This is a genomic window from Asaia krungthepensis NRIC 0535 (assembly GCF_025995175.1).
GTDB classification, from domain to species: domain Bacteria; phylum Pseudomonadota; class Alphaproteobacteria; order Acetobacterales; family Acetobacteraceae; genus Asaia; species Asaia krungthepensis.
The window spans coordinates 1-57,671 of record NZ_BAPV01000004.1; the positions used below are offsets into that span (position 1 = coordinate 1).

At 61.0% G+C, this 57,671-nt stretch carries 53 protein-coding genes (1 of these 53 running past the window's edge); 22 read left to right on the forward strand and 31 right to left on the reverse strand.

The annotated features are described in order from the left end of the window. The first annotated feature begins 538 nt into the window (after positions 1-538). The 4 genes from AA0535_RS02480 (at position 539) to spt (ending at position 5,130) form a co-directional block, all read left to right on the forward strand. Positions 539-1,669, forward strand: coding sequence for a CDP-glycerol glycerophosphotransferase family protein (locus AA0535_RS02480; protein WP_264814701.1), 1,131 nt, complete (start codon positions 539-541; stop codon positions 1,667-1,669). 80 nt (positions 1,670-1,749) lie between these two features. Continuing rightward, positions 1,750-3,489: a fatty acyl-AMP ligase gene (locus AA0535_RS02485; protein WP_264814337.1), complete on the forward strand. Its 1,740-nt coding sequence runs from the start codon at positions 1,750-1,752 to the stop codon at positions 3,487-3,489. A gap of 190 nt (positions 3,490-3,679) precedes the next feature. Then, complete coding sequence (locus AA0535_RS02490; protein WP_264814338.1) at positions 3,680-3,940, forward strand: acyl carrier protein; 261 nt, start codon at positions 3,680-3,682, stop codon at positions 3,938-3,940. Next, entirely contained in the window at positions 3,937-5,130 is a 1,194-nt protein-coding gene (gene spt / locus AA0535_RS02495) for a serine palmitoyltransferase (RefSeq protein WP_264814339.1), read from the forward strand. Before AA0535_RS02490 ends, spt begins: the two co-directional genes overlap by 4 nt. A gap of 58 nt (positions 5,131-5,188) precedes the next feature. Here the strand turns inward: spt and AA0535_RS02500 are convergent, their stop codons facing one another. Then, positions 5,189-6,136: a hypothetical protein gene (locus tag AA0535_RS02500; RefSeq protein WP_264814340.1), complete on the reverse strand. Its 948-nt coding sequence runs from the start codon at positions 6,134-6,136 to the stop codon at positions 5,189-5,191. After that, a complete protein-coding gene (locus AA0535_RS02505) occupies positions 6,129-7,088 on the reverse strand; it encodes a diacylglycerol/lipid kinase family protein (protein WP_264814341.1) in 960 nt (319 codons plus the stop codon). The genes AA0535_RS02500 and AA0535_RS02505 overlap by 8 nt, the downstream gene beginning before the upstream one ends. Positions 7,089-7,254: 166 nt before the next feature. On the opposite strand from AA0535_RS02505, the gene AA0535_RS02510 reads away from it, so the two are divergent. The 6 genes from AA0535_RS02510 to AA0535_RS02535 all read left to right on the forward strand — a co-directional run bounded on the left by AA0535_RS02510 (position 7,255) and on the right by AA0535_RS02535 (position 13,099). Further along, positions 7,255-8,157, forward strand: a complete 903-nt coding sequence (locus tag AA0535_RS02510; RefSeq protein WP_264814342.1) for a metallophosphoesterase family protein — start codon at positions 7,255-7,257, stop codon at positions 8,155-8,157. Continuing rightward, a complete protein-coding gene (locus tag AA0535_RS02515; RefSeq protein ID WP_264814343.1) occupies positions 8,157-9,344 on the forward strand; it encodes an LptF/LptG family permease in 1,188 nt (395 codons plus the stop codon). The genes AA0535_RS02510 and AA0535_RS02515 overlap by 1 nt, the downstream gene beginning before the upstream one ends. Next, complete coding sequence (locus AA0535_RS02520; protein ID WP_264814344.1) at positions 9,341-10,435, forward strand: LptF/LptG family permease; 1,095 nt, start codon at positions 9,341-9,343, stop codon at positions 10,433-10,435. The genes AA0535_RS02515 and AA0535_RS02520 overlap by 4 nt, the downstream gene beginning before the upstream one ends. A 104-nt stretch (positions 10,436-10,539) precedes the next feature. Further along, a complete protein-coding gene (locus tag AA0535_RS02525; protein WP_264814702.1) occupies positions 10,540-11,259 on the forward strand; it encodes a sterol desaturase family protein in 720 nt (239 codons plus the stop codon). Further along, entirely contained in the window at positions 11,256-12,029 is a 774-nt protein-coding gene (locus tag AA0535_RS02530; protein WP_264814345.1) for a nucleotidyltransferase family protein, read from the forward strand. The genes AA0535_RS02525 and AA0535_RS02530 overlap by 4 nt, the downstream gene beginning before the upstream one ends. After that, positions 12,026-13,099, forward strand: coding sequence for a glycosyltransferase (locus tag AA0535_RS02535; RefSeq protein ID WP_264814346.1), 1,074 nt, complete (start codon positions 12,026-12,028; stop codon positions 13,097-13,099). The genes AA0535_RS02530 and AA0535_RS02535 overlap by 4 nt, the downstream gene beginning before the upstream one ends. Here the strand turns inward: AA0535_RS02535 and AA0535_RS02540 are convergent. After that, positions 13,073-13,399 carry a hypothetical protein gene (locus AA0535_RS02540; RefSeq protein WP_264814348.1) on the reverse strand — a complete coding sequence of 109 codons (327 nt, stop codon included), beginning with the start codon at positions 13,397-13,399 and terminating at the stop codon, positions 13,073-13,075. The genes AA0535_RS02535 and AA0535_RS02540 overlap by 27 nt on opposite strands. Before the next feature lie 50 nt (positions 13,400-13,449). Here AA0535_RS02540 and AA0535_RS02545 point away from each other — a divergent pair, with 50 nt between their 5' ends. From AA0535_RS02545 to AA0535_RS02555, 3 genes are all read left to right on the forward strand, one after another. Further along, complete coding sequence (locus AA0535_RS02545) at positions 13,450-13,989, forward strand: MmcB family DNA repair protein (RefSeq protein ID WP_264814349.1); 540 nt, start codon at positions 13,450-13,452, stop codon at positions 13,987-13,989. A gap of 11 nt (positions 13,990-14,000) precedes the next feature. Then, entirely contained in the window at positions 14,001-14,795 is a 795-nt protein-coding gene (locus tag AA0535_RS02550) for an inositol monophosphatase family protein (RefSeq protein ID WP_264814350.1), read from the forward strand. A gap of 213 nt (positions 14,796-15,008) precedes the next feature. Next, complete coding sequence (locus AA0535_RS02555) at positions 15,009-15,875, forward strand: lipid-binding SYLF domain-containing protein (RefSeq protein ID WP_456304535.1); 867 nt, start codon at positions 15,009-15,011, stop codon at positions 15,873-15,875. 120 nt (positions 15,876-15,995) lie between these two features. On the opposite strand, the gene mltG is transcribed toward AA0535_RS02555, so the two are convergent. From mltG to AA0535_RS02615, 12 genes are all read right to left on the reverse strand, one after another. Then, positions 15,996-17,006, reverse strand: a complete 1,011-nt coding sequence (gene mltG / locus AA0535_RS02560; RefSeq protein WP_264814351.1) for an endolytic transglycosylase MltG — start codon at positions 17,004-17,006, stop codon at positions 15,996-15,998. A gap of 16 nt (positions 17,007-17,022) precedes the next feature. After that, positions 17,023-18,285 (reverse strand): beta-ketoacyl-ACP synthase II, encoded by a 1,263-nt coding sequence (fabF, locus tag AA0535_RS02565; protein ID WP_373319259.1) that lies wholly within the window; start codon positions 18,283-18,285, stop codon positions 17,023-17,025. A gap of 168 nt (positions 18,286-18,453) precedes the next feature. After that, the gene (locus tag AA0535_RS02570; protein WP_023978090.1) at positions 18,454-18,693 is read right to left on the reverse strand and encodes an acyl carrier protein; all 240 of its coding nucleotides are present in this window, start codon (positions 18,691-18,693) and stop codon (positions 18,454-18,456) included. 241 nt (positions 18,694-18,934) lie between these two features. Continuing rightward, a complete protein-coding gene (gene fabG / locus AA0535_RS02575) occupies positions 18,935-19,675 on the reverse strand; it encodes a 3-oxoacyl-[acyl-carrier-protein] reductase (RefSeq protein WP_264814704.1) in 741 nt (246 codons plus the stop codon). A gap of 19 nt (positions 19,676-19,694) precedes the next feature. Further along, positions 19,695-20,666, reverse strand: a complete 972-nt coding sequence (fabD, locus tag AA0535_RS02580; protein ID WP_264814353.1) for an ACP S-malonyltransferase — start codon at positions 20,664-20,666, stop codon at positions 19,695-19,697. Positions 20,667-20,741: 75 nt separating this feature from the next. Next, positions 20,742-21,602, reverse strand: a complete 861-nt coding sequence (locus tag AA0535_RS02585) for a hypothetical protein (protein ID WP_264814354.1) — start codon at positions 21,600-21,602, stop codon at positions 20,742-20,744. A gap of 2 nt (positions 21,603-21,604) precedes the next feature. After that, on the reverse strand, positions 21,605-22,489 hold the full coding sequence (locus AA0535_RS02590) for a class I SAM-dependent methyltransferase (RefSeq protein WP_264814355.1): 885 nt from the start codon (positions 22,487-22,489) through the stop codon (positions 21,605-21,607). A gap of 162 nt (positions 22,490-22,651) precedes the next feature. Continuing rightward, entirely contained in the window at positions 22,652-23,371 is a 720-nt protein-coding gene (locus AA0535_RS02595) for a glycine betaine ABC transporter substrate-binding protein (RefSeq protein ID WP_264814356.1), read from the reverse strand. A 199-nt stretch (positions 23,372-23,570) separates the two neighbouring features. After that, the gene (locus AA0535_RS02600) at positions 23,571-25,475 is read right to left on the reverse strand and encodes a sensor histidine kinase (RefSeq protein WP_264814357.1); all 1,905 of its coding nucleotides are present in this window, start codon (positions 25,473-25,475) and stop codon (positions 23,571-23,573) included. 178 nt (positions 25,476-25,653) lie between these two features. Next, positions 25,654-27,741, reverse strand: coding sequence for a M13 family metallopeptidase (locus tag AA0535_RS02605; protein ID WP_264814358.1), 2,088 nt, complete (start codon positions 27,739-27,741; stop codon positions 25,654-25,656). Between the two features lie 95 nt (positions 27,742-27,836). Next, a complete protein-coding gene (locus tag AA0535_RS02610) occupies positions 27,837-28,460 on the reverse strand; it encodes a Dabb family protein (RefSeq protein WP_264814705.1) in 624 nt (207 codons plus the stop codon). 97 nt (positions 28,461-28,557) lie between these two features. Then, complete coding sequence (locus AA0535_RS02615) at positions 28,558-29,382, reverse strand: ferritin-like domain-containing protein (protein ID WP_264814359.1); 825 nt, start codon at positions 29,380-29,382, stop codon at positions 28,558-28,560. 28 nt (positions 29,383-29,410) lie between these two features. Between AA0535_RS02615 and bioB the strand changes: the two genes are divergently transcribed. Continuing rightward, positions 29,411-30,532, forward strand: coding sequence for a biotin synthase BioB (gene bioB, locus AA0535_RS02620; protein ID WP_373319260.1), 1,122 nt, complete (start codon positions 29,411-29,413; stop codon positions 30,530-30,532). 378 nt (positions 30,533-30,910) lie between these two features. Here bioB and AA0535_RS02625 read toward each other — a convergent pair whose 3' ends face one another. Next, entirely contained in the window at positions 30,911-33,100 is a 2,190-nt protein-coding gene (locus tag AA0535_RS02625) for a TonB-dependent receptor (protein ID WP_264814707.1), read from the reverse strand. 200 nt (positions 33,101-33,300) lie between these two features. Here AA0535_RS02625 and AA0535_RS02630 point away from each other — a divergent pair, with 200 nt between their 5' ends. The 3 genes from AA0535_RS02630 to AA0535_RS02640 are packed head-to-tail and all read left to right on the forward strand — an operon-like array spanning position 33,301 to position 35,398. Beyond that, positions 33,301-33,606 (forward strand): hypothetical protein, encoded by a 306-nt coding sequence (locus AA0535_RS02630; RefSeq protein ID WP_264814360.1) that lies wholly within the window; start codon positions 33,301-33,303, stop codon positions 33,604-33,606. Beyond that, positions 33,606-35,096: a PepSY-associated TM helix domain-containing protein gene (locus AA0535_RS02635; RefSeq protein ID WP_264814361.1), complete on the forward strand. Its 1,491-nt coding sequence runs from the start codon at positions 33,606-33,608 to the stop codon at positions 35,094-35,096. Before AA0535_RS02630 ends, AA0535_RS02635 begins: the two co-directional genes overlap by 1 nt. Next, positions 35,093-35,398: a hypothetical protein gene (locus AA0535_RS02640; protein WP_264814362.1), complete on the forward strand. Its 306-nt coding sequence runs from the start codon at positions 35,093-35,095 to the stop codon at positions 35,396-35,398. The genes AA0535_RS02635 and AA0535_RS02640 overlap by 4 nt, the downstream gene beginning before the upstream one ends. Positions 35,399-35,434: 36 nt before the next feature. Here the strand turns inward: AA0535_RS02640 and AA0535_RS02645 are convergent, their stop codons facing one another. From AA0535_RS02645 to AA0535_RS02665, 5 genes are read right to left on the reverse strand one after another with little or no spacing between them, the layout of a single operon-like run. Next, entirely contained in the window at positions 35,435-36,229 is a 795-nt protein-coding gene (locus AA0535_RS02645; protein WP_264814363.1) for a hypothetical protein, read from the reverse strand. Further along, positions 36,226-37,191 carry an MlaD family protein gene (locus tag AA0535_RS02650; protein WP_264814364.1) on the reverse strand — a complete coding sequence of 322 codons (966 nt, stop codon included), beginning with the start codon at positions 37,189-37,191 and terminating at the stop codon, positions 36,226-36,228. The genes AA0535_RS02645 and AA0535_RS02650 overlap by 4 nt, the downstream gene beginning before the upstream one ends. After that, entirely contained in the window at positions 37,191-37,892 is a 702-nt protein-coding gene (locus tag AA0535_RS02655; protein ID WP_264814365.1) for a P-loop NTPase family protein, read from the reverse strand. Before AA0535_RS02655 ends, AA0535_RS02650 begins: the two co-directional genes overlap by 1 nt. Then, a complete protein-coding gene (locus AA0535_RS02660) occupies positions 37,889-38,695 on the reverse strand; it encodes an MlaE family ABC transporter permease (protein WP_264814367.1) in 807 nt (268 codons plus the stop codon). Before AA0535_RS02660 ends, AA0535_RS02655 begins: the two co-directional genes overlap by 4 nt. Further along, positions 38,692-40,998 carry an adenylate/guanylate cyclase domain-containing protein gene (locus tag AA0535_RS02665; protein WP_264814368.1) on the reverse strand — a complete coding sequence of 769 codons (2,307 nt, stop codon included), beginning with the start codon at positions 40,996-40,998 and terminating at the stop codon, positions 38,692-38,694. The genes AA0535_RS02660 and AA0535_RS02665 overlap by 4 nt, the downstream gene beginning before the upstream one ends. 156 nt (positions 40,999-41,154) lie before the next feature. Between AA0535_RS02665 and ygfZ the strand changes: the two genes are divergently transcribed. After that, positions 41,155-41,955 (forward strand): CAF17-like 4Fe-4S cluster assembly/insertion protein YgfZ, encoded by an 801-nt coding sequence (gene ygfZ, locus AA0535_RS02670; RefSeq protein ID WP_264814369.1) that lies wholly within the window; start codon positions 41,155-41,157, stop codon positions 41,953-41,955. Continuing rightward, the gene (hisI, locus tag AA0535_RS02675; RefSeq protein WP_264814370.1) at positions 41,952-42,374 is read left to right on the forward strand and encodes a phosphoribosyl-AMP cyclohydrolase; all 423 of its coding nucleotides are present in this window, start codon (positions 41,952-41,954) and stop codon (positions 42,372-42,374) included. The genes ygfZ and hisI overlap by 4 nt, the downstream gene beginning before the upstream one ends. Before the next feature lie 46 nt (positions 42,375-42,420). Here the strand turns inward: hisI and lpxB are convergent, their stop codons facing one another. The 5 genes from lpxB to rpmI form a co-directional block, all read right to left on the reverse strand. After that, complete coding sequence (gene lpxB / locus AA0535_RS02680; protein WP_264814371.1) at positions 42,421-43,632, reverse strand: lipid-A-disaccharide synthase; 1,212 nt, start codon at positions 43,630-43,632, stop codon at positions 42,421-42,423. Between the two features lie 6 nt (positions 43,633-43,638). After that, the gene (gene pheT, locus AA0535_RS02685) at positions 43,639-46,101 is read right to left on the reverse strand and encodes a phenylalanine--tRNA ligase subunit beta (RefSeq protein WP_264814372.1); all 2,463 of its coding nucleotides are present in this window, start codon (positions 46,099-46,101) and stop codon (positions 43,639-43,641) included. Positions 46,102-46,105: 4 nt separating this feature from the next. Then, positions 46,106-47,176, reverse strand: coding sequence for a phenylalanine--tRNA ligase subunit alpha (gene pheS, locus AA0535_RS02690; RefSeq protein ID WP_264814708.1), 1,071 nt, complete (start codon positions 47,174-47,176; stop codon positions 46,106-46,108). A gap of 129 nt (positions 47,177-47,305) precedes the next feature. Continuing rightward, positions 47,306-47,692: a 50S ribosomal protein L20 gene (rplT, locus tag AA0535_RS02695; protein WP_062164227.1), complete on the reverse strand. Its 387-nt coding sequence runs from the start codon at positions 47,690-47,692 to the stop codon at positions 47,306-47,308. A gap of 11 nt (positions 47,693-47,703) precedes the next feature. Beyond that, positions 47,704-47,907, reverse strand: coding sequence for a 50S ribosomal protein L35 (gene rpmI / locus AA0535_RS02700; protein ID WP_023978115.1), 204 nt, complete (start codon positions 47,905-47,907; stop codon positions 47,704-47,706). 287 nt (positions 47,908-48,194) lie between these two features. Here rpmI and AA0535_RS02705 point away from each other — a divergent pair, with 287 nt between their 5' ends. Both AA0535_RS02705 and AA0535_RS02710 read left to right on the forward strand, forming a co-directional pair. Beyond that, the gene (locus AA0535_RS02705) at positions 48,195-50,612 is read left to right on the forward strand and encodes a glucose/quinate/shikimate family membrane-bound PQQ-dependent dehydrogenase (protein ID WP_264814373.1); all 2,418 of its coding nucleotides are present in this window, start codon (positions 48,195-48,197) and stop codon (positions 50,610-50,612) included. 135 nt (positions 50,613-50,747) lie between these two features. After that, complete coding sequence (locus AA0535_RS02710) at positions 50,748-50,981, forward strand: hypothetical protein (RefSeq protein WP_264814374.1); 234 nt, start codon at positions 50,748-50,750, stop codon at positions 50,979-50,981. 120 nt (positions 50,982-51,101) lie between these two features. Here the strand turns inward: AA0535_RS02710 and AA0535_RS02715 are convergent, their stop codons facing one another. Genes AA0535_RS02715 through AA0535_RS02735 form a run of 5 tightly spaced genes read right to left on the reverse strand, consistent with a single transcriptional unit; the run spans position 51,102 to position 57,281 of the window. Beyond that, complete coding sequence (locus AA0535_RS02715; RefSeq protein ID WP_373319261.1) at positions 51,102-51,533, reverse strand: SufE family protein; 432 nt, start codon at positions 51,531-51,533, stop codon at positions 51,102-51,104. A 14-nt stretch (positions 51,534-51,547) separates the two neighbouring features. Next, the gene (hslU, locus tag AA0535_RS02720; protein ID WP_264814710.1) at positions 51,548-52,864 is read right to left on the reverse strand and encodes an ATP-dependent protease ATPase subunit HslU; all 1,317 of its coding nucleotides are present in this window, start codon (positions 52,862-52,864) and stop codon (positions 51,548-51,550) included. Next, complete coding sequence (gene hslV / locus AA0535_RS02725; RefSeq protein WP_264814375.1) at positions 52,864-53,445, reverse strand: ATP-dependent protease subunit HslV; 582 nt, start codon at positions 53,443-53,445, stop codon at positions 52,864-52,866. The genes hslU and hslV overlap by 1 nt, the downstream gene beginning before the upstream one ends. Positions 53,446-53,487: 42 nt before the next feature. Next, positions 53,488-55,413 carry a response regulator gene (locus AA0535_RS02730; RefSeq protein WP_264814376.1) on the reverse strand — a complete coding sequence of 642 codons (1,926 nt, stop codon included), beginning with the start codon at positions 55,411-55,413 and terminating at the stop codon, positions 53,488-53,490. Continuing rightward, positions 55,410-57,281, reverse strand: a complete 1,872-nt coding sequence (locus AA0535_RS02735) for a response regulator (RefSeq protein WP_264814377.1) — start codon at positions 57,279-57,281, stop codon at positions 55,410-55,412. Before AA0535_RS02735 ends, AA0535_RS02730 begins: the two co-directional genes overlap by 4 nt. A gap of 189 nt (positions 57,282-57,470) precedes the next feature. On the opposite strand from AA0535_RS02735, the gene AA0535_RS02740 reads away from it, so the two are divergent. Then, a protein-coding gene (locus AA0535_RS02740; RefSeq protein ID WP_264814378.1) for a hypothetical protein crosses the window boundary here: on the forward strand, positions 57,471-57,671 show its start. 210 nt of this gene lie beyond the right edge of the window; only the first 201 of its 411 coding nucleotides appear in the window; the start codon lies at positions 57,471-57,473; its stop codon lies beyond the right edge, outside the window.

Below are 57,671 nucleotides of genomic sequence, written 5' to 3' on the forward strand. Positions count from 1 at the left end.
ATTTTCAAAGAACCCTACCTAAACCCCTGAGATCACTCAGTCTTTCAGGCAGTGGCCGCGGCGTCGTCCGCTGCGGTGAACGGGCTTTTAGACCCCACACTCCCCACCGTCAACACCAATCTTCAAAAAAATGACATAACCCATCCGAAAAATGCGCGGTACGCTTCTCTGCAATAGAGCGTCATAATTCGTGTGTTGTCCGCGCGCGGGCAGCAACGTCAAATCAGCACACCATACCGAGAGGGTGGAGAACGGGCTGACACAGCTCCGAGGATGGCTGGCAATGGCTTGCTCAGACTCAGAACCATATAGCCCCGTTTCTGGTTTCTATTGCTAAAAATTTAGCCACCATTGCATCACGTTTCCAACATCATCTCTTGTAACTCGAACGCTCAGGCACAAAAACCTGCCTTGAGTTCAGCGAGCCCATTGGTGACTTTGGATACTCGATAGAGACACGACCTTCAGGACGTGAGGAGATTGTACCATGACTTGTCACACACCCCTGACGACTTCAGGTCACTGAAATCTGCCCATGCTGAAGATCGCTTTTCCTTATATCGCCCAGCCACACCAGACCCTCCATTCCCTGCCCATCGCGATGGAAATTGCGTCCCGCCATACCGACACGGAAGTCCATGTGGCCTGCACGACAGAGGCCCATCTGGATTACGCGAAGACGCTGAGCGCGCTTTATCCTCATGCGAAGGCCCGCTTCGACCTCCTCAAGATGCCGGAAATCCTGAGACGACGGATCGAGCATTCAGGGCCAGGCGTCATGGGCAAGCTTGCCAGCCTGTTTTTCAACAGGGACTATTTCTCGCGTTTCGAGGCCATCGTGGTCCCGGAGCGCACGTCGCTCTATCTGCGCCGCATGGGCATACGCAAACCACGATTGATCTGGACGCGCCACGGCGCAGGAGATCGGGCGATCGGCTTCGCACGCGATGTCAAAGAGTTCGACTTCGTCCTCCTGTCGGGGAAGAAGATCGAGGAAAGACTCCTCTCGCAAGGCGCAATCAGCCCGGGTCGTTATTATCGTGGCTCTTATGCGAAGTTCGATATCGTGCGCCGGATGGCGCGCAGCAGGCCTGCTTTGTTCGACAATGACAAGCCGATCGTCCTCTATAATCCGCATTTTTCGTCCAAGCTGTCCTCCTGGCCGCTGCTGGGTGAGGAAGTCCTGCAGTACTTCGCCAATCAGGATCGCTATAACCTGATCTTTGCCCCGCATTATCGGTTGTTCGACAAACATCGTCAGGAGGGCGAACAACTCGTCTCGCGCTATGCGCATCACGACCATATCCTGATCGACCCTGGCAGCCCGCGCAGCATCGACATGACATACACGATGGCCGCTGACATCTATCTTGGAGATGTTAGCTCGCAGGTGGCCGAATTTCTTGTACGCCCCCGGCCTTGCGTTTTCCTGAATGCTCATCATGTCAGCTGGCAATCCGATCGCAATTACCATTTCTGGAACCTGGGTCAGGTTCTGGAAAGCACCAGCGGCATGACAGGGGCGCTGGCACAGGCCGTAACAAAGCATGACGATTTTCTTGAGGCGCAACGCCAATATATATTAGAGACGTTCGAATTCACCGATGATGGGCCGACAGCACCTGGTGCCGCCGATGCCATCGTCGATTACCTCCGCAGTGCCGCCTAACCCCATACGCAGGAAAGTCGCCCGGGTTCCCCGTGGGGCGACCACCTTGCCAGAGTGAAAAGCAGAGCAGACCAGATAATATGACGCCCGACCTGACGCCCGTTCCGACTGCATCGAACCAGAAGCGCCGCCATGGCGATTTCCCGACGTTCAGCGCTGCCCTGGATTATGCGGCGCAGGGAACGGCCGGCTTCAATATCTATAATGGCCGCGGCCAGCTGCTTGAGGCTCTGCCCTACAGCTTGCTGCGTGAGCAGGCTGTCGAGACGGCGAGGCGTCTGCTTGGCGCCGGGCTCGTCCCGGGTGACCGCGTGGCGATCGTGGCGGAGAGCGATGGTGACTTCGCCCGCATCTTCTTCGGCTGCCAGTATGCCGGGCTCGTACCCGCCCCCCTGCCCCTCCCCATCGCTTTCGGTGGCCGTGAAGCCTATATCTCCACCTTGCGCGGTATGGTTGCAGCCTCTGGAGCACGCGCTGTGGTAGTGCCCGAACTCATCGGATCCTGGACGGCTGATATTATCGCCGGGCTCGATCTGGCGTTCGGCGGCTCTCCAGCAGAATTGCTTGCCCTGCCCCCATCGGGAGAAGCTCTGCCGGTTATCGGCGCCGAAGATCTCTCCTATCTTCAGTTTTCCTCCGGCAGCACGCGTTTCCCGATGGGAGTCGCGGTCACACAGACGGCTGGGATGGCCAATGCCAGGGCCATTGCCCGTGATGGACTTCAGGTAAGGGAAGCCGGCGATCGCTGTGTTTCCTGGCTGCCGCTTTATCATGACATGGGCTTGGTCGGGTTCTTCCTGACGCCTATGACATGCCAGCTCACGGTTGATCTCCTTCCGACCCGCGAATTTGCCCGACGCCCCCATGTCTGGCTCGATCTGATCAGCCGCAATCGTGGCACAATCGCTTACAGCCCGTCTTTCGGTTACGAGCTTTGTGCACGTCGCCCGGTTTCCGGCGACCTCGATCTGTCCTGCTGGCGCATCGCCGGCATCGGGGGCGACATGATCCGCCACCATATCCTTGAGAATTTCGCAGAGCGTTTCTCGACTTACGGCTTCGATGGTCGTGCTTTCGTGGCCAGTTACGGTATGGCCGAAGCCACGCTTGCTATCAGCTTTGCGCCACTCGACACCGGCATCGTGACGGACACGATCGATCTGCGCGTGCTTGAAACGGATGGCATTGCCCGACCGTCCAATGACCCTTCCCACGCGTTACGCACTTTCGTCCTGTGCGGCGTCGCTCTCCCCGATCACGACGTTCAGGTGCGTAGTGCCAGCGGGGCTCTGATGCAGGAGCGTCATGTAGGAATGGTCTATGTGCGCGGCCCAAGCCTGATGCGCGGCTATTTCGGTCGTGAGGCTGAAACAGCAGAGGTGCTCGACCCCAAGGGCTGGCTGAACACAGGCGATCTCGGATACATGCTCAATGACCAGGTAGTGATCACGGGGCGTGCCAAGGATCTGATCATCATCAACGGACGCAATATCTGGCCCCAGGACCTGGAATGGTCAGCCGAGCACGAGATCACCACGCTGCGCTCGCGCGACGTTGCTGTTTTCGCTGTGGAAGAGGAACAGGGCGAGCGGATTGTCGCTCTCGTCCAGTGTCGCGCGACTAACGATGAGGACCGCGCCAGGCTGCGCGAGGAAACCATGGGGCTATTCCGCCGTCAGCACGGCGTGGATGTCGATGTGATCCTCGTTCCACCCCACACGCTGCCCCAGACCTCTTCAGGCAAGCTGACACGTGCGCGCGCCAAGGCCATGCTGCTGGCCGGACAGTTCGAGACGACGGCAAACAGTACAGCAGCGTGATGACCCGCTCCGATGTCGGGCCCCGGCCCGGCCGGGACCTTACAAGGGAATGCGTCGTAGCCCTGGGCATGGCTGTCGATGCGTTGTCAGGGAAAATCCTGTTGCCTCTGGCCTAACCCTCGGGCCTGCCCCATAAGACGCCTCAACACCGGGCTTTCTCTGCCCGACCGTCAACTTCCGGAGACGCTCCATGACCGATACGGTCGACTCCATCTCATCAATGATCATCGACAAGCTGCTTGCCAACCCCAAGGTCCCGCGCGACATCACGGGTGAGAGCAAGATTGTCGAGGACCTGGCCTTCGACTCACTGGCAGTGATGAATTTCGTCATGGAAATCGAGGATGAACTCGACGTTTCTGTGCCCCTCGACAAGCTTGCCGATATCCGCACGATCCATGATCTTGCCGTCTGTCTTGCCGGTCTCAAATCAGGTGGCCAGAGCGCGTGACCGACATCTTCGCCAAATATGCAGGGCTGAAGGCCGCGGCAGCTGGCCTGACAGCCCATTCGCCCCGCAACCCGTTCGGCGTTGTGATCGATCACCCTGTCTCGGCAACAATCGGCCTGATCGAGGGCCGTGAAACGCTGCTGCTTGGCACAAACAACTATCTCGGTCTGAGCCAGTCGAAGGCAGCGGCTGAAGCCGCCATCGAGACTGTGCGCCATGAAGGAGTCGGCACGACCGGGTCACGTATCGCGAATGGTACCTACGCGCTGCATCGCAAGCTCGAGGCCCGACTGGCCGAGGTCTTCAGGCGGCGTCACTGCATGGTCTTCTCCACGGGCTACCAGGCCAATCTAGGGGCCATCTCGGCTCTGGCAGGCAAGGACGATATTCTGCTTCTGGACGCAGACAGCCATGCCAGCATCTACGATGCGAGCCGCCTCGGTTACGCCCAGGTCATCCGCTTTCGCCACAACGACCCGGCGGACCTCGACAAGCGCCTGTCGCGCCTGAAGGACCATCAGGGTGCGAAGCTGGTTGTCGTGGAGGGGATCTATTCCATGACCGGCAATGTCGCGCCGATGCGCGAATTTGCCGAGGTCAAGAAGAAGCATGGTGCCTATCTTCTGGCCGATGAGGCGCATTCTTTCGGTGTTCTGGGCGAGAATGGTCGCGGCGTCGCTGAGCGCGATGGCTGTGAGGACGATGTCGATTTTGTTGTCGGCACGTTCTCGAAGAGCCTTGGCACGGTTGGCGGCTATTGCGTGTCGAACCTCGACGGGCTGGAACTGATCCGTCTGTGCTCACGGCCTTACATGTTCACAGCGTCCCTGCCGCCGGAAATCATCGCCTCCACGCTGGCCGCGCTTGATGAGATGCAGGCACGTCCCGAACTGCGCAAGCAGCTCTATGCCAATGCGGAGCAGCTCAATCACGGCTTGCATGCGCTCGGCCTGAAGGCCAGCCCCCATGTAAGCCCCGTGGTTGCCGTGACGCTCGACAATGTCGAACAGGCTCTGGCTTTCTGGAACCGGCTGCTCGATCTTGGGGTTTATGTGAACCTTTCACTGCCCCCGGCCACGCCGGACGAACACCCTCTTCTGCGCTGCTCGGTCATGGCCGTGCATAGTGCCCAAGAGATCGACAGGGCCCTGGCAGCCTTCGCGCAGGCAAAGCAGGAAATCCTCGGCTGAGGTTTTCCTCCCTGAGGCAATGAAAAAGGGCGGATCGAGGATCCGCCCTTTTTTCGTATCAGCCTCTCATGCCGCCAATGAAAACCCGGCGCGCGCGCCAAAGCAGTACAGGCAGGCAAATCAGCGGATGCCGCGCCTCAAAAGGCGTAAGGGCAAGGCGAAAACCATTATGACGCTCAATCTTCCAGGCGAGATAGGCAGCACCATCTTTGAAGGTGAAGGCCGCCTTGATGAGGCGCGCGATGTTACGCCAACGCCCACGTCGCGCCATACGATCCCAGCGTTCGCGGGCACGTAAACGTTGCCCCTGACCAAGGCGTGGCGTCAGAACGCTTCCGGTTGTCTCAATGCTCTCGAGGCCGCCGAGGGCCCAGGCGGGCTGAAGCAACGCGGCATAGCGCGTCTCCTGCCCGTGCATGATGGTGGTGCCACGACCTGCCCTCTCGACGCGGAGTTCGGCCTTGTAGGTCCGTGCAAACAGGTTCTGCCACCATTCAGCGGCAGGCAGACTCCCCTCACCCAGACGCGCCGCCCAGCCGGACGCGGTCACGACGCACTGCCTGACGAGCTCAAGAATGGAGTCTGCTGCCTCTGCATCCCTCACCCAGACCAGCCGGACGGGCTGACAAAAGCGCGCCCAGAGGCTGGTATCCTGCGACCGGGGCGAAGCGCCTGCCCTGAACTGCGAAAGGGTAATCACGGCGATTTTCGCCCTGAGCCTACGCCCGCCGATATCGTGCTCTGCATAAAACACGTTGGGGGGCAGCACATGATTGGCGACACGCGCAAGGGTCGAGGCCGGCCAGTCAGACAGCGAACGCAGTACAATATAGAAGTCAAAGAGACCTTCTGCGTCGAATTGCCTTAGACCGGACCCGTAGAACAGCACGGCCAGCGGCCGGCGTCCGTCGAGGATATGCGCGACAAGAGCATGGATGGCCGGGTCCACGGGTGCGGTCAGTTCGCCGATCAGGCAGGCATCGATCCGATCCTGTGCCTCAGTCATGAACGAAGCCGAATTCAGGCCCTTCAGAGAGGAGGATCCTGTCATCCGCCCCGGGGGCAAAGCATTCCCCATCAAGCACGAAATCTCCCTTGCAGGTGAGATCGAGCACCTCCGCGCGACCGCTCATGTAATCGGGACTGGCGCGGAGCCAGGTCGGGGCGGACCCGCGGAGGAGGGACCAGGTGGCCTGAAGCAGTTTTGCCGGATGATCGCCCACATGGAGAAAGTGAAGCCCGTCGCTCCCGGCCTTGCCGCCATTCCAGAACGGCCAGATTCCAAGATTGAGTTTACGCAGGGCCGTCGAGAGGAAGAGGAAGCTTTGCCCGTTGATGAGCATCTCCCCGTCAGCCTTCAGGGTCACGCGATCGCCCGAAAGCCAGGTTTCCCTCTGCCTGCGCCACAGAAGACTTCCAAACGCTCCGATGAGTGTGACCGCTACCGCCAGATTATGTGGGGCGTAGCGCAGCACATGAGGGGAATGCGCAATGGCGATGGCCCGAGCGTAACCCGAGCTACCCTGAAACATTCCAAGACGGGGATCCTGCTCGTCGTTGGGCCATGATATCTTCAGAGGGCGTCGCATGGTACGCGGCAATGTATCTGCATGGCGCACAAGCTGGGTCAAAGCTGCCAGACCACGCCGACGAAACCCGATATCACGGGCGATGAGATTGGTATTCCCCGAAGGAAAGATCGCGAGATTGGGCAGGGCATTCGAAGGATAGAACCGCGCCACAGCCGTCATGACATCGCTGACCGTGCCATCTCCGCCATTGATGGCAATCAGCCGGACATTTTGAGCCGCCAGCGCCTGTATGACCCTTGTCATTTCGTCATGGGAAGCCGGGATAAGGAACCCGTCTCCAAGCAATCGACGGGCCTCGAGGGCGAATTTTCTGCCATCCCGCCTGTTCTTCCGGCTACGCGGGTTATGGATCAGGGCTAGGCGCACGGCAGTATCATCTGTGTTACGGTCATCCTTGTGGCCCGACCGAAGATCGGACGTCCGGCTTGCGCGGCGCCATAGCATGACTTAGGCATCGGGGCCAGAAACCGATTGGTCATTTTTGGATTTTGCCGGTTTCGGCTCGTGACCTGAGGTGCAAAAAGAGAGGCTGATGACCCTGCGCGATTTTCAGACGACGGTTCTCGCCCATCTCTCGGACGTGCACCTCCCGCCGCCCTCTCCTCTTCCGTCCTGGCGCCATTTCCTGAACAAGCGCGCGCTCAGTGTTGTCTCCTGGAAGCGTCATCGCATGCACCGGCACCTGCCCGCACTGACGAAGGCGATCGAGACGGACATGGCACGGCATGCTCCCGATCTGATCCTGAACACCGGTGATCTGACGAATTTCGGGCTCGCCCGGGAATTCGATGCGGCGGCCTCATGGCTCGCGACCATGCCCGCCCCGTGCCTCGTCGTGCCCGGCAACCATGATGCGATGGTCAGCGCGCCGTGGGAGACCCATGCCGGGCAATGGGGCCCATGGATGGAAGAGACTGACGAAAGCCATTTTCCTTATTGCCATGTCCGGGACAATATCGCGGTCATCGGCGTGAACAGCGCCATCCCTACGCCTCCATTCATGGCTTGCGGCCGCGTGGGCAAGGCCCAGAGAGAGCGACTTGCCGCCGTGCTCGACGCGACGCGCCATCTCTGCCGTATCGTCATGATTCATCACCCGCCCCGTACGGGGCTCGTAAAGTGGCGCAAATCCCTGCTCGATCAGCGCGGCGTGGCAGAAACAATTGCCCGGCACGGCGCGGCGCTGGTGCTCCATGGCCATTCGCATGATGCGACCCTTTCCACCATACGGAACACTTCCATCCCCCTGCTGGGCGTTGCATCGGCGTCGTTGAGCTCCTCGCGCCCGTGGCGTCAGAGCGGCTGGAACCGGATTGCCGTTTCACGCCGGGAGGAAGGCTGGGACATCGATCTGACAACGCGGCAATACACTTTGGACGAGGGCTGGCGATGTACCCGCCGTCGCAACTGGGTCATCCGGGATGAACAACACTGATGCGCCTGCCCCATTTTCCTACGCTTGACCGCTATCTGCTCGCCCAGCTCCTGCCGCCTTTCGTCGTCTCCCTGGCCGCGGTACTGGCAGCGTTGCTGCTTGAGCGCCTGCTGGTCCTGTTCGACGATCTGGCAGCCGAGGGAAGCTCGCTCGCAACTTTTGTCTCCCTCCTGACCGATCTCCTGCCCCATTATCTGGGGCTTGCCTTGCCCGCAGCGCTCTGCGTGAGCGTGTTCCTGATCATCCGCCGGATGAGCGACAACAACGAGATCGATGCCCTGATGGCGAGCGGGGTCTCATTGCTGCGCATTGCACGTCCCTATATGTGGACCGGGGTTCTCGTCGGATGCGGCAGCATTCTGCTCTATGGATATATCCAGCCAGTGGCCCGGTATGATTTTCGCTCGGGCTTCTACTATGCCGCCCATTCGGGGTGGGCGCCGCATCTTCAGGCTGGAATGTTCGCCACCACTTCCGGTGATTCGATGCTCACGGCAGACCGGGTGACGCGGAACGGCACCGTGCTTCACGAAGTCTTCATCCGCCAGCGCGAGCCCGATGGCGCCGTGCGGATCATCACCGCCCGCCGTGGCCTTGTCACTGCCGTACCCTCGCTCAAACAGACGCGTCTCGATCTCTGGGACGGGCTGATCGTCTATGATCCCAGGAACGGTAATGCCAATGCAACGCAGACCCGCTTCGATCACAGCATGAAAGTGTTCGACCAGAGCCACGACACCGCAGCCTTCCGCTCGCGTGGCATCGACGAGCGAGAACTCACCCTGCTGGAGCTGGCCACACGCCTCGAATCCTCGCATCAATCCGACGGGGCGGAAGGCACAGGAGGGATCACACGCTCCAGTCTGCGCGCCGAGCTCGATTTTCGTCTTGCCCGCGCCTTGGCCATTCCCTTCATACCGCCTCTCGCCGTCGCTCTCGCTATTGGCGCAAAGCGCAGACGCCCCATCATCGGTCTCATTGCCCTGGCCATCGTGCTTGTCGGTTTCGATCATACCCTGCAATTCGGTCACGGGTTGATCGCCACTGGGCGTATGCGCGGTTTCTACGCCATATGGCTGCCTGAGATCCTCTTCTGCACCGTCTGCCTGGCCTCGATCTTCAGACGCTCGCGTGGCTCGTGGAGACGACGCAAGGCCATCCCCCTGACCACGGGTGGCGCGGCATGATTCCCGTTCCTGCCTCGCGCTCCGTATTGCTGCGCCATCTCACGCGCACGCTGATTGGCCGTACTCTGCTTTGCGGCGGGATCCTCGTCTCGATGATGGAGATCCTCGGACTGCTTGAGATGACAACCCCCATTCTGGAGCGTCATCTCGGAGTGATGGGACTGATCCAGTATTCCCTGCTTCGCCTACCCAGTCTTGTCGTGCAGACGCTCCCGCTCAGTACACTGATCGGCGCCCTGTTCATGCTCATGCAGATGACCCTGGCCAGCGAGATGGCCAGCCTGCGCGCCGCCGGTCTCTCCACGCGTCGTCTCATATTGCTCCTTCTTCCTGCCATCGGGGCCATAAGCCTTGGCGGAATCCTCCTGCAGGAGATGGTGGCCCCGCGCACCGAACTTGCCCTCGCGAAATGGTGGAACCAGACCGACCCTGATGACGCCGGGAGCGGCCATGGCTTCTGGTTTCACGCCTCGGGGAACGTCGTGCATATCGACAGTTTTGCTGAGGGCGGGCGGCGCATCCGCAAGATTGCCATCTATCACCGGGCGCCCGGCGGCGATCTGATCGCTGCCGATACGGCACCCGAACTGCTTTACGATGAGAGGACCGGCTGGCGAGCCGAAACGGTGCGCAACCTCACTCTCAGGAGCAATCGCGTCGACATCACAGCACAGCATCACGTAACCCTCCTGCCGCCAAGCGTGACGCCGGATACGCTCATCCAGCTTTCGCAAAGCTATCCCGTACTTTCAGGCTGGTCGCTGTGGAAGATCCTGCATCGCGGCGGCGCATCGAGCCTGCCCAAGGCCACCTATCGCATGGCGCTGTTTGCGCCACTGCTGTTACCCGTATCGCTCTGCGCAATGCTGTTTCTGGCTCTGCCGGTCATCTATATTCCCCCCAGAACGGGAACACGCAGCCTGTTGCCAATTGCGGCTCTTGCCGCGGGTTTTGGTTTCATAGTGCTTCAAGGCCTGATACAGGCACTGGGCAATGCGGGCACGCTGCCAGCGTTAATTGCCGTCACGGCGCCTCCCGCCCTGGCATTCCTCCTCGGAGGGGCATGGATTGTGAAGATGGAAGAGAAATGAGTACGTTCAATTCTGAACACTCGGAAGGCTTCTGGCGCGCCTTCTGGAACGCACGGAAAAATCAGGGCTCACTTCGCACCGGAAGAAGCTTCGACCTTGGCAAGATGAGCCTGCCTGAACTCTGGATGGCCTATCTGACCTATCCGACCATCCTGTTCTATTTCACGCTCATTCTCGCATCGGCAGGCGCTGCGCTCTATTTCACGCCGCAAGCTGCCAGTACCCTGTTGACCATTCTGCTCGTGGTGGGGATCTACCCTTTCGCCTGGTATGCGATCCATCGGTTCATTCTTCATGGGCGCTGGCTCTATCGTAATCCGTTCACGGCCTCGCTGTGGAAACGCGTGCATTTCGACCACCATCAGGATCCCCACCTGCTCGACGTGCTTTTTGGATCGCCGCTGAACACGGTTCCGACAATTGCCATCATCGTCATGCCTATCGGCTGGGCCATCGGAGGGGTGAGCGATGCCTTCACCGCGCTCTCGACCGGGCTGGTCATGACCTGCATCTACGAATTCTTTCACTGCATCCAGCATCTGGCCTACAAGCCTCGCTGGGCCTGGGTCGCCAAGATCAAACAATTGCATGTGCTCCACCACTTTCATGATGAAGACGGCAATTACGGCATCACGAACTACGCGGCAGACCGTCTCTTCGGGAGCTTCTACAAGGATGCCCGTGCCCGGCCGCGCAGCGCCCATGTGTTCGATCTCGGTTATGACCTGGACGAAGCGCAGCGTTATCCGTGGGTCATGAAGCGCACGGGAGCGCCGCCCAAGCAACGTCCCGATGGCGCGAAGCGGGGCAACGCGACTTCGTGACCTCGTCCCAACAAAGCCTGCCTGTCCTTGTCCTCGCAGGATCGCGCGACGGCGCACAGGACCCTCTCGCCCGCCTGGGACGGGTAGAGCATAAAGCGCTCCTGCCTGTCGGCGGGCGTCCCATGATCGACAGGGTACTGGAAACCCTTTCGATCACACCGGGGCTCGAAACCCCGCGTGTCAGTATCGAGGCCCCCGCCTCTCTTGACGGCCTGCAGCGCGCGTTTTCTTGTCTGCCAACGGCCAGAGGTCCTAGCGGTAGCGTGGCCCTTGCCGTCGATCGCCTAGGCACCCCGCTTCTCATCACGACTGCCGATCACCCCCTGCTGAGGCCGGAATGGATCACCTCCTTCGTCGACAGGGCGAATGAGACGGGATGCGACCTTGCTGTCGGGGTCGCCCTCAAGAGCACCATCGAGCGCGACGTCCCGCCCACACGTCGCACCTATATCCCCCTGCGCGACATGGAATTCTCTGGGTGCAATCTGTTTCTGTTGCGGAGCGAGAAGGCGAAAGCTGTCATAACGCTCTGGCAGTCCCTCGAGCGCGATCGCAAGAACCCCCTTCGTATGGCGCGCACGCTCGGTCTTGGCATCCTGTTCCGGGCGCTGTTTCGCCGCCTGACGAGCACGACACTGACAACACGCATCATGGCGCTCACCGGAGCGAGAGTAAGCCTTATCCCCATTGATGACGGTCGTGCTGCGGTGGATGTGGACAAGCCACAGGATCTGGCTCTCGTCGAAATGCTGCTCGCCGCCACACCATGAAGATTGCCTACGTCATCAATTCGGTCGAGGGCGGAGGCGCAGCCTTGCCAGTGCCCGCCATCACACAGGTCATGCGCGATAACGGCCATGAGGTGATCGTCCTTGCTCTGACACGGCGCGACGGACGGGCCATCAAGCCGATGCTGCAGGCCGGGCTCACCGTGCATGTGCGCGAAGGGGGGCGGAAAGACCATCTGGCCGCCCTCACCTGGCTCAATCGCGAGATTGCAGAGCAGCGCCCGGATCTGATCTGGACCTCGCTCACCCGTGCCACGCTGCTGGGTCAGCTCGTGGGGTTGAGACGACGCCTGCCCGTGGTAAGCTGGCAGCATTCGGCGCGCCTCAAACCTGCCAATGCCCGCCTGCTCAGGCTCATGCGCGGGTTATCGCGTCTCTGGATCGCCGACTCCACATGTGTCGAACTCGAAACCGAGCGCAAGCTCGGTCTGAGCGCGGACAAGCTGACCTGCTGGCCTATCTTCCGCGCCAGCGACGATTTCCCGGTTGCTCTTCCCTGGACCGGCGCCGCCCCTGTCAGGATCGGCTCACTGGGGAGGCTTCATCCCGTGAAGGGGTATGACGATCTGTGCGCTGCCGTCAGGTTATTGAGCAAGATCGAGGGTCTGCCCGCGTACGAGGTGCATATTGCCGGAGAAGGCGATGAGCGCGATAAGCTTGCTGCCCTGATTGCGCGCGACAATCTACCGATCGTGCTCGACGGGTACAATGCCGATCCCAAACAGTTCCTTTCAACCCTGCAGCTCTACGTGCAACCCTCGCATTGGGAGGGGCTATGTCTCGCCGCCCATGAGGCACTGCTCTGCGGGGTCCCTGTCATCGCTTCCGAGGCCGGGGAACTGCCGCATACGATCACACGGTCATGCGGGCGCATCGTACCGCCCAAAGACCCTGAGGCCCTGGCCCTCGCCCTGGCCGCGTTGCTGCGCCAGCCCCAGGATCTCGCCCGCATGGGAGAGGCAGGGCGCGTACGGGTCCTGTCGCGCTTCGATGCAGCATCGTTCGACCGACGCGGCGCAGAAATTCTAGCGGGACTCGAACGCGTGCTCTGAGCGTGCCTGGGAAAGGTGATTCGACATCCTGAAATCCATCTGGGCGAGCACCACGGATGCGACAAGAAGCAGGATCCAGACCATGCGTGGTGCCGCCTGACGCTCGAAGAAAGTTGCCAGACCGAAAGACGCAAGCGTCAGCGCATCCAGAACGAAGCGCAGCCGCTCATCCGCATGGCCGCTGAGAAACCCCAATACGAAGAGCGCTATGCCGAGAACTGCACAGCTCAGCGCCTTCTCGCGCTTCATGCGCAGCCAGAGCGGCATAACCTCGTCCCGTGTTTCGCGTTGATCAGGCAAGTCTTTCTCCTCAAATCAAATCAGGCGCCCCATCCGATGAGTAGTGACAAGTGAGCGAGGCGCAAAGCCCCCCGGGCAGCAGCGGCGCCGTTGCAGCGTCGTTTTCCCTTCCCGAGACGCAATTCGCCATCCGTCGCGCCGTGCTTGGTCTGTGCCGCACCATGCGCTGGGCCTGCGTGAACGAATTTTCCCTCCCTGCAGCAGGCAGACGAGCCGATATCATGGCGCTCACACAGGACGGGCAACTGCACTGCATCGAGATCAAATCCGGACCAAGGGATTTTCTTACCGATCGGAAATGGCCCGAATATCGCGACTGGTGCGATTGTCTCTACTTCGCTGTTGACCAGCATTTCCCTCGTGACCTGATTCCGGAAGATGTCGGACTCTTCATCGCGCATCTGCCCGAAACGCCCTCAACCATCCTGCCGGAATGTGCGATGATCCGTGAAAGCCCGCTCGTCAGACTGGCGGCGGCCCGCAGGAAGACCCTGATGCAGCTTTTCGGGCATGGTGCCGCGCTGCGCCTCATGGCCCTTGAAGACCCTGCCATGACAGCGTCTCTCCGTGCGGCAAGACGTGTTGACTAAGGAGTTCCTGAATGACCGATCAACGCCTGATTGCCCAACGTCTGGAAGTTGCCCGTGCCGTGGTGGCCGACGCTGCTTCTCTCGCCATGGCAATGAGGCCCCCACCGGGTGGCCCGACCGGTTCGATGAAAGGTCTGCAGGATTATGTGACCGAAGCCGACATGGCTGTCGAAGCGCTGGTTTCGAAACGTCTTGAGGCTCTTTTTCCCGAAGACGGCTTCATGGGAGAGGAAGGGGGTCGGCAAAGAGAGGGGGGCCTTACCTGGGTGATCGACCCGATTGACGGCACGTCCAATTATGCCCGGGGCCGTGAGCGCTGGTGCGTGTCGCTCGGACTCATGCAGGGCGATGTGCCTGTCGCAGGCGTAATCAATGCGCCTGCCCTTGGCGAGGTCTATACGGCTCAGCGTGGCGTGGGAGCCTGGCTGAACGGCGTCCCCGTGAGAGCCTCGCCTGTGACCGAGACAAGCAATGCGATGGTCGAAATGGGATGGAGCGCCAAGGTCTCTCCGGATACCTATGCCAGCCATTCGAAAGCTTTTCTCGAGCTTGGGATCGCACCACGCACAGGGGCTTGTGGCGCACTCGCCCTTGCCGATGTCGCATCCGGCCGGTGCGACGGCTATCTCGAAATTGCCATCAATCTGTGGGACGTGGCAGCAGCGCTCGTCCTGCTGCATGAGAGCGGCGCGCGGGTTTCTCCGTTCCTGCGCGATGGAGGGATGACAGGCTGCATCGCCATTCTGGCAACGGCGCCCGGTGTGGCGGAACCCGTGGCGAGGGCGGCGGGCATGGAACTGATCTGAGGCGGGCGCGCAGGCAGGCCGGGATAGGCATCCAAAACCGGGCGCATACGGGAGCTATCGCGTGTCTCCCTGTGCTCCGGGCCGGTTGCAGGATTGCTGCGCTCTTTACCTGACGGGCTTTAGAGGCCACCCTGCTCTCACCATTCTCACGCCATAATTTCCCGTCACGGCTAGATTTCTCCTGACGGATCCAGATACGAGGCCCAGATATCCATGGTTTCTTTCTCCCGCCGACTCGTCGCCTCGACGGTAGTTCTGGCATCGGGCCTGACCGCCCTTCCCGCCATGGCCGCATCGAAGCAGCAGGCGCTGGTCGATCGGGCAACGCTTGCCGTGCAGGACATCTTTCAGGGTACGAACCCCAATTCCCGCGCGCAGCGTTATCTGGCCAAGGCACGCGCCGTGATGGTCTGTCCGTCTGTATTCCGCATGTCGATCGTCTTCGGTGGCGCAGGCGGCGGGTGCCTTCTGCTTTCACGCGATGCGCGCGGTTCCTGGTCCGACCCGGCATTCTACACGCTCAGCTCCGCCTCGATGGGGATCCAGCTGGGGGTGGAGAGCTCGGAACTCATGTTTTTCGTGATGTCCGATCGCGGCCTTCAGGCACTTCTCGACAGTCAGTTCAAGTTCAGCGCCGGGGCCTCGGCCTCATTTGCCAATATGGGCAGCGGGATCGAAAGCGGCTCGGCTGGCGCCTCGAATACGGATATCCTCGCTCTTCAGAAATCCTCGGGGCTTTTCGCCGGGGCTTCCCTCGGCGGGTCGAAGCTGACCGTCGATAGCGGCTCCAACCGGGCCTTTTACAACCAGCCCGTTGGCCCTGAGGATATCGTGATCTCGATGCGGGTGAACAATACGGGGGCCGATCCTCTGCGTCGTATCCTGATGCAGGTCGTTCAGCAGCAAGGCAGTGTGCAGCAGACCGCTGCGGCCGCCGTCACACCCGCCACGGCAGCAGCAGCGACCTCAGGCGGTGCGGTGGGCAACAGCCCCTACCCTGCCAATTACGACAGCCACAAATCCTTCTCGAGCCAGTCTCATGGAGCCATCAAGAGCGAGTCACTCGCTGCGCCCAAATAGGGAATCCAGCGTCGCTCCCGGCCCCACGCTACCCCCGGTGTCGAACTGACAGTTTTTTCAAGGTTGGTTCGTCATGCACATGCGCCACGAAGTCGCAGGAAAGACTGCCCGCCCGAAACGTCAAGGGTGGGCGGGCGCCGCGGCTTTGGGCTTGGCAGCGTGTCCTGATTTCAGCGTTCTGAGTGCGTCGACGCGTTGGTTATGCTCGCGCAGGTCATGCGAAAATCCATGCCCTCCTGACCCATCCGCCACAAAATAGAGCATGTCGCCCTGTGCGGGATGCGCGACCGCCTCCAGTGCCGCCAGGCCGGGGGAGCAAATCGGCCCAGCGGGCAGACCGTCGATGACATAGGTATTATGCGGGCCCGGACGATGAAGCTCGTCATGGGTCACACCATGATCCAGCACGCCCAGCCCCTCGCTCAGATCGTAGATAGCTGTGGGATCCGATTGCAGCTTCATGTTCTGCCCCAATCGGTTCAGGAACACTCGGGCGACCATGGGCCGCTCGGTATTCACTCCCGTCTCCCGCTCCACGATCGAGGCAAGGATCAGAAGCTCCTCAGGAGAGGCCAGACCGATCGACGGATCGCGTTGGGCCCAGACACGCGCCAGGGTCTGGCTCATGAGCGCCTCAAGGCGCTGCACGATCTGCGCCCGTGGCGCACCCCGCTCATAAGCAAGAGTCTGGGGCAGGATTGCGCCTTCAGCAAGCGAGGGCACGGGTCCCGTGAGCAACGGCGCCTCAGCTAATATGACCGCAATCTGCCGTGCCGTACGGCCTTCAGGGATCGTGAGGAAGTGCCGGACCGGCGGCGCATGGCGCAGAATCGCCAGGACGTCGAGCACCGAGACGCCGGCCGTAAAGTGCAGCTCGGCGGCATGGAGCGGGCCCTGCGACGTCGTCAGCCTCGTAATCAGGCGGAACTGGTATTCAGATATCCGCCCTGACGGAATGATCTGCGCCAGAGCGAGATCATGGGCGATATGTGCGGTGCTGCCACGGGGCACGACATGATCTGTCGCCACTGCAAGTGGCCCCGCTTTGTGTGCGTAAGACCAGGTCCAGGCGGCGCATCCCGCCGTACCCAGAACAAGAAGAAGGAAGAGGGCAAGAACAACGCGCTTCATGCCCGCATTCCGTTGATCAGACGCCCTTGACGATCAGGCTGGCATTGGTGCCGCCAAATCCGAAGCTGTTGGAGAGGGCAATGTTGATCTTGCGCTGCTGGGCCTCATGGGCCACGCGGTCGATCACGCTCTCACGCGCCGGGTTGTCCAGATTGAGCGTCGGGGGCGCTACGTTGTCGCGGATGGCCAGCATCGAGAACATGGCCTCGACCGAACCCGCCGCACCCAGCAAATGCCCGGTTGCGGATTTCGTTGACGACATGGCCACGCTCTTGGCATCCGCGCCGAAAAGGCGCTCGACCGCGTCGAGTTCGAGATCGTCCGCCATGGTCGAGGTGCCATGTGCGTTGACATAGTCGATATCGGCGGGGGTGATCCCTGCCGAGCGCAGAGCCGCGGTCATGGCACGGAAGGCGCCTTCATGACCTTCGGCAGGCGCCGTGATGTGATGGGCATCGCCCGACAGCCCATAGCCGATGATCTCGCCGTAGATCTTCGCGCCACGGGCCTTGGCATGCTCGTATTCCTCGAGCACCACGATGCCCGAGCCTTCGCCCATGACAAAACCGTCGCGGTCACGATCCCAGGGGCGCGAAGCCTTTTCAGGCGTCTCGTTGAAGCTCGTCGAAAGCGCGCGTGCGGAGGAGAACCCGGCTATACCGAGCGGACAGACGGCCGCTTCAGCTCCACCGGCGATCATCACATCGGCATCACCCAGCATGATGAGACGCGTTGCATCTCCGATGGCGTGCACACCTGTCGCGCAAGCCGTCACGGCCGAATGGTTCGGTCCCTTGAAGCCATAGCGAATCGAGACATGACCCGAGATCAGGTTGATCAGGGCAGAGGGAATGAAGAACGGCGACAGACGACGCGCCTTGCCGCTCGCCACGGTGAGCGAGGCGTCGTAGATGGTCTGAAGGCCACCAATGCCCGAGCCGATCATCACGCCGGTTGCGCAACGGTCTTCCTCGGTTTCAGGCTTCCAGCCGGAATCCTCGACGGCCTGGATGGCAGCCGCCATGCCAAGATGGATGAAGCGATCCATCTTTTTCTGGTCCTTCGTCGGGACCCAGTCAGACAGCGTCAACCCGCCCTCAGCCGTCGGCCCCTCTGGCACCTCACCCGCCACATGGGCAGGGAGATCGCTGGGGTCGAAGCAGGTGATGCGGCCAATGCCGGTCTGTCCGGCAATAAGACGCTGCCAGGTCTGTTCAACGCCCACCGCCAGTGGCGTGACAAGCCCCATACCGGTGACGACGACGCGTCTTTCTTTCATTGCCGATAGGTTTGCCATCATGGGCGGACGAAGCTCCAGTCATAAAGGCCGTCTCCCGGCGGCTGCCAAAGGGAGAGGCTGTCAATCTCGTCGTATGTCCCGGCTCCGCTGAAAGGGGGAGCCGGAGAAAGATCATTGCATCGGGCCGGAATGCCCGATGCAGCCGGATCAGGCGGCCTTCTGCTTTTCGATGTAGTCGATGGCGTCCTTGACGGTCGCGATCTTCTCGGCTGCATCTTCGGGGATTTCAACGCTGAAGGCTTCTTCGAACGCCATGACCAGCTCAACCGTGTCGAGGCTGTCAGCGCCGAGGTCGTCGATGAAGGAAGCGTCAGGGGTTACCTTGCTCTCTTCAACGCCGAGATGCTCAACAACGATTTTCTTAACCTTATCGGCGATTTCGCTCATCTGTTCTGGCTTCCTGTGTGCCCGGCAATTCGGGCGGTTCGAAACTGTTTACCATCCGTCTGGTTGCCCAGTCGGTCCCCGTCTTTACTCCAAAGGCGGCACTCACGGCCAGTGCTCTGAATCGCGGACCGAAGATCGGGCCCCGGCGGGCCATGTTGCCCACGCTTCGGACGAAGCAGCGGGCGCTTAGCATGGTTTACCCTCGCACGCCAAGCTTTGCGTGCGGGAGGGGCCAATGCCCTTATGGCATCGCCATGCCACCATTGACGTTCATCGTCATGCCCGTCACCCAGCCAGCCTCTTCAGAGGCCAGATAGACTACTGCGGCGGCGATATCCTCGGGCTTGCCCATGCGGCCAAGTGGTATGGACCCGAGCAGCTTCTCGCGCTGGGCATCAGGCAGCACGGCCGTCATGGCTGTCTCAACAAAGCCGGGGGCAATGACATTGACCGTGACCCCACGTGAGCCAGTCTCCTGAGCGAGCGACTTGGTCATCCCGATCATGCCAGCCTTGGCTGCGGAATAATTCGCCTGCCCACCATTGCCGGTCACGCCCACGATGGAAGCGATATTGATGATGCGACCGGCGCGGCGGCGCAGCATCCCCTTGAGCGCGGCACGACACAGACGAAACGGGGATTCCAGATCGACCGTCAGCACCTGCGACCAGTCTTCATCCTTCATGCGGATAATCAGACCGTCGCGCGTGAGACCGGCATTATTGACCAGGATGTCCAGCGGCTTGCCCAGAAGCGTCTCCGCCTTGCCCACCAGAGCGTCGGCCTCTTCGCCGTGCGAGAGATTGGCAGCACAGACATGCACCCGTTCACCGAGAGTAGCCGCAACCTCGGCAAGAGCCGCTTCACGCGTCCCTGACAGGACCAGTTCGGCGCCCTGCGCGTGCAGCGCGCGGGCGATGGCCGCGCCCAGACCGCCGGAAGCTCCGGTGACGAGTGCGGTTTTGCCTTCAAGACTGAACATCGTTTTCTTCTCCACGCTTTCAGAGGTCACGCAGCAGCGCCTCGATTTCCTCAGGGGTTCCCGCATTGCGCGCCGTCATATCGGGGGCGATACGCTTCACCAGACCCGTCAGCACCTTCCCGGCACCAAGTTCGACCTGAGAGGTCACGCCCATGGCCGCCATGGCCAGCACACTCTCGCGCCAGCGCACCGAGCCCGTCACCTGCTGAACCAGCAATTCCGGGATGCGCGTGGCATCGGTATTCTTGGCCGCCGTGACGTTGGTGATGACCGGAATAAGGGGCGTCGCAATCTCGGCGCGTTCCAGCGCCTCTGCCATGCGCTCGGCGGCCGAACCCATAAGCGAGGAATGGAATGGGGCGGAGACAGGGAGCATCACGGCGCGCTTCACACCCTTGGCCTTGGCCAGCGCGATCGCGCGCTCCACAGCGGAAAGACGGCCCGAGACCACGATCTGACCGCCGCCATTATCATTGGCAAGCTCGATCGTCTCATGACGATCCGCTTCCCCTTCAACGCTCAAGCGGGCGGCTTCGGCACAGATTTCATGGGCAAGTTCGGCCTCGACGCCAAGCAGCGCCGCCATAGCACCCTCACCTGCCGGAACCGCCTCCTGCATGGCCAGTCCGCGCAGGCGCAGCAATCTGGCGGTCTGGGCAATACCCAGTGCGCCTGCCGCTGCAAGAGCCGAGTATTCACCCAGAGAATGCCCTGCCACGACCGTGGCCTTGTCCGGCAAACGGAACCCGCCCTCGCTTTCGAGCACGCGTACCGTCGCCAGCGAAACAGCCATCAGCGCGGGCTGCGTGTTTTCCGTGCGCGTCAGTTCGGACGCATCGCCCGTGAAAATCAGCTTGGACAGATGCTCATCGAGTGCATCGTCGACTTCCTGAAAAACTTCTCTCGCAGCGGGAAAAGCCTCATAGAGGCCCTGACCCATTCCGATGGACTGGCTGCCCTGTCCCGGAAAAACGAATGCATGCACTGACATGACCTCAACTCTCACTTTCGCCTGGGGCTTTCGTGCCCCGGGTGATGGAGGAGGCAGCCTGTTCCTGTCAAATCGTTACTTTCTTCCCAACGCGCCATGCAGGGAAAATGGCAGGTTCATCATGAGACGCGTGAAGGGCTTACTGGCAACGAACTGCGCCTGGCGCGAGAAATCCTGCGGCCGCAGCACATAATGGTAGGGAACGAGCCCCTGGTTATCGACCAGCAGACGCGTCACACCATTCTCCTGAACTTCAAGACGGCTCCGGGGCGCAATATCGAGGCCGAGCCTGTGTGTGTCAGGCAGGAGCAGGGCAATCAGGAATCCGCCCTCATCCTCAATACAGGCGTCAAGTCGTGATAGCCATCGCCGGGCCTGTTCCCCTGTGAACCTCGATGGGTCTTCCGGGACAATCGTGAAGAAAAATCCGACTTCAAGACTTTCCTCCGGCTTGAGCCTTGCATAGAGCAAGGGGTCTTCATTCCATGAAATCTTGTCATGGGGCAGAACGATCTCGTCTCCGGGTCCCGGGATGAGATGTACGGTCTCGCTGCCGCGCTTCATCATCAACCCGGAGGCGATGCCAGGCCGGTTGCCGGGCTCTAACCGCGCCTCCATGTGCAGGCTCAGCCCTTCACGATCTGCCTGGGGGAATGAGTCGAAACGGCGAAAGACGCGCTCGATACGCCGGTAACGACGCGACAATGGCACCAGAGCCTGACCGGCAACATCGATGTTTTCCTCGTGCGCGCAAGACATCGGCGCCGTGTCGGCTCCTCTGGAAGGCGCGATCAGAGCCCCGCCCCATGCCAGACCAATCGCGACAAATATCCCGGCGCGGTACCCGTGACGCAGGAGAGACCGCCCGAAGCCTTTGCGATGGCCGGATACGAGCGTGGCGGGACGGATATCCGATTGTCGATGAAATGCTGGCATGGTCATCGTCCCTCGACTTTCTGCAATACGACGAAAACCTGCGGCACCCTTGTCGGGTCGTCAAGAAACTCGATCAGGCGGAAGTGGTCTCCCCATTTCTGGGTGAAGTAGGCGCGCGGAATAAGGGCCTCGCCATAATGCGCTCCGGGATGAGGGCGCTTCACCGGCGCCGCATGCAAGAAGCGCCCTGCATCGTAGCGGGCATAAGCCCGCGCCTCATCGGTGAAACTGTCGGCACAGACCTCATGCCACGCGTGCTCGAGCCTGATGCCCGAGGCCCGCCTGAGGCGCTGCTCGGCACAGAAATCGATGAAGCGCCGGCTCTGGGTCGTGACGACCACCATTCCGCCCGGTGCAAGCAGACGGTAGAACTCACTCATCCACAGCCCGGCGAGATACTCGTCGAGATGAGAAAACACCGAAAACGCGACGATCAGGTTGAAGTACCCGTCACGGACAGGTGTGGGGGGCGTCGTGCCACCGGCCAGGAAACTGACCGCCGGGTTGCACCGTCGCGCCTCCATCAGGAAACGCGATGTCGAATCGATTCCGAAAAGATTTTCAGGCCGGATATCCTTCATGAAAAGACGAAGGATACGTCCCCAGCCGCAGCCGAAATCCAGCACACGCGTTTCAGCGCGCAGAGGCGCACCGGCATAGCCGCAATAGGCCTTGGTCTCGCGAAAAAACATGTAGGCCTCATGCAGCGAGACCTCATCAGCATGACCATGGATTTCACGCTGTACATCAGGGGCCGGAAATCCCGGCATGCGAACCCGATCGATCTCTGGCATCTTGAGCGAGGCAACGAGGATTTTGAGCCAGTCCTCATCGCCGCAATGCCGGAACCTCATATGAAGGTCTGAGGCATCCATAGGAGCAGACATAGAGCGCCTCATTCACTGGGATGACGCCCTCTATAATAGATAAAGGAAAATTCGCAAATTGTACTGCATTACCGATATCGAATACTGATCGGGATCCTAGCTGTTTACTATTTGCGAATATCAATATTCCTTTTCTTTATATTCCCAGGAAGCTCCGCCTCATCACCGGGCAACAAGACGCCCGCGCTGCCAGGCCTCTGCCGCCTCTTCGGGATCCATGCCGTCAACCTGTATCGCATGATCCATGGCGCTCATCACCTTGTTGCCCAGGGTCATTTCCGACAACTCGTCGAGCATGTCCTGATCGGCGCATGCGGCCACGGATTCCCGAACGAGCATGCATCCTTCCATCTCACCGGGCAGGTTGGGATCGTCGATCGTCCGGAAAGCCTCGTCATTGAACAGGGCATGAGGCTGTGCCAGAAAAACCAGTGCCTTGCGGCCCGCGTCCCGCGCGGCATGCACTGCCGCGTAGAGTGCTTCCTCATCGCAGATTTCCACGGTGACACCGGCAAGAGCATCAGTCTGGCCTATGAGCACTTCCATCTGCTTCTGATCGCTACGCGATGTGATCGCGACGTCGATCTCCCCGGCGGAAAGCCCGGACAGGGAAGAGACCGTCTCGAAGCTCGCCCAGCAATAGAACGGGCGGTAAAGCGTGCCCAGAACACGCATGCCATACTGCACCAGATGCGCATCACGTGGCAGCCAGGCGGAGACGAGCAGGTCGATTGCGCCTTCCTCCAGCATACCGGGCAGTTCTGACTCGTCGCTATCCACGAAATCCACCTCGACCTCATGAGCGTCGAGCACTCGCGCGACCGCGCTTGCACATCCGGCATGAAGTGCCGTGCCGAGATAGCCCAGAGAGATCGTGGTCATGAGAGATCTTTCAGGCCATGCAACACGGCCGGTCAGGAGTTGACTTGGATTGCCTGTGTTCGATCACTTCAGACAGTGAATAGCAAGAGCCCCGCGACAGTTTCGGGGCTGGGGTCAATTTCGGTACCCCTCACCAAGGTCGGCCAGAATCGCCCGCTCGACACGAGGCAGGGAGTTGGGTTGGGCGACTCGTCGAAGATCAGTTCTCCTGCGCCTGACGAAGCGGAATGCTGAATCGCGCGTCACAGCCAGTCTCCGGATACAGCAACTCGGCGGAGCCCTGATGACCGAACCCCGCCCTGAGCAATCGAGACCCGAACCCCGAGGACTCAGGAGATTTCACAGGCGGTCCGCCCGTCTCGAGCCAGTGAAGCCGCAATATATCGCGCCCTTCGACCTTCTCGATAAACCAGGTGAGGCTCACCTTCCCCGTCTCCACGCTCAAGGCCCCGTATTTCACGGCATTCGTCCCGAGTTCATGGAGCATCAGCCCAAGCGTCGTCGCTGTATTGGGTCCGACCGATACCGCTACACCCTCGAAATAGAGACGCTCCACGGGTCCTACGCGGGCCAGAACCTCCCGCGCGAGAGCCGCCAGATCGCCTTTCTGCCAGGATTGCCGCATGAGAAGATCATGAGCCGAACCGAGTGCAACCAGACGCTTTTCAAAAGCCTTGACGGCAGCGCGGTTCTCGACCCCACGCAGACTTTGATTGGCCAGGGCCTGAACCAATGCGAGCGTGTTTTTGAGACGATGCGCCAGTTCCTGATGCAGCGTCTGTTGATGGGCGCGTGCTTCCAGCGATGCGGCTGCGGCCTGCGCCCGGTCCGAAACGGCCCGGATGAAGGCCAGTTCCTGATCGGACCAGTCGCGTGGCTGACATGCCTGAACGAAAAGGCAGTGGGTCATGCGCCCCTGCGCCATGATCGGCATCAGAAGCTGCGCCCGTATCTGATCACCCTCACCACGCAACGGGGATTCACAGGGAATCCATACATTTTCCCGGGCGTCGCGTACGGCCAGCAGCAAGCCCTGCTCAAGCACACCGAGGGCGACCTCGTGCCTGGCACAGTCATAGACACCGGCAGCGCTCGGTATCGACAGGCCGCGCCAGTCTTCCATCACCCTGAAGCGCCGATCATTTCCCGGCTCGAACATGGCCCAACCTGCACGATCGGCCCCAAGGGCGTCACCCAGCGCAAAACACGCTGCGTGATAGGCCTCCTCGGGTGTATCGACCTTTCGGAGAGCGTCACCCAGAATCACCATGGCTGACAGACGGTTCGTGGCTACACGGTCCCGGGTGATGTCCTCGATCGTTCCAATCAGGCGCCAGGGCCTTCCACGATCATCTGCCTCTATCTCGGCACGACGGCGCACCCAGATCCTGGTGTTATCGGACAGGCACTCCATGACATAATCGGTTTCCGGCAGGATGATCTCATCGCTGCTGCCATCCGCGAAATGGATCAGGTCAGTATCGGGAACGGGCATGCACTGGGCGAACACATCCATCGGGCACTGAGTGCCTGTGGGAACCCCTGTCAGACGCATCAGTTCGGAAGACAGGGTGATAAGGTTGCTACCGAACCTGATCTCGAAAGTGCCTATTCCCGGCAGATCCTCAATGGACGGAGCCGCCCCGGCCATGGCGGAACGCAGACGTGCCACATGACCGCGCGGCAATTGCTCGATCCCTGAGAAACGCTGATCTTCTGCCTCTAGGGGCCGACCCAGAACCCGGACCATCTGACGGATGAGAGCCTCCAGCCCCTCACGAAAGGACTCTGCCTCGATATCGAGCGCAAAGCGCGTCAGGAAACAGAGCGTGGCTACGCCCTGACCCTCCATCAGCTGGATCGGGTAGGCCGTTCGGAAAACATAGTGCCATGGCGCCTGCGCAAGTTCCGCCAAAGGGGACAGAACCTCCTGCACGAAGGCTTTGTCCGGCGCGGACATGGCTGGCAGAACATGAGGCAGGTTCCCGAAGGTCACGGCCATCACCGGCCTGCCGCGCTCAGGCAGGGCAAAATAGGCTGCGGGCGCGCGCGCAATCGCGGCGGCTGCGCTCAGCAGGTCGTACAGATCGCGTTGCCGGTTCATCGGCATGCGATCAGCTTGATAGTGAACGGGTCGGTCGTCTCTTCTGGCGGAGACAGTTCCCTTGCCGTTCGCAGGACACACATCGGGGTCAGATCACCTTTCGGGCTCTGCACACCGCCCATCACTGCCGGGAAAAGCAGCGATGTCCGAACGGTTGCTAACGATAATCATCCGATAATCACCATATTTTAACGCGATCCTGCGGAGAGAGATAGAGTTTCTCGCCCGACTTGACGCCGAAAGCGTCGTACCATGCGTCAATGTTGTGCATGGGCATGTTCACCCGCGCTTCAGGAGCGGAATGTGGGTCGGTCACGGCGCGGTTGCGGATCGAGTCATCCCGCAGCTTCTGACGCCAGACCTGCGCCCACCCCAGGAACACCCGCTGATCGCCGGTCAGGCCATGAACCACCGGGGCAGGCTTGCCATGCAGAGACGCATGATAGGCATCGAGCGCCAGTGTCAGCCCGCCCAGATCGGCAATGTTCTCGCCCATGGTGAGCTTGCCGTTCAGATGAACGCCGGGAAGGACCTCGAAAGCATCGTACTGCTTGCCGAAGCGATCGGCGAGGGCCTGGAAACGCTTGACATCATCGGGCGTCCACCACTGGTGAAGACGGCCATGCTCATCGTATTGACGCCCCTCATCATCGAAAGAGTGGGTCATTTCATGGCCGATCACGCCACCGATGGCCCCGTAATTGACGGCGGCATCGCCCTTCGGGTCGAAGAAAGGTGGCTGCAGGATGGCCGCCGGGAAGACGATCTCGACCTGATTGGGATCGTTATACGCATTCACGGTCTGTGGCGTCATGAACCACTCATTGCGGTCCACCTTCTTGTCCAGGTGGCCAAGGTTATACTGCCAGTCGAAGGCCACAGCCCGCGCGGCGTTACCGTAAAGATCACCCGGCTTGACGGTCAGACCGTCATAATCGCGCCACTTGTTCGGATATCCGACCTGGATCTCGAAATTCTGCAGCTTGCGACCAGCAGCCGCACGCGTTGCAGGGGCCATCCAGGCATTATGGGCGAGGCGATTGGCAAAGGCAGCCTTGACGTCCTGGGTAAGCTCGGTGATCCGCGCCTTGGCCGCCGGCGGGAAGTAACGATCGACGTAGATCTTGCCGATCGCCCAGCCCATGGCGTCCTCTGTGTGGCTGACCGCCTGCTTCCAGCGGACCGGCAGCTGAGGCGACCCTTCGAGCTCATGATCGTAGAAATCGAAAGCCGACTGGACAAAATCCTTGCCCAGATAGGCAGACGCGTTGCTGGCCACATGGAAAGCAAGCCAGGCGCGAAGCACGTTATAATCGGCCGATGCCAGGATTTTTGCCATGCCCGCAATGGAACTCGGCTCGCCAACAATGATACGGCGTGCGCCCAGCTTGTCAGCGGGAATGCCCGATGCTGTCAGGAAGGCAGGCCAGTCAATACCCGGCGCCTTTTTGGCCAGTTCATCGACGCTCATCGGGTTATAGACCTTCACAGGGTCACGCATTTCGGTGCGAGACCACTGTGCCTTGGCGAGCTCAGTCTCCAGCGCGACGATCCTGGCGGCTGCCTGATCGGCATCCGGCCAGGCGATCATACCCAGCGTCTTGGCGATATAAGCCTGATAGGCCTTCTTCTTCGCAGCAAAATCAGGCTTGAGATAATAATCGCGATCGGGCAGCCCCAGCTTGCCCTGATGCATGATCAGCGCATATTGCTCCGGATCATTGTCATCGGCACTGATCATCAGACCGAAAGGCGCGTACTGGAAGCCATAGGCGGACTGACCGAACAGGCGTGACAGCGATGCCTGATCCTTGACCGCCCGCACCGCATCGAGATCGGCCTTGAGCGGGGTCACGCCAAGCTTGTCTACCGTCGCGGTATCAAGGAAGGTTGCGTAGAACGCACCCAGCTTTTCCTCTGTCGTCTTCGGGTCGGCGGCGGGATGCTTCCCAGCATCTGTCAGGATCGACTGGACGCGCTCACGTGCAGTTTCCGCCAGAATGACAAAAGGACCGAAAGACGAGCGATCCGCCGGGATCACAATGTTCTTGAGGTAGGTGCCATTGGCATACTGGAAGAAATTGTCCCCGGGGCGCACGGACTTGTCCATGCCCGCCATGTTGAAACCCCAGCTCGGATCATAGGGCTTGACCGTCTGCGTCGTATTCCCGGCAGCGGGGGCATCGGCAGCGCGCGCCGGAGCAATATGACCGCTCAGCGCCAGAAGGCTGACGGCACCGAGCAGGAATGGTGGAGTACGTTTCATTAATCCGGTCACAGAGCTGTACTTTCAACAGGTTTGAGACTGTCGTGCACCGCTGCGGTGCACGACACATTACGCAACGTTATGTCAGATCGGGTTCAACGGCGAGTCCGCGGCTTCGCCTTGCCTTTTGCAGGTTCGAGACTGGTCGTCGCGAGTACGTTGAAGTCGAACACAACAACCTTGTCGATCGACGGCGCGGCGAAGTTCTTGAACGCCTCATGCGCGGGGTCGAACCAGGCGGGATCCATGATCACCGGCTTGCCGACATAGAAGTTACGATCGCCTTCCGATGCAAAAGTCACGATGAAGGCCTGTTGGAGACCCGCATCGGCTCCCTCCCCGCTGTTTTGCACGCCCATTTCGATTGACTTGACAGGATGCGACCCGTCCGGACGCCGCGAGTCCTGCGCCAGCCTCAGAAACCGCATCGTGATTTCGGCGCGCATCGCTGCTGTCGTGCCGGACTTGTAGCGGAACATCACCACATGGCGCAGCAATCCGGGCCTCCAGTTTGCCGCCGTGAACTGGGCCAGACCGACCTGCGCCGCAAGCTGACGGGCTGCAATCGTCCCGTCATCAGCCACGGGAGGGAGTGTCACCGGGCCGGATGACGCTATAGGCAAAGAATAGGGATCCGCCTTGGCCATGCCCGTCACAGAAACAAGGCCAATACTCGACATCAGGCCCGCAGCTAAGGCGAGGCGCATTGTAAAAGACATCACGGACAAGCTCTCCCAAGTGGATCGTCCTGGTCATGATAGACCAGGACGTCGCTCCGTGAGGGCTTAATTCGCCGTAGGGCGGCAAACGCTTTCGTTATGACGCGAGTACAGCCTGCCGGTAGCGCTTTGCCTTGAACTGAATCAGCGCATACATCGCGCGCGCCACGAGGTTCTGGATGCGCGAATGGGGCGTGAAGCCGATCGTCTTGAAGATCATGCTGGTCACCCGGTTGATATGCTTGGGCTGATAACACCCCATCGCGCGCGCCATATAGGCGGCGATGCATTTCTTGTGATCATAGGGCGTGTTGCTCGACATGTTGGTCGTATAATACGCCGTCGCCAGTTCATCGTCCTCGCTCTCGGTCACACGCCCAAGTGCGATCTTGGTACGCTGCCACACGCTCAGCTTTTCACGCTTCAGGTAGCGATGCATGTGGTCGTAAAAGAGCTTGAAATGACGGTACTCATCCGCCGCAATCTGTTTGCAGATGGCCTTGAGCACGGGTTCGTCCGTGGCATCGGCCAGAGCCGTATAAAAGGATGAGGTTCCGGTCTCGACCATGCAACGGGCAATCAGTTCGCCCGTACGTGAGCCACGTATCGAAGCGTCGACATCCTGCTCGATATGATAGGTCGCGCGATAACGCTCGAACGCGGTCATGTAATCCCAGCTCGGATCCGCCAGCATCGCCCATTTGCCGAGCGCATCGCCATGCTGCACTTCCTCGACGGCCCAGTTATCGGCGGCCTGACGGAAATCGGGATCGCCCACAAAGACATTGCCGAGATAGACCGCGTAATCGAGCCCGTTCCGCTCGACCACGGCCGCCGCCTTGATGACCGGAATCAGGTCCGGGTCCACGCGGGATGCATCGAAAGCATCCCAATCCATCTGATCGATGCGCCAATGTTTCATGACGCCTAGATGACATGTCCGCGCCAATTTGGGTAGAGTTCTCGCGCAGGCGCGTGACAAGCGCCCCCTTGCTGTGGCATCGCTGCGCGAGCTTTTCGTTCTCAAATGTTTTGGAGCCATGCCCCGCATGTCCCTCGATACCCTGACACGTGACCCGGTCGTCCCTCGTGAACTTCGCGCTGCGGCAAGCTGGAAACCTGAACTCAGGCATGACTGGACACGCGACGAAGTAGCCGCGCTGATCGACCTGCCTTTCCCGGAGCTGATCTTCCGCGCCCAGATGGCCCATCGCGCCTATTTTGACCCGACCCGGGTGCAGATCTCGACGCTCCTCTCCATCAAGACGGGCGGCTGCCCGGAAGACTGCGCCTATTGCCCCCAAAGCGCCCTTCACGAGAAAAGCGTGAAAGCGGAACGTCTGATGGCCCTTGAAAAGGTCCTGACTGAAGCCCGCGCCGCCAAGGCCGCCGGTGCCGGACGCTTCTGCATGGGGGCTGCCTGGCGCTCCCCCAAGGAACGTGATCTCGACACGGTCTGCGCCATGATCGAGGGCGTGAAGGCGCTCGGGCTCGAAACCTGCGTCACGCTGGGTATGCTCGATGGCGAGCAGTCTCGCCGCCTCAAGGAGGCCGGGCTCGACTACTACAACCATAACCTCGACACCTCGCCCGAGTATTACGACAAGATCATCACCACCCGGACCTATCAGGACCGCCTCGACACGCTTTCCAATGTGCGTGACGCCGGGATCAATGTCTGCTGCGGCGGCATCGTGGGCATGGGAGAAGATGAAAGCGACCGCGCCGGGCTGATCGCCACTCTCGCCTCCCTGCCCCAGCATCCCGAGAGCGTGCCGATCAACCTGCTCGTACGCGTCGAGGGGACGCCCCTCGCTGAGGCCGAAGCCGTCGATCCCATCACATTCGCCCGTGTCGTGGCTGCTGCCCGCATCACCATGCCCGCCAGCCATGTGCGCCTCGCGGCAGGCCGCGAATTGATGAGTGACGAAGCCCATGCCCTGGTGTTCCTGGCGGGTGCGAACTCGATCTTCTGCGGTGACAAGCTGCTGACCACGCCCAATCCGGCCGAGCATCGTGACCGCAAGCTTCTGGCCAGCCTCGGCATGAAGCCGATGACCGAGGGACACTGACACCGCCTTCTTTGCTGAACTAAAGAAAGGCCGGTTCCTGCAAGGGGACCGGCCTTTCTTGTGGGCACGGTCTCCGGGTCTTATGGGCGACGTTTCAGAGCCTCTCCCCTTACCCGTCTCCGAGGCTTGAGGCCTGTCGTCCTGATCTCGACCTAGGGCCGCCGGTTGCACGCGTTTTGCAAGCAATGATAGGCGCGATCGTCTTTCGCGCCCATAGCCGCATACCGGATGAGTTCGTTATGCGCCCGAGCCATCCGATCAACATGGCTCCCGGTGCTCGAATAACAAAAAAGCCAGCCCGAAGGCCGGCTTCAGAGCACTTATCTACTGGCTATGCAGAACGATCGAGGGCAGGCATAGGCCCGCCCCCTGCCACGATCAGAAATCGGCTGTGACCGAGAACTTGAAGGTACGCGGCAGGCCTTGCAGCAGATAGCCGCCAAAAGCACTCTCCCAGTAACGGCTATTGGCAAGGTTATCCACGCCCAGACGGGTTGTGATGGCCTTGTGTTCCACCACAAAGCTGTAGCGCGCGCCGACGTCGAAGCGCGTCCAGTTCGGCACACGCAACGTATTCAGGTTATTGGCATATTGATGGCCGGTCTGGATCACACGCCCGGTGACAGTCGCCCCGCGAATGAAGGGCAGATCATATTCAAGATTACCGTTGATCGTGTAACCCGGCACGCCGATAGCTCGCTTGCCATCATAGAGGCCACCCGAGGTGCGACGCTGATCGGCATCAATGATCGACGTCCCGCCGTTGAAGCGCAGTCCTTTAAAGATCTCGCCATTGACGGTGAACTCGATGCCGCGGTTACGCTGCAGACCATCGACAGAAAAGATGCTCGTCCCCGTACCGGGAATGGCCACGGTATAGGAGTTGGGCTGATCGATCTGGAAGATCGAGACCGAGGTCGAGAAGCGGCCGATGTCATACTTGGCCCCCAGCTCGTACTGGACCGTCTGATAGGGCGGGAAGATCTGGCCGAGATTGACGACCTGACCACTGGCCTGCGGTCCGGGCGCAAGCCCCTCGATACGGTTGAAATAGATGGACGTCTGATGGGTAGGATGCACGACCAGCCCGACCACCGGTGTGAACGCGCCCTGATCGTAGCCTGTGGGCGTTCCCTTGCCGTAATTATAGGCCACTGTCTTGATGGACTGGTAGCGGAAGCCCGCGGTCAGTGCCACGCGATCATGGAACGCCGAGACTGTATCCGAGAAGAACAGGCTCCACAGACGTGTCGTGTTGTTCTTCTGGGGATTATCGATATTGCCGCCGATATAGGTCTCGGGCTGGGACGCATTATACAGCGTCGGGTGATAAAGATTGGTCTGCTGCCGCGTCAGAGCGAGGGCATAGGCCGAGGCGTTTTCTTCCCATAGCCCTGATCCGCCCGCATTGATCTCATGCTTGATGCCGCCCGTGTGGAAATGCGAGCGCAGACCCGCCTGTGTGCTCTCATTGGTCTGCACATAGGGCACATACATCGCGCCGTTATAGCCCGCACCGGTCTGGCTGTTCGTCACATAGGTGCTGCCGTAATTGCCCTTCTCGTTGCCCCCGAGGCCACCAAACTGCGCATAGGCGGTCAGATACTTGCCAAAGTCATGTTCGACCTTGAGCTTGCCATAGATGTAGTTAAGCTCTGTGTAGGTCCAGGGCTGGCCGTAATTCGCCCCCGCGCCCGGCACCTTGGGAACACTGGTGACCCCGCTCAGGAAGACGCCGCCGCGACCGCCATTCACGCCCTGATTCTCGTAAGCCATGTCGACCGTCACGCGGGTGCGTTCCGAGCGATCATGCCAGTCGAACCCGCCGCCCACGGCCACCTGATGGCGCTTCTCACGATCGATCGCCGAGACGCCGCTGCGCCCGGCCACATTGATGCGCACCCCAAACTGCTTGTCCTGCCCGAAGCGCCGACCGACATCGACCGCACCGCCCCCCATTGAGGAGCTGGTGTAGTCTCCGGTGACGCGCGTCAGCGGCGTATCGCCTGCATGTTTGAACTCGAGGTTGATATTGCCACCCTGGGCCGTGCCGCCCGGGGCTGCGCCGTTGAGAAACGCGCTGGCGCCATTTAGCACCTGGACCTGGTCGTAGAGCTGCGGGGAGACGAGCTGTCGCGGCGTGATGCCGTAGAGCCCGTCAATCGCCACGTCATCGCCATAGACCGGGAACCCGCGAATGATGAACTGCTCGGAGAAATTGCCGTAACCATAGGTCGTACGGACCGTCGGGTCGTTCATCAGCACTTCGCCCAGCGTCTGGGACTGCTGGTTCAGGATCAGGGCCGAGGTATAGCTGCGAACATTGAAGGGCACATCGAGACCCTTCTTGTTCCCCAGCGCTCCCAGATTGCCGCCTGACTTCACTTCCATACGGTTCTGACGCTGCGCCTTCACCTCGATCTGTTCATCGTTCGTCAGCGCGGCCTGTTTTGGGCTCGCCGCCGGTGTCGCTTTCGTTGCCTGTTTTCCGGTTTGGGTCGACGCGGCTGCGCCTTCGGTCGACTGCGCCTGAGCCCAGCCCTGATGGGGCAGAGCGACGGAGAGCATCAACAGGGTGGACAGGGCCATCGGGCGCGAACGCACGGTGTTGGTGGCGAGCAGGATCAGGGAATGCAAGAGGCCGATCTCATTGACAAAGGAGTGATGACGGGGCCAAATAGACGCGAATAAGAAACGCTCGCAACTAAACTTTGGCCTGCCAGACTGCTTGCGCGAAAACAAACAAGGCCCTGTTGCACAGGAAGCACATGCGAAAGAGTATCAGTTACAAAAAGGGGGACAGCTTTGCGCGCGTCTGGACGCTCAGACTCATCCTGGGCGCAGGCGCGAGCTATGCTCTGGCCATGGGGGTTCTGAGCCTGTTTCGTCATTTCGGTAGCGAAGCGATGCTGGTCGTCGGGTTTCTATGTGCTTTCGCCTTGATGCCGGGTATCGTTCTGGTGCTTTTCTGCTTTCCCTCGCAACGGGCGCATGGCCGCACGACGGGAAGATCGCTCAAAACGCTCGCCATCGTTCCTTTGGCGGCGATCCTGTCCATCGCGGGAGTTCAATAATGCGGGATAACCTGCGTATCCGTATGGGCTGGCTGCATGAGTGGGTCGGCTTCGTTGGCGGGCTGATCCTGGTGATCACCTTCACGGCTGGCTCTCTGGCGCTGTTCGATACCGAGCTCACACGCTGGATGCAGCCTGAACTGTCCCGCTACACTCCTGCGCCCATGACAGATCAGGCCCTTAACGAGGTCGGCACTCTTGCCGCCGAGATGCGTAGCGAGGGCGCGAACGCGTTCATCACACTCCCGACGCCTCGCGATCCGATCATTCGCATCCAGCATTTCGACGGACATGCTTTCGTCGGCTCGGCCTATCGTCCCGATACGGCCTTCCCTGTCGCAACCCGCCAGACGGGCGGTGGCCAGCTTTTCTTCGACCTGCATCATTCCCTGTATTACGGACCGTTCTGGGGGAACATGCTGACCGAGATCGCGGCGATCGGGCTGCTCGTGGCTGTCGGCTCGGGTGTCGTCATCCATTTTCGCAGCATTTTCACGGATCTGCTTCTCTTTCGTCCCTTTGCCTCGAAGACACGCGCCTTCATGGATGCGCATATTCTCGCAGGCATCCTGTTCCTGCCCTTCATGGTGATGATGGCCTATACGGGCGCCGTCATTCATGCCCCGCGCCTGTTCCCGATGTTCGGCGGCAATCATCACGGGCGCCCCGGGCATGAACGCCCCCAGCAGACGGCGCATTCCCAGCACACTCATACGCCGCGGACCGAAGCCGATGATGCTCCTGCCGCAGCCCCCCTGGCCCCGATGTTCCATCAGGCAGAGGATGTCTTTGGCACCGGCACGATCGGGCTCGTCCTGTTCGATCATGGAAAAGTCTCGATGACAAAAGCGGATTCCGCTTCCTTTGCCATCACGCGTGATCACCTGGAATTTTCCGAGACAGACGGAACGCTGCTCAAGACCGTGCGCGCACCCGATACGCTTCATCGTCTGGGCGGTACCCTGCGTGGGTTGCATTTCATTCGCTGGGCCCCGCTTCCGCTGCGCTGGCTGTATTTCCTGAGCGGCCTTGTCGGCAGCGCCATGATGTCGGGCGGACTTGTTCTCTTCCTCATGAAGCACAGGAACCAGAAGGCGGGACGATTCGATTTCAGGCTCGCTGAAACCCTGACGATCGCGGTCACAACCGGGCTGCCCCTCGCCTGTCTCGCCTATCTCTGGGCCAATCGCCTCATCTGGTCCGATATCCAGTTCCGAAGCGGGATCGAAGTCCGGGTATTCTTCGGCGTCTGGGCGTTCAGCGTTGCCCATGCTGCCTGGCGCAGCTTTTCTGGCAGGTCGAAGCAGGGCTGGAACGAGCAATGCTTCCTGTTCGCTGCCTTCGCTCTGGCACTGCTGCCGCTGGACCTTCTCACGCGCAGCATGAACAGCTTCTTCAACGGGCTCGACGTGTACAAGGCTGTCGATCTGACGGTGATCGGCCTTGGCACCCTGGCTTTCCTGATTCACCGGAGGCTCGCCACGCCATGATCGTCATCGCCGCTCTCGCATTATGGTTCGTGGCACTGTCATTTCATGCGCTGCTGCAAGCCAAGCTTTGCCGCATCATGGCGCTCCCCGTGCTGCCTCATTTGCCGCTTCATCTCGGCCGCCTTGTCCTGCCCCTTGTTGCGCTGTGGCTCTGCCTCAGGCTTGGAACAGTTCCGGGTGTGCTCACCTGGTTCGGCACGGCTTCCGTCGCCGGAATCATAGCATCGCTTGCCCTCACGGCAATATCCCTGCGCCAACCGGGGCGCAGGAATCTCGGTGACCGCACGGCAGACGCTCTCTGATCCTGTCTTGATCGGCCCTTGGCGCTAATCCGGGCCTTACTTGTCAGCCTTCGGATTTTCCTGCGCGCGGCTCTGCACGGCGCGCTCGCGATAGGCAGCCGCGCGCTCCGTCTGCCCGGCAGCCAAAGCCGCCCGTGATGCGCAGTCCAGAGCACGGGCCATGCTTCGGTAATCCAGCATATCGCGACGCAGATCCACGGCCCTGAGCGCACTGGCTTCGGCCTCTGCAGGTTGATTATGACGCAGCGCCAGACGGGCTTCGAGTTCCGCCCGATCCGCCATTTCCAGACGTGGCGGCTTGGGGGAACGTGGCAATGCGTCAAGCGCCGTGGCCAGTGTCCCCGCATCTCCGATGCCATCTGCGGCGAGCCCTGTCAGAAAGGCGCGCCTCTCGAGCAAAGCCGTATCGCCGGTGCTGATATGACGGGACTGTTCGAGGGCTTCTTCATACCGCTCGAGCCTGCACAGAGCCGCCATGGAAACGAGATCGAGCGCTGCGTGGTCTGCACCGCCACGCAGAGCGAGATCGGCTTTCACCCGGGATACCGTCGAGAGAGCCCCGGGAGCATCACCGGCGGCGAGGGTCGCAACGGCCATATTATAACCCGCATCGCGTATCGCCAGGCGGTCGTCGCGCAGCAGGGCCCGATCATAGGCTGCCCCGAATTGCTGTCTCGCCTGATCGGAGCGCGTCTGGTCGAAGGAATCTCGGCCTACATCCATCGCGTTTGCGTAATCCTGGTCGGTTTTCACACTATCCTGCCCGCTGTGGCCCCCGCAGGCGGTCAGGGAGAGAACGGCCGTTGCAAAGAAGACCCGGCTCCGCTTCATGGCCTGATATCCCCGGCAGGCAGGCGCTGCGGCGTTGCCTTGGATGATGAGCCGCCGAGGATCCACAAGCCTCGCAACTGATCCGTCAGTTTCTTGAGGCTGTTGGCCGTAGCCTGTGCCTGGGTCAGCAACGCCGGAAGCTGTGCGCTGGCATCATCGAGATGGGTCATCGTCTCCTTGAGCTTGGGCGTCGCCTTTTTCACATCACTGCTGCTCTGTCGCAGATTGGCCATCGTCCCCTCGGTCTGTCTGAGCACGCCTGAAACCTGCGCCTCGATCGGCTGAAGCCTTGCGATGGAATCCTGCAACGTTGCAAGCACTGCATCGGCCTGTTTGAGGATCCGGTCATCCATGACGATTCCGCCCACAGTCCCTCTCCCCGAACGGATGGCGGTCGTCACAGCTGCCAGATCGGCCATGATCTTGTCTGCGTTATGCAGGGCCGGCATCATCCCTGCGCGGATGTCGCCGATGGTCTTGGTGATCATGTCTGCCGGGTTCGGCTCCACAGTCGCCTCGAGCTCCGCAAATTCCCAGTCCATGGCCGGGCCCTTGCTGCGTTCCAGCTCGATATAGCTTGCCCCCGCCACAACGAAGCGATGGCGGATAATCGCATGGCTGTCCTTGCGGATATAGGGCTCGAACTGGGGGTCGATATCGGCAATGGCGTACATGTTGCCATGGGGGTTGATCTTGACGGAGCGAATGGAGCCGATCCGGATACCCATGAGCTCGATATCGTTCCCGACCGCCAGCCCGGCGATCCCGCTCTCGGGCAGGTTGAAATGCAACTTGCCCGAGGGGGTGAGCCAGTCGCGCAGGACGCCGGCCTCAACGATCGCGAAAATGAACAGGCCGAATGTCGCAACGACCAGTATGCCCACCCATTCATCGGCGTAGCGTATCCGCATGAGGGGGCGCGACTTGCCATCGGTTTCGGTATTTGTGCGTATGCGAAACATCACACCCCCTGTTTCATTGGCATCAGACCCTCATCGAGCAACCTGAACCGGCGCGTTCCGGCTGCATTGTACCCGTGCCAGAGATCGGGCTCCCGTGAGAACCAGATAACGCCGCATCCACGTTCGCGGGCGGCCGTCAGTTCGGCCAGGAAAGCGGTCATCATATCAGCGGTCTCCAGATCCACGGGATCTTCCAGAATCAGCAGCTTGGGCTCTCCCATGAATGCGCGGACACAGGCTGCACGCGCGCGATCGGCATTGTTGAGCCGCCCCGGCGACAAGGTCGGCAGTCCCGGCAGGCCGAACCGGCGCGAGAGGGTAATGGCCTGCGCCACGAGATCTTCGGTGGGTGTACGGGTGTGATGCAGTTGCTGGACAAGAATATTGAGATCGGTACCGAACAGGTCGATCCAGGCCCCCTGTTGCATGACCCGGCCAATACGCCCGCGCAGTGCCCAGGCGCGATGTTCGGGAAGATGGTCCCAGTCAAGCCCCATACAGAGCGCCTGCCCCGAGAGCAGGGGAATGAGCCCGCTGCACAGATCGGCAAAACGGGTTGCGCGCACCGGGTCCCGGCAGGCCACCAGCATGCAGTCTCCTGGCATCAGCCTGACACTGTAAGGTACGGAAGTGAGACCGCTCTCCTCGAAGCGTGGGCAGGCCTCGCGCAGTTCGAGCGCAGCGTGCAGATCGTCACTCATGCCACCAGCACCCCGAGAATGACATTCGTAACCATGATCACCAGAATACCCCGGGCAAAACCGCGGGGCAGAAGTGTCGCGATCGTGTCTGAGCGCGTGGCATCGAGCCCGGTCAATTGCGTCGACAGGCTGAGCAGGAAGCCGCTGATGATCAGCTTGAGCGGGATCCCGACATAGTCGATGGGTTTCATCGCGCCGACGATGTCATAAAGGAATGTCCATAGCGGCATGGTGATGATCGAATGCAGACGGCACACCCCGTAACCCACCGAAAGTGAGGTCAGGCTGAAGACCACGCCCAGCGTGAAGGAGCTCAGCATCATCGCCAGTGCCCGCGGCATGACCAATGTCAGAAACGGATCAATGCCCTGCCCCTGTAACGCCCGCAATTCCCCCCCGAGCGTGAGTTGCCCGAGCTGTGTCAGACTAAGCATCCCGCTTCGCCCCAGCAGAATGACGCCCACGAGAACAGGCGCGATTTCGCGCACCAGAACCGTAGCGAGCAGGGAGTCCGTAGTATCGGCCATGCCGGCAATACCGAGCCAGTAGATCGCCTGCGCCACAATACCGAACCCGGTCAGCCCCGCCGTGAAAAGCGTGCTGAACAACCCGCCCCCTGCAGCCTGACGCAGCGTGCTCTTGAACTCATAGATCACCGTGCGACGCCATGAGGTCGGGCGGCAGGCCTCACGCACAACACCCCAGCTCGCGCCAACCAGCATCAGGGTGAAGCGTAACTGACGGCGGGTCAGCCCGCCGAGCGCGCGGAGCCAGCGACGGTAACGAGGCAGGGTCTCGCTCACCGCTTGGCCGCCAGGACATAGGTATTGGTGATCCCGACAGCGGGCAGGTAGAACATGCCACGCGGCCGGAAAAGGTAGTTCTCTCTCAGCAGGGCATGGGCGGTTTCCGACACCTGAATCGTCCCGGAGTCAGGCGCGCTGATGGCGAGCAGCTCCGAAGTCTGAACCGCTTCGCCCCATACATTGAAAATGCCTGGATCATCCCCGAGAATCGCCCCGAAGGCCGGCCCCACATCGAGGCCGATCCGAAAGCTCGGCGTCAGTTCCGCATCTGCCAGGGTGATCAGCGCAATCTCGCGCAGTGCCAGAATCGCATTCGCCACACGACGGGCGGCATCGGGGTCGGGCTCCTGCGTACATCCCCCGATCAGCACCAGCCTGTTGCCAAGAATCTGGGCAGAGAACAGGGCCTCGTGACGCATGACCTCCTGAAACTTGCGCACCAGCGACTGCACGACCGGCAGCAAATCGACCGATGTGTTCGAGCTCGTATCCATGAACAGGATGGTCGCCACTGCAACCTGACTGTACTGGCCCGGCGCCAGATCGGGTGTGCCTTCCGCACGGGGTGAGGCCAGAAATCCCTCACCCAGCCGGGTGGATACGGCATTATGGTCACCGGACTGGGTCGGCTCTGGCCGCTCGGCGCGGCTCTCATCGGCGCGCATGGCGGCAAACCGGACAGCTGCTATTTCGGCGACGATGGCGATGATATGCGACACCCCACGGGGCCGGATTGCATCCTCCAGCACCAGCATCCCGATGACCGAACCTCGGGCAAGAATGGGCTGGATATACACAGAGCGCGAATTGATCTGCGTCATGACCATACGCTGAAAGGTCCTGAGCCCCTCCTGCGTTGCGGCACTATCGCTCTCAATGACATCGCCCGACATCAGCAAGCCAAAAAACGTCGAGAGATCGCTATGCGACAATTCCATGCCCGCACTATGGGCATCGGTCGATCTGTCGTAGGAGTCCTCGCATAAGAGTCGCTGATCGTCCCCGACGGATCGCCACAGACTCACACGTCGCGCCTTGGCGAGTTCGGTCAGGCGTTGCGTCAGCAAAGGTGCATCGTGATCCGGGTCGAGAAGGTCGGGTGTTCCGGCCATGGCGTTGAGCGCGACGCTCTCGGCACGGACTTGCGCCCGCTCGAAACCGATCTGACGTTGCAGGCGCTCCGTGCGCCGGTTCTGGCGCACCAGAAACCCTGCGAGCAGGGCTGCGAGCACCACGATGACCATTGAGAACAGGAAGCCCTGCCGACCCGCCGCCGCCGCAAAAGCCGCGAAATCATCTTCCGGCGCATTCAGCATCAGGATCCAGCCGGGGCGGATCTTGTGGAGCGAGGCCATGATGGTGACGTATTGCTTGTCCCGCGCCTTGATCAGATGAACCCCCGCGCCGTAGATGTGATAGAGCGCGAGAGCCCGGGTGAAGACAGGCTGCGTCTGGGGATCGAGCAGCATGCTGTCGAATTTCCAGTTCGCTTTGCGGGCCACATCGAGCAGATGGCTGCCCGCTACCATGCGCCCGTTCTTGTCCACTACGACCGCCATACCGCTCTTGCCGATCTTGATGGCTGCCAGAAAATCCGTCAGGCGGTTCAGCGAAATATTGATTGCAAACACAGCCTTGTGGCCGTCAGAGGTATGCAGCATGCTGGCTGCCGTGACGATCAGCTCCTCGGTTGCGACAGTGGGGTAAGGGTCGGACCAGTTCAGATCGGGGTGCTCGAAGGCGCCCTTGTACCAGGGCCGGTTTCGCGGGTCGTAATTCTGGCCGGGCGTATCAACCGTGCGCACGAGCTTGCCCGACTTGTCGTAATACCAGTGCCGGAAGACGTTCTTGTCACGGATCAGATGGACCCACTCCATGCCGTCCGCGATATCCGTGGGCGAGCGATCGATGAACCAGAACGATCCTCTGTCATCGGCCAGATAGAAACTCTCGACCTGATGGACATTGCGCAGCATCGAGGCGCCATAAGCCAGAAACACCGTCGGCGGATCATCGGTCACGGGGTCGGTCAACAAGTCACGCGCCACAATCGCGGTTGCCGGGGCCGGGGCAAGATAATCCGAGACTTCCTGGGTGATGTTCTTCTGTTCTTCGCTCAGAAGATCCTGCGAAAGCGCAATCACGCCATTGCGGGTCTTGTGGTAGGAATGGAGCGTGACAGCAACGATCACGACGATCACCAGAACCACGCCGAATATCGGGGCGACGAGTTCGACGAGCCGACGTTTTCTCAGCTCGGCTTCGGGATCAGCCGGGTCAATGATCTCAGAAACAGGCAACAATCACCCTCCCAGGATATCCCCTCCTGCTGGGGATGACTTGCTTTTGCGTGTCAACGCGCGACAATTGCATGGGTCGCTTTCACATTTTCTCTCTTGTTTCAGGCCCCTGCAAGCTGCATCTCACCTTAATACTGCCCGAACTGGAGAACGAAGATGGCAAGAGCATGGCTCACGGATCGTACGGTCCTCTCCGTCACGGGACAGGACAGGGTCGGGTTTCTCCAGGGGCTCGTTTCCAATGATGTCGCGGCGGCCAGCGAGACCGCGCTCATCTGGTGCGGTTATCTGACCCCTCAGGGTCGTTACCTCTCCGACTTCTTTATCTGGCATGAACCTGACAGGCTCCTTCTCGATGTGCCCGCGGACCATGCTTCCATGCTGCGTACAAAGCTGCTGCGCTTTCGCCTGAGGGCGGATGTTCAGATCGAGATCACCACTCTCGGCGTCGAGGCGCTCTGGGCAGGCGATGCAGACACTGAAGGGGCACGCGTTGACCCTCGCATGGGCGCTGCGGGAATACGGCGCATTGCGCCTCTGCCGACAGGTGGGGATGAGCATGACGTTAGAGCCTATCACGCGCATCGATTGCAGCTTGGTCTGCCCGACACCGCGGATTGCGAAAGCGAGAAAACCCTGCTCATCGAAGCCAATTTCGACTGGCTGAACGGCATCTCATTCAGCAAGGGCTGCTATATGGGACAGGAACTGACCGCACGGACCCATTATCGGGGTCTGGTCAAGAAGCGCCTCGTTCCGGTCGAAGGGGATGGCCCGCTGCCCCTGCCCGGCACGTTGCTGATGCATGAGGGACGTGAAATTGGTCAGATGCGCAGTTCAGTCGGTGCCCGCGGCCTGGCTCTTCTTCGCCGCGAGGCATGGTCCACCACGCTCGAGCATGAGGGTCGTACCCTCACCCCGCTCATCCCCGAATGGTTCAAAGACGAGTTATCATGAGCTATCTTCCCCCTGATCCAACCATCATTGCGGCACTGCTGGACACCGTGAACTTCAACGAGGACGGGCTGATCACTGCCCTCGCCCAGTCCGCCGAAGCGCCGCATGACGTGCTCATGCTTGCCTGGATGAATCGTGAGGCTCTGGCCGAAACGCTGGCCACGGGTCAGGTCTGCTACTATTCGCGCAGCCGCAATACGCTCTGGCGTAAGGGAGAAAGCTCCGGCCAGAGGCAGAAACTCGTCTCAGCCCGCCTGGACTGCGACCGCGACGCCGTGCTGCTTCTGGTCGAGCAGACAGGGGTTGCCTGTCACACAGGTCGTCGTAGCTGTTTCTATCACGAGGTCGTGCCGGAGGGACTGCGCGACACGACAGCACCGGAAATCTCGCCCGAGCAGCTTTACGGCGGGGCGCACTGAACCAACCCCCTGCGACGGCGTCTCAAGCTCCGTCGCATTGACTGCCTCAGGCCCCGGATTCTGACGTCCCTGAAGCACTTCTTGCATTGAGAATACGCAGCACGGCCTCTGCCGCCGCATCCGAGGGCGTGCCGTTATGGGCCAGGGATTCCGGCGGTCGGAGCTGCGCCAGCACCTCATCGAACGCCGCCCTCTGTTCGGCACCGAGAGACGGATCTGTCAGCAAGGCATAGGATGCCTCGGCAAGTTCCCCAGGGGTGCAGCGCTCCTGCAGCAATTCGGGCACCACCTCGCGCCCTGCCAGCAGATTGACCATGGCGACATATTTCACCTTGATCATGCGACGCGCCATGAAAGCGGTCACGGGATTGACGCGATAGGCCACCGCCATAGGGACATGAGCGAGAGCAAGCTCAAGCGTGGATGTTCCTGATTTTGTCAGGGCAGCTCCGGCTGCGGCAAAGGCGTCATGCTTGTCATGAAGCTCGGTCACGATGATCGGCTTGACGGGCCATCGTGCCACGGCAGCCCTCACAGTCTGTGCCACAAGCGGAGAAAGCGGCAGAACCGGCACGATGCCGGGCAGCCTCTCCTTCAGCAGCGCAAGCATCTTGCCATAGACAGGCAAAAGGCGCGGCACTTCCGAACGACGACTCCCAGGCATCAGGATCAGGATGGGCGCTTCATCGGCGATGCCGTGACGCAGGCGAAAACGCTTCGCATCCCCCTGATCGGCCCCGGATTGCAGGACAGGATGCCCCACGAAATCGACAGCCACTCCACGGTCCCCGAACCACTCCACCTCGAAGGGCAGCAGGCAGAGCAGACGGTCCCATAATTCGGGGAAGCTGTGCACGCGCTTTTCATGCCACGCCCAGACCTGCGGCCCGACATAATGGATTTTCGGCACGGTGACATGGCGCAGGCGCTTGAGAAAACGCAGCGCAAAACCCGGAGAGTCGATGGTCACGATCATGTCCGGCTGACGCAGCACGACATCGTTCACTGCCTCGTTCAGGCGCTGGGAGAGCTGCCTGATGCGCGGCAAGACCTCAACCAGCCCCATCACCGCGAGTTCACGCATGGGGAACAGGCTGGTCAACCCCAGAGCTTCCATGCGTGGGCCGCCAATACCCACAAAGATCAGATGCGGGTCGCGCGCATGAAGCGCCTGCATCAGATGCGCCCCAAGCACGTCACCACTGGCTTCACCTGCCAGAAGCCAGATGACACGAGGGGTGATGGCTGAATGGGGCATGGAAACTCAGCGCCTCAGTTGTGCGCCGGTTGCCTTGGCAACAGCAGCGATGATCTTCTCGGAAACAGCCTCGATCTCGTCATCGGTCAGGCTGGCCTTCACCGGCTGGAGCGTGACCTCGATGCCCAGAGAACGATGACCTGCTTCGAGCGATCCCCCTTCATAGACATCGAACAGGGAGACATCGCTGATCAGGTTGCGCTCCGCACCCCTTGCGGCCTTGAGCACGGACTGCGCCTCGACACCCGGCGCCACGATGAAGGCGAAATCACGACTGATGGGCTGGAACGCCGAAAGCGCCGGGGGCTGGCGACGCTTGACCTTGGGCAGGGGCACGGCATGGAGGAAGATCTCGAACACGACGAGCGTCGAATCGATACCCATGGCACGCGTCACACGCGGATGAAGCTCACCGAAACAGCCGAGAACCGTCTTGGGGCCCTGACGCACCACGCCCGAGCGTCCCGGGTGATAATGGCCCGGAGCATCGGCTGTGACGCTCAGCGCTTCAGCCGGAAGCTTCAACGCATCCAGAGCGGCCATAAGATCGGCCTTGGCCTCCCAGAGCGTCATGGCCTGAGCACGTGCGCCGGGACGGCGAGGCGTCTCACCCCCACGCAAACCCGCCAGAACGAGCTTCTGCCCATCTGCCAAAAAGCATGGTCCGAGTTCGAACAGAGCAGCATCGTTGAGACCGCGCGCCGCATTACGCTGCCAGGCACGCACCAGATTGATGAGTGGGGTGGGACGCATCTGATTGAGATCGGATGCAATCGGGTTCAGCAGACGCAGCCCTTCGGGCGCTCCGCCGAACAGCAGCGCATCCTCATGCGATACAAAGGAAAACCCCACCGTCTCGGTCAGGCCACGCAATGCGCAGAGGCGACGCAGATCGCCCAGGCGCTTCTGTGCCGGGGTGACGGCAGGCGCAGCGATAGCGGTTCTGAGCGGCAGCGGCAGGGGCGGCACCGAGTCCAGCCCGTGGATACGCAGCACCTCCTCGATCAGATCGTTCTCGGCCTCGATGGCATGAACGGATGCCGCGGCGGTTTGCGCCTGATCCGGATCGAGATGCGGGGCCTGATCGAGCATGACACCTGTTGCCACGTCATTGCGCCATGAGGGCACCGCGAACAGGCTACGACCTGCCTCGCGCTCGCGCACCTCGAAGCCAAGATGCTCGAGAATACGAGTTGCCTCTTCCTCACCGATATCTGCGCCGCCAAGTGTGCTCAGACGATCGAAACGCAGCCAGGCGTCGCGCTGCCAGGCAGGAATGGCGCCAGCACTCGTGACATCGCTCGCTTCGCCGCCGCACAGATCGAGAACCAGACGGGTCGCAGCCTCGAGCCCTGACAGGACCAGGGCCGGGTCGATACCGCGCTCGAAACGCTGGCGGGCATCGGTATGGACCCCGAGCCTGCGTCCGGTCAGGGCAATACGCACAGGGTCGAACAGGGCAGCTTCGATGAAGACGTCAACCGTCTCATCGCTGACACCCGTCGCCTCGCCGCCGATAAGACCGGCAAGGGACTGCACGCCCGCACTATCGACGATGACCAGGTCATCCGTACCCAGAACCAGATCACGACCATCGAGCGCCCTGAAGGTCTCGCGTGCTGCCCGTGTCAGCGAGAGTGTCGTGCCGCCAATCTTGCCCGCATCGAACACATGGAGCGGACGCCCCAGATCGAAGGTCAGGAAATTGGTGATATCCACCAGTGTGCTGATGGGCTTGAGCCCGATCGACTCGAGGCGCTGACGCAGCCAGTCAGGGCTTGGACCGTTGCGTACGCCGCGCACGAGGCGACCCGCAATGAACGGACAGGCAGAGTCGTACTGGATGTCCCAGGTGATGGGGGACGGAAAATGCCCCTCCACCGTCTCGACCAGCCACGGCTTGAGATGCCCCAGACCTGCTGCCGCCAGATCGCGCGCGATGCCGCGTACGCTCAGCGCATCGCCGCGATTGGGGGTGATGGAGATATCGATCACCGGATCGTCGAGCCTGGCGTAATCGGCATAGGCCTGACCCAGCACCACGGTCTCGGGCAGTTCGGCAATACCATCGGACTCGGCTCCGAGTCCGAGTTCGCGCAGCGAACACAGCATGCCGCCGCTTTCCTGCCCGCGGATCTTGCCTGCCTTGATGGTGATGTCGCTGCCTGGAATATAGGTGCCCGGTGGGGCGAAGATCACATGCAGACCCGCGCGTGCATTGGGCGCACCGCAGACCACCTGAACCTTCTCATAGCCACCGCCAGCCGCTACGACGCACACTTGCAGACGATCTGCATCGGGATGTCGATGAGCTTCGAGAATCTTGGCCACACGAAAGCCCTTGAGGCTGTCGGCAGGGTTTTCGACGCTCTCGACCTCGAGGCCGATGGCATTGAGCTTGGCAAGGATGGCGTCCAGCGAAACCGTGAAATCGAGATGCTCGCGCAGCCAGGACAGGGTGAATTTCATGGTTTCAGACTCCTTCTGCGAGGCTGACGGAAGACAGGGCCGAGAAGCCGTAATGGCGCAGCCATCTCAGATCGCTCTCATAGAAGGAGCGTAGATCGGGAATCCCGTTCTTGAGCATGGTCAGGCGTTCGATCCCCATACCGAAGGCAAAGCCCTGCCAGATGGCCGGATCGAGCCCGCAATTGGCGAGCACACGCGGATGCACCATGCCCGAGCCCAGAACCTCGAGCCAGTCCGTGCCGCCACCGATCTCGCCCGTCTGACGTGACCAGCCGATATCGACCTCCATCGAAGGTTCGGTGAACGGAAAATACGATGCGCGAAAGCGCACCGGCAGGTCCGGCTTGTCGAAGAAGACTCGTAGGAACTCGATCAGACAGCCTTTGAGGTGACCGAGCGTGATGCCCTTGTCGATGACAAGTCCTTCACATTGATGAAACATCGGTGAGTGGGTGGCATCATGATCGGCGCGATAAGTGCGACCCGGCGCAATAACCCGTATGGGCGGCGCCTCGGTGAGCATGGTGCGGATCTGTACGCCCGATGTCTGGGTGCGCAGAACTCTTGCAGGAGAATCTTCCTGGGCAGAGGGAAGATAGAAAGTATCGTGCTCGGTACGGGCGGGATGATGGTCGGGCGTATTGAGAGCCGAGAAATTATGCCACTGGGACTCGATATCCGGGCCTTCTGCCACGGAGAACCCCATCGCCCCGAAGATCGCGGTCATTTCCTCGACGGTGCGGCCAATCGGGTGCAGCAGTCCCAGCGACAAGGCAGGGGCCGGAAGCGTCACATCCACCTGCTCGGACTTCAGACGGGCCTCGAGAACGGCGTCGGCAATTTCCTGCCCACGCGCCTCGACCGCGCTGTTGAGCGCATCGCGCAGGCGGTTGAGCGCCTGGCCGCGCTCCTTGCGCTCCTCGGGGCTCATCTTCCCCAGTTCCTTGAGCAGACGGGTCAGACGGCCGGACTTGCCCAGAACCCCCACGCGAATGGCGTCCCAGGCGGCGTGATCCTGCGCCTGCGCCAAGGCTTCGAGAGTGTCGCTTCTCAGCGCTTCGAGATCATCGCCCATCATTCGCCTGTCCCATCGGTCAACTGGTATCGTCAAAAAAGAAAACGGGCCGTCCTGATACAGGACGACCCGTTTTCTATCAAATCCGGAAATCTGCCGAAGCGGAAATCCGAAGGCAAAAGCCTCTAATCAGGCCTGCGCCGTCTGTTCCTGAGCGGACTGCTCAAGAGCCATCTGCGCCAGCTTCACGATCTCGGCGAAGGTTGCTGCGTCATCGAATGCGATGGCGGCCAGAACCTTACGGTCGATTTCGATGCCAGCCTTCGCCAGTCCGTTGATGAACTTGCTGTAGGTCAGGCCCTGCTCGCGAACGGCAGCGTTGATACGCTGGATCCACAGAGCGCGGAAATCACGCTTCTTGTTGCGACGGTCGCGATAGGCATAACGAAGAGCCTTCTCGACGCGCTCGAGAGCGATACGATAGTTGGTGGAAGACCGGCCGCGGTAACCCTTGGCGAGATCCAGAACCTTCTTGTGACGGGCGTGCGTCGTTACGCCGCGCTTAACACGTGCCATTTATCTGCTCCTCAAGCCAGTCCGTAGGGGGCCCACTGCTTCACGGTCTTCGCATCCATGTCCGTCATGGTCTGCGGGCCGCGATTGGTGCGCTTCATTTTCTGCGGACGGTTGATGAGGCCGTGGCGCTTGTTGCCGGGACCGCACATCACCTTGCCGGTCGCGGTGATCTTGAACCGCTTCTTGACCGACGACTTGGTCTTCATCTTGGGCATTTCGTTCTCCTCTCGACATATAAGGTGCCGGATTGCGATTGCTCGCAGCCGTCACCAAGCGGCCAGGCATGCCCTACCATCGCCTGGACGCGCGTTCGAAAGGGGGCACCTATAGGATATCTTTAGCCCGCACAACCCATTTTAACGCGCTAAAACATTTACTTTGGGTTAGACAGGACCCTAACCACAATGTGGGACGTTCTTGACGTAGATCAACATTTGGGCCTTTTACCACGCGGTCTCTTTTCGCAACGTTTCCGAACACGAAACCACACATAGGACGACGCATGAACACGGTTTCCCGGCCGCGGTTCTGGGCAGCCCTCACCGCCGTGATATTTGCCCTTTGTGGCATTTATCTGACACTCGGCGGTGTCTGGCTCCTGAGCTATGGCGACACCCCTTATTACGCAGTCTGCGGTATCGCCCTTCTGGCGACCGCCTATCTCGTCTGGAGGGGCCGTGCGGCCGCCTTCTGGCTCTATACCCTGATCATCCTCGGCTCGCTCATCTGGGCGATCGGCGAAATCGGCATCGATTTCTGGTCGCTCGTGCCGCGTGGCGACGTGATCACCATTCTCGGTATCTGGCTGCTTCTGCCTTTCGTCAGCCGCCAGATCACCACGAGCCGTCTCGCCACCCTGCCCCTGCTCGGCAGCGTCGTCCTCGCGCTGATCGTGGTAGTCGTGGCTTTCGTGCAGGATCCGGGCGACAAGGCCGGTAATCTGCCCACCGAAAAGGTGGCCGCCGCAGGCAGCGACGCGCCGCAGCTTCCCGATGGCGACTGGCAGGCCTATGGCCGCACCCAGTATGGTGATCGCTTCTCGCCACTGACCCAGATCAACTCCGAGAATGTCAGCAAGCTCAAGGTCGCCTGGACCATGCGCACGGGTGACTTCAAGGGACCCAATGATCCGGGTGAAGCCACCAACGAGGCCACACCGCTTGCCGTCAATGGCACGCTGTATTTCTGCTCGCTGCACCAGAAGCTCTGGGCGGTCGACGGTGCCACCGGAAAGACGAAATGGGTGTTCGACCCCCATCTCTATGTCAATCCGGGCTTCCAGCATCTGACCTGCCGTGGCGTGACCTACCATAAGTCCGATGCGAGTGCCGTAACCTCCGATGGTTCGCCCGCACCCGATGAATGCCATGAGCGTCTGTTCCTGCCTGTCAATGACGGCCGCCTCTTCGCTGTCGATGCCCAGACCGGCAAGGCCTGCCCGAGCTTCGGCAAGAGCGGCGAAATCGACCTGCGCACCCCGTACATGCCCTATGACCATGTGGGTGGCTACGAGCCGACTTCACCGCCTGTCGTCACCGACAAGCTGGTCATCATTTCAGGCGCTGTGACCGATAACGGGTCCACCAAGGAGCCTTCGGGCGTCACGCGCGCCTTCGACCTGTTCACGGGCAAGCTCGTCTGGGTGTTCGACACCGGAAACGCCGATCCGAACCAGATGCCGGGCGACGACCACAAATATGTGGCGAACTCCCCGAACTCCTGGATCACCGCGTCCTATGATTCCAATCTTGGCCTGATCTATATCCCGACCGGTGTGCAGACACCTGACCAGTGGGGCGGCGACCGCAGCGCCGATTCCGAGCGCTATGCTTCGGCCATCCTCGCCCTGCATGCCGATACCGGCAAGCTGGCCTGGAGCTACCAGACCGTGCACCACGATCTGTGGGACATGGATCTGCCTGCCCAGATGAGCCTCGTGGACATCACCCAGAAGGATGGCACGGTCGTTCCGGCGATCTATGCTCCGGCGAAGACGGGCAATGTGTTCGTTCTCGACCGTCGCGACGGCAAGCTGATCGTGGGGGCTCCCGAACTGCCCGTGCCGCAGGGCGCCGCCAAGGGTGACCATACCGAGCCGACCCAGCCCTTCTCAGACCTGACCCTGCGTCCCAAGGCCCTGCTGACAGGCAAGGACATGTGGGGTGGCACCGTGTTCGATCAGCTGATCTGCCGCGTGGCATTCCATCAGCTCGACTACAAGGGCACGTTCACACCGCCGTCCGAACGCGGGTCGCTGATCTTCCCGGGCAATCTCGGCATCTTCGAATGGGGTGGTCTCGCTGTCGATCCGCAGCGCCAGATTGCCATCTCCAACCCGATTGCCCTGCCCTTCGTCTCCAAGCTCGTTCCCCGTGGCCCGGGCAACCCGCTCTGGCCGGATGAGAACGCCAAGGGCACTGGTGGCGAGACCGGTCTGCAGCATAATTACGGCGCGCCCTATGCCGTCATGCTCAGCCCGTTCCTGAACCCGATCACCACCAAGATCGGCTTCCCCATCCCCTGCAAGCGTCCGCCGTGGGGCTACATGGCCGGCATCGATCTGCGCACCAACAAGGTGATCTGGCAGCATCGTAACGGCACGTTGCGCGACAGCCTTTACAGCAGCGCCCTGCCCGTGCAGCTGCCCCCGCTCAAGATCGGCGTGCCGAGCCTTGGCGGTCCGCTCACGACGGCTGGCAACGTGGCCTTCCTGACCTCGACGCTGGATTTCTACATCCGCGCCTACAACGTTACGACAGGTGAAACCCTCTGGCAGGATCGTCTGCCTGCGGGTGGCCAGTCGACCCCGATGAGCTACTCGGCCAATGGCAAGCAGTACATCGTGACCTATGCCGGTGGTCATGGCTCCTTCGGGACCAAGATGGGCGATTACGTCATCGCCTACGCCCTGCCGAACTGAGTCCGGCAGGACAGAATACGGAAAAACCCGCCATCTGGCGGGTTTTTTTTTGCGCCCAAGGTCAGCCGATGAAAGCGCTTGCAACGCCCTGAATAATGTCAGAATGTTGCTGGACACCCTTACAAGGATATTTCCATGCTTCGTGGTTTCCTCGCCCTGACCGTCCTCCTCGGAACGGCAGCGGCCCCTGTGGCCTATGCCAAGCCCTGTCGCGATGCGACAACCGGCAAGTTCACCAAATGCGAAAAGCCGAAGGCGGAGAAATGCCGCGATGCCAAAGGCAAGTTCATGAAGTGCAAGGCCGATGCCCCGAAGGACGATGCCGCCAAGACAGCAACACCTGCTGACGGCGCGCCGGGCAAGAACTGATCTGACCCTGTCATGGGCGTCAGCCTTGGACAGACCAACGAGAAAAGGCCCGGTTTGACCGGGCCTTTTTGCTGCATATCAGGTATGACGTCAGCGACGACACATTACAGCTCTCTGCCCTCAGGCTCGGGCACGGCTCCTGATGGCTTGCGCCATCGCCTCGACACCATTCCCGCGATTGGTCGAGAGAGCCTTGACCAGACCGAGATCATGCAGAAAGCCTGGATCCGTCGCTTCGATTTCGGCTCTGTCCCGCCCCGAATAGACACGCAGCAAAAGTGCCACCAGCCCATTCACGATAGCCGCGTCCGAAGCCCCGGCAAAGAACAGCTTTCCATTCTCCTCATGCGCCTCGAGCCAGACCTGGCTCTGACAACCCGGCACGCGATGGGCATCGTTCTGCCATGCAGACGGGAATGCCGGCAGGTTGCGCCCCATCTCGATGATGTACTCATAGCGATCCATCCAGTCATCGAAGAGCGCCAGCTCCTCTCGAATGGCCTCGATCGCCTCCGAAGCGGTGTCATCCACGTTCTGCACCCAGGGTGCCATGATCGCCGCCCCGCTCACAGGATGAACCTGCTGAGATCGCCCTTGCGGGCCAGAGGCGCCACGCGCTCCTGAACATCCTGCGCCGTCACTGTCACGGTCTCTCCCCCGCGATCGGACGCCCGGAAGGAAATGTCTTCCAGAAGGCGCTCCAGAACCGTGGCCAGACGCCGGGCACCGATATTCTCGACACGCTCATTGATATCTGCAGCAAGTTCCGCCAGCGCATCGACCGCGCCATCCTCGAAAACGAGGGTGACGTTCTCCGTACCAAGCAAGGAGACATATTGCTTGAGCAGGGAATGCTCAGGCTCCAACAGGATGCGCTTGAGGTCGTCGCGTGTCAGACCGGCCAGTTCGACGCGGATCGGCAGACGCCCCTGCAATTCGGGCAGCAGGTCCGACGGCTTGGCAAGATGAAACGCGCCTGAAGCGATGAACAGGATATGGTCTGTTTTCACAGGGCCGTATTTGGTCGTGACCGTGGTGCCTTCGATCAGCGGCAGCAGATCGCGCTGGACCCCCTCGCGGGAGATATCGCCGCTGCGCCCTCCCCCCTCACCGGATCGGGCACAGACCTTGTCGATCTCATCCAGAAAGACGATGCCGTGGTCCTGGGCGTGACGCACTGCATCCTGTGTCAGGGCGTCGTTATCGACCAGACGATCGGCTTCTTCGCGAATAAGAAGCTGGCGCGCTGCTGCAATACCCAGGCGACGCTTCTGCGGCGCGCGGTTCATCAGGTTCTTCATGAGATCGCCAAAGGCGGCGGCGTTCATCACCGTGCCATTCGCCATCTCAGGCATCTCTCCAGAACCAGGCTCACGCCCGACCTGAATCTCGATTTCCTTGTCCTCAAGCTCGCCATTGCGCAGCATCTGACGGAACTTGGTTTTGGTGTCGGCGGTCGCACCCTCACCCACCAGCGCGTCGACAAGACGGGATTCGGCCGCGAGTTCGGCCTTGGCATTCACGTCCTTGCGGCGCGCCTCACGCAGCATGGTCAGCGAGACCTCTACCAGATCGCGGACGATAGACTCCACATCGCGCCCGACATAACCGACCTCGGTAAATTTCGTCGCCTCGACCTTCAGGAAGGGCGACTGGGCCAGACGCGCCAGACGCCGTGCGATCTCGGTCTTGCCACAACCGGTAGGACCGATCATCAGGATATTCTTGGGGACGACCTCTTCACGCAGGCCTTCAGGCAATTGCGCCCGGCGCCAGCGATTGCGCATGGCAATAGCGACGGCACGCTTCGCTTCATTCTGCCCTATGATGAAGCGATCGAGTTCGGAGACGATCTCGCGAGGCGAGTAATTGGGAATATCCATCACGATTCCTCCCCGCCAAGCAGTTCAACCCGGACAGAATGATTGGTATAGACGCAGATATCGCCTGCGATCTTCATGGCCTTGCGCGCCACATCCTCAGCGCTCAGCCCCTCAATATCGATCAGCGCCCGCGCAGCGGAGAGCGCATAATTCCCGCCCGAACCGATGGCGATAATGCCATCCTCAGGCTCCAGAACATCGCCGTTGCCGGTGAGGGTAAAGGAGCGATAGGCGTCGGCGACGGCCATCATGGCCTCCAGCCGGCGCAGATAGCGGTCAGTGCGCCAGTCTTTTGCCAAATCCACGCAGGCACGCTCAAGCTGATCGGGATAACGCTCCAGCTTGGCTTCGAGACGCTCGAGAAGCGTAAAGGCATCGGCCGTTGCTCCGGCGAAGCCGGCAAGGATGGTGCCCTTCGGGCCAATACGCCGAACCTTGCGGGCATTGCCCTTGATAACGGTCTGGCCGAGCGTGACCTGTCCGTCACCGGCCATGGCCACCTGCCCGTCGCGTCTCACACAGAGGATGGTAGTGCCATGCCAGCCGACAGGGTCATGAGGAGAGGAAGAAGTGATCTGCATGTCTCCACACATAAGGCGTGGAGACGCGCAGACAAGCCCGCTTCAGCGCCGCTGACGCAGCGTAGTGGCTATGGCTTCACGCAGTTCCTGCGGTGTGAACGGCTTGCCCAGCACGAAAGCGTTGGCTGGCAGGTTTTCGGGATCGGCGTAACCACTGACGTAGAGCACCGGCAGTGATGGATAATTTGCGGCCAGGATGAGTCCGCATTCACGCCCTCCCATGCCGGGCATCAGGAGATCGAGCACCACCAGGTCGAAACGCTCCCCCGCGGCCAGATGCGCAATCACATCAGCGCCATCGCCAACACTCACGACCTCGTTCCCGTCCTGCGACAGGAACTGCTCGGTCACGAGTCGCACCCCCGGCTCGTCATCTGCCAGCAGAATGCGCAGCGGACCGTTGCTGATTTCCTCGACCTTCAGGCAATGCGTGTCTTCCGCAATCTTTTCCTGGCAGACCGGCAGAACCATGGTCATGCGGGTCCCCTCACCGGGGACGCTCTCGACGCGGATATCGCCGCCGCTGCGCTGGAGAAAGCCGTATATGGTGGAAAGACCGAGCCCCGTCCCGCTCCCAAGGCCCTTTGTCGTGAAGAAAGGCTCGAAGATGCGGCGGACGACTTCGGGAGGCATGCCGCAACCCTGATCCTTCACATCCAGCATGACGCGCTCGACTCCGTCCTGCGCGCTCTCATGGATGAGGGAAATCGCAATCATTCCCCCTTCCTGCATGGCATCGCGCGCATTGATGCAGAGGTTGAGGAGCGCCATCTCCAGCTGCCCCGGATCGCTGAGCACATGGGGCATGACCAGGTCGCGCGGCACGGCAGAAAGATCGAGCACACAGCGCCCGGTCTCTCCGCGCAGATCGCTCGCGCGGCTCAGGCTCTGCACGATCAGATCCTGCATGCTCCAGATCATGGCGACCATGTCGACGGGGCGCAACGCCATCGGTTTGGGACGCCCGAATTCGAGCAACCGGCGTGTCAGCACCGTTCCCCGTCGCGCCGATTCCAGCGCATTCTCGAACAGTTTGGTGACGGTCGGATTACCGGCGGGAGTCATGTCCTGCAGCAATTCGAGCGAACCGAGCATGGCGGTCAGAAGATTATTGAAATCATGCGCAATGCCGCCCGCCAGCGTGCCGAGGGCGTGCATCTTGTCGTCCTGACGCAGACGCTCCTCCATGGCCAGGCGCTCGGTCACATCGCGGTCATAGCTCATCTGCCAGCGTTGCGGCATGGGCAGAGGCACGCCGGACGCGTTGCGAGGCCATGGCAGGGTCTGGCGAATGATCTCGTGCCAGCGAAGGCCGTCCGGCGTCATCTCCGATACCAGACGGCTCGCGCCGCCGGTCTGTTTCGTCTCCTCACGCATCGCCACGATCTCGTCGCGGAGGGCCTCGCCATGGAGCGCGTTCTCCTCGATATCGCCCTTGGCATTGGGCTCGACATCGGCCGCCATGTTGTGACGCAGAACAGTTCCATCGGACTCGGTGAAAACGACATCCATCGGCACGGATTCGAGCGCGCCGTGCAGCAATACGCGCTCGACCATGAGCGCACGCTCAAGCCGGTGATGCGCTGCAACCTCGCGCACCATGGCGCGCAGCGAATCCGAATCCCAAGGCTTGTGGGCGTAGAACTGGATACGCCCTTGGTTCAGCGCCGCCACGACAGCAGCGAGATCGGCATACCCGGTCAGCAGGATACCCCGCGCGTCCGAGAATTCGCGCGCCTTGCTGAGCAGGACATCGCCGGTCATGTTGGGCATGCGCTGATCGGAGACAATGACCGCGATATCTGGCGATTTGCGCAGAAACCCCAGAGCCTCGACAGGATCGGTGCTCGACAGGATATCGAACTCATCTTCGAGAAGATCGGTCAGCGCGACAAGAATCTCGGCTTCGTCATCGACCAGAAGAATACGGCTCCGGCCGTACGGTACTGACATTTCGGTCCGTTTCATGCGCTGCGTCCTATCGTAACCGGTCCGGTTGGCGTGAGCCGCACGGGCACCGAGAGCGTGAAACAGGCTCCCACTCCCATGCCATCCTCCAGATTGGCGTCTTCAATATCGATCGACCCGCCATGAGCCTCGATCACGCCATAGGCAATGGCCAGGCCCAGACCGGTGCCCATCCCTACAGGCTTGGTCGTGAAGAAAGGCTCAAAAACGCGCGCGCGCAAGGCGGGCGGCACGCCGGGCCCGTCATCGGCCACGCTGATCACATAGCGTGCATCCTGCCCTGCCTTCTCGAGTGCTGTGGTGATCACGATCTTGCCGCTCGGAGCGCCCGGTTCGAGCCCCTCGGCTTCAGCGCGCGAGCGTATGGCGTCGGCGGCGTTGCTGACGATATTCATGACCACCTGATGAAGTAGGGCGGGCTGACAAACGAGCATGCGTGGGGCCGCAAGATGCCGCTCCACGGTGATTTCGCGTCCGAACTTATGAGCCAGCAGGGCCAGAGCCGTGTCGATTGCCTCGACCACATCCGTATCCTGAAAGGCGCTTTCATCCAGACGCGAAAAGCGCCTGAGGCTCAGAACGAGGTTCTGGATCCGCTGCAAGCCAAGCCGCATTGCGCCGATACGGCTCGAGCATTTCTCGAGAAGCGCAAGCTGCCCTGCCTGGAGCGGCCCTTCGGTATCGATCAGTCTCTGCAACGCCCGCGCAATCGTCTCCTCATGGGCGAGGGTGAAAGCCAGAGGGTTGTTGATTTCATGTGCGATGCCCGCCACGAGTTCGCCCAGCGAGGCCATCTTGGCTGTCTGGACCAGCTTGGCCTGGGTCTCGATCAGGCGTGCATTGGCATCTGCGAGCTCGGAATTGGCATGGGCCAGCGCCTCGGCCATGGCCGCCTTCGCCGCGATGGCCCGTGCCTCGCTCTGGGCGGTCTGGAGCGCGACTTCACGCACCTGACGCTTGATTTCCTGCTGACGTATCTCGTCCTGCGCCAGTTTGCGACGGACCAGTACCCGAATGCGCAGGGCGAGCACGTCAGGGGCGATATCGCTCGGCACCAGATCGTCCAGACCGGCATCGAACAGATCGGCCGCCGAATGACGCCGAAAACGATCCGCATCGACAATACCGAGGATACGGAAAGACGTGCCCCCGGCCTCGAGCACGTCCTGACGGCGCGCATCGAGGCGGCGGCAGAAATTCACGCCGTCGAGCATGCGCGAGGTGAGATCCAGCACGAGGCAATCCGGCCCCTCATCTCCTCCCAGCCAGCCCCCATGGATCAGCTCTCCAGAGGCTGTGACCGTGGTAACCGTATGCCCATCACGCCAAAGCAACTCACCGAGCGACGCTCCTGAGGAATCATGCTCCCAGTTGGCGTTTTCTGCGGTCGCCTCGTCGAAATCCTCGTGCTTGGGGCTGGTGACAATAACAATGCGCGCGCGCCTGAAGCGCCCTGCCTCCTCAGCCTGGAGAAAATCCGATCCCTCGCGCAGCAACGCCCTGATACGCAGGACAAGGAGATCGGGATGAGCCGATTTCGAGATATAGGCATCTGCGCCACTCTCAAGCCCTTCGCGCTCCAGCCCCGGCGCCACGTCCTCGGTCAGCATCAGGATCGGTATGGAACGCGTCTGGGCATTCATACGGAACTGGCGCGCCATTTGCCCGCCATTCATGCCGGGCAGGTGATAATCCGCGACGACCAGATCGGGCAGACCGTCATCGAGACAGGTCAGGGCCTCCTCGCCGCTCGCCACCCTGCGGACCGCGAAACCGGCCTCATCGAGCAGTTGCACGAGCGCCTGCGCCTGCAGGTCAGACTCTTCCACGAGGAGAATACTGGGAAGGGACGTGTCTGACATCGTCATGAAATGAGCAAATCCATCTTGTGTCCGCTGATATCCTCCCCCGGGGAGGCCTCGCCTTCATGAAAGTTGCGATTTTTCCGATCATTGCATTTCAACGCGCCGCCAGCTACCTCAAGATCGGATATCGTGGTCAGTCCCGATTGCAGGCCGCGTCACCTCTGCCTGCCACGACCAAGCTGGAATCGCCCCATGGAAGTTTCGCCCCGCCCGTCCCTGTCACGCCTTGCACAGGCGAGCGATGACCGCGAACCTCGTCCCGCCTCGGGTCTTGGCCTGCTGCGTACCGCCTTCTGGGCAGTATGTTACTTCGCCTTCTATTTCGCCCAGCAGGTCGCAGAGGTGCTCGCCCCCCTGTGCCTCGTTCTGGGTATCGGCTGGATGGCCCTGCCG

Bases quoted from the DNA above. Each gene is read 5' to 3' on its own strand.
- AA0535_RS02485 (WP_264814337.1), top strand. From the start codon at position 1,750: ATGACGCCCGACCTGACGCCCGTTCCGACTGCATCGAACCAGAAGCGC.
- AA0535_RS02490 (WP_264814338.1), top strand. From the start codon at position 3,680: ATGACCGATACGGTCGACTCCATCTCATCAATGATCATCGACAAGCTG.
- AA0535_RS02500 (WP_264814340.1), bottom strand. From the start codon at position 6,136: ATGACTGAGGCACAGGATCGGATCGATGCCTGCCTGATCGGCGAACTG.
- AA0535_RS02510 (WP_264814342.1), top strand. From the start codon at position 7,255: ATGACCCTGCGCGATTTTCAGACGACGGTTCTCGCCCATCTCTCGGAC.
- AA0535_RS02515 (WP_264814343.1), top strand. From the start codon at position 8,157: ATGCGCCTGCCCCATTTTCCTACGCTTGACCGCTATCTGCTCGCCCAG.
- AA0535_RS02520 (WP_264814344.1), top strand. From the start codon at position 9,341: ATGATTCCCGTTCCTGCCTCGCGCTCCGTATTGCTGCGCCATCTCACG.
- AA0535_RS02525 (WP_264814702.1), top strand. From the start codon at position 10,540: ATGAGCCTGCCTGAACTCTGGATGGCCTATCTGACCTATCCGACCATC.
- AA0535_RS02535 (WP_264814346.1), top strand. From the start codon at position 12,026: ATGAAGATTGCCTACGTCATCAATTCGGTCGAGGGCGGAGGCGCAGCC.
- AA0535_RS02550 (WP_264814350.1), top strand. From the start codon at position 14,001: ATGACCGATCAACGCCTGATTGCCCAACGTCTGGAAGTTGCCCGTGCC.
- AA0535_RS02555 (WP_456304535.1), top strand. From the start codon at position 15,009: ATGGTTTCTTTCTCCCGCCGACTCGTCGCCTCGACGGTAGTTCTGGCA.
- mltG (WP_264814351.1), bottom strand. From the start codon at position 17,006: ATGAAGCGCGTTGTTCTTGCCCTCTTCCTTCTTCTTGTTCTGGGTACG.
- fabF (WP_373319259.1), bottom strand. From the start codon at position 18,285: ATGAAAGAAAGACGCGTCGTCGTCACCGGTATGGGGCTTGTCACGCCA.
- AA0535_RS02570 (WP_023978090.1), bottom strand. From the start codon at position 18,693: ATGAGCGAAATCGCCGATAAGGTTAAGAAAATCGTTGTTGAGCATCTC.
- fabG (WP_264814704.1), bottom strand. From the start codon at position 19,675: ATGTTCAGTCTTGAAGGCAAAACCGCACTCGTCACCGGAGCTTCCGGC.
- fabD (WP_264814353.1), bottom strand. From the start codon at position 20,666: ATGTCAGTGCATGCATTCGTTTTTCCGGGACAGGGCAGCCAGTCCATC.
- AA0535_RS02585 (WP_264814354.1), bottom strand. From the start codon at position 21,602: ATGCCAGCATTTCATCGACAATCGGATATCCGTCCCGCCACGCTCGTA.
- AA0535_RS02590 (WP_264814355.1), bottom strand. From the start codon at position 22,489: ATGTCTGCTCCTATGGATGCCTCAGACCTTCATATGAGGTTCCGGCAT.
- AA0535_RS02595 (WP_264814356.1), bottom strand. From the start codon at position 23,371: ATGACCACGATCTCTCTGGGCTATCTCGGCACGGCACTTCATGCCGGA.
- AA0535_RS02600 (WP_264814357.1), bottom strand. From the start codon at position 25,475: ATGAACCGGCAACGCGATCTGTACGACCTGCTGAGCGCAGCCGCCGCG.
- AA0535_RS02605 (WP_264814358.1), bottom strand. From the start codon at position 27,741: ATGAAACGTACTCCACCATTCCTGCTCGGTGCCGTCAGCCTTCTGGCG.
- AA0535_RS02610 (WP_264814705.1), bottom strand. From the start codon at position 28,460: ATGTCTTTTACAATGCGCCTCGCCTTAGCTGCGGGCCTGATGTCGAGT.
- AA0535_RS02615 (WP_264814359.1), bottom strand. From the start codon at position 29,382: ATGAAACATTGGCGCATCGATCAGATGGATTGGGATGCTTTCGATGCA.
- AA0535_RS02625 (WP_264814707.1), bottom strand. From the start codon at position 33,100: ATGCTCTCCGTCGCTCTGCCCCATCAGGGCTGGGCTCAGGCGCAGTCG.
- AA0535_RS02630 (WP_264814360.1), top strand. From the start codon at position 33,301: ATGCGAAAGAGTATCAGTTACAAAAAGGGGGACAGCTTTGCGCGCGTC.
- AA0535_RS02635 (WP_264814361.1), top strand. From the start codon at position 33,606: ATGCGGGATAACCTGCGTATCCGTATGGGCTGGCTGCATGAGTGGGTC.
- AA0535_RS02640 (WP_264814362.1), top strand. From the start codon at position 35,093: ATGATCGTCATCGCCGCTCTCGCATTATGGTTCGTGGCACTGTCATTT.
- AA0535_RS02645 (WP_264814363.1), bottom strand. From the start codon at position 36,229: ATGAAGCGGAGCCGGGTCTTCTTTGCAACGGCCGTTCTCTCCCTGACC.
- AA0535_RS02650 (WP_264814364.1), bottom strand. From the start codon at position 37,191: ATGTTTCGCATACGCACAAATACCGAAACCGATGGCAAGTCGCGCCCC.
- AA0535_RS02655 (WP_264814365.1), bottom strand. From the start codon at position 37,892: ATGAGTGACGATCTGCACGCTGCGCTCGAACTGCGCGAGGCCTGCCCA.
- ygfZ (WP_264814369.1), top strand. From the start codon at position 41,155: ATGGCAAGAGCATGGCTCACGGATCGTACGGTCCTCTCCGTCACGGGA.
- hisI (WP_264814370.1), top strand. From the start codon at position 41,952: ATGAGCTATCTTCCCCCTGATCCAACCATCATTGCGGCACTGCTGGAC.
- lpxB (WP_264814371.1), bottom strand. From the start codon at position 43,632: ATGCCCCATTCAGCCATCACCCCTCGTGTCATCTGGCTTCTGGCAGGT.
- pheT (WP_264814372.1), bottom strand. From the start codon at position 46,101: ATGAAATTCACCCTGTCCTGGCTGCGCGAGCATCTCGATTTCACGGTT.
- pheS (WP_264814708.1), bottom strand. From the start codon at position 47,176: ATGGGCGATGATCTCGAAGCGCTGAGAAGCGACACTCTCGAAGCCTTG.
- rplT (WP_062164227.1), bottom strand. From the start codon at position 47,692: ATGGCACGTGTTAAGCGCGGCGTAACGACGCACGCCCGTCACAAGAAG.
- rpmI (WP_023978115.1), bottom strand. From the start codon at position 47,907: ATGCCCAAGATGAAGACCAAGTCGTCGGTCAAGAAGCGGTTCAAGATC.
- AA0535_RS02705 (WP_264814373.1), top strand. From the start codon at position 48,195: ATGAACACGGTTTCCCGGCCGCGGTTCTGGGCAGCCCTCACCGCCGTG.
- AA0535_RS02710 (WP_264814374.1), top strand. From the start codon at position 50,748: ATGCTTCGTGGTTTCCTCGCCCTGACCGTCCTCCTCGGAACGGCAGCG.
- AA0535_RS02715 (WP_373319261.1), bottom strand. From the start codon at position 51,533: ATGGCACCCTGGGTGCAGAACGTGGATGACACCGCTTCGGAGGCGATC.
- hslU (WP_264814710.1), bottom strand. From the start codon at position 52,864: ATGGATATTCCCAATTACTCGCCTCGCGAGATCGTCTCCGAACTCGAT.
- hslV (WP_264814375.1), bottom strand. From the start codon at position 53,445: ATGCAGATCACTTCTTCCTCTCCTCATGACCCTGTCGGCTGGCATGGC.
- AA0535_RS02730 (WP_264814376.1), bottom strand. From the start codon at position 55,413: ATGAAACGGACCGAAATGTCAGTACCGTACGGCCGGAGCCGTATTCTT.
- AA0535_RS02735 (WP_264814377.1), bottom strand. From the start codon at position 57,281: ATGACGATGTCAGACACGTCCCTTCCCAGTATTCTCCTCGTGGAAGAG.